This is a genomic window from Novosphingobium sp. HR1a (assembly GCF_015594425.1).
In the GTDB taxonomy this organism is placed as follows: domain Bacteria; phylum Pseudomonadota; class Alphaproteobacteria; order Sphingomonadales; family Sphingomonadaceae; genus Novosphingobium; species Novosphingobium resinovorum_A.
In genome coordinates, this window is record NZ_JABXWS010000102.1 from 1 (window position 1) to 57,671 (window position 57,671).

Here is a 57,671-nt window from a genome sequence, read left to right on the forward strand (position 1 = left end):
CGCGAGCTCACCCAGGTCCTGCGCAAGAGCATCCTCCTGCCGCTCGAGCTTGCCGGCGGTGAAGTGGAAGGAATTCACGAGGCCCCATGCTATCTCGGGCGCGAAGGGTTCCAGGCGGGTATCGGTAAGAAGATCGAAGATGCACGCGATGATCCCGCCGCAGTCCGCCTGGGCCGCGAGCGGATCGGGCATTTCAAGGTCGGTGGGCTCCTCGCCCGGCTGCATGATCGAGAGGTGTTCCGGGTCGCCGAACACTGCGCGAAACTCCGGGGTCGCGGTCATCTCGGCGTAGAGTTCCTTGAGATCGGCAAAGCGGTGAACGCTGCTTGAAGAGGTCATGGCAATCGCTCCTGAAGGAAGGAGGGAATGGCCGGAGGAGTTGCGCCTCCCCCGGCCGGCTCGGCACGTCAGAAGGCGATTTCGTCGTCGAATCCTGCCCCGGCACCCACCAGGTCACCGCCCGGTGCAGCCGTACTCTCGCCAAAGCCAACGTCGCCGCCGCCATCGCGCCTCTGGCCGCCACGGATGACCGGTGCGAAGACGTCGCGCGGCTGCTGGCGCCGCCAGGCGACGCGGAAGCCATCCTCCTCGTTTCCGAACAGCGCGATCGAGAGCGGTTCGGAAAGGCTGGGATCATCGATCGAGCCCTGCAGGAAGGCTTCGCCCGTGGAGTTGCGCGCGACGGCTTCCCAGAGCGCGCCGACCTGGACCCAGCGATTGCCGACATTGAGTGCGAGGATTTCGAAAAGCGGCGCACGCTCGTGCTCGCTCTCGACCGGGCGGAGCCCAAGTTGGGGAAGATCGATCGTACGCGTAGCGATCCAGCCAAGGGTACGACCGTTGACGACCTTGAATTCACCGATGTTCATGAGACTTACCTTTCGACGTTGCGCCGCTCGGACCCTTCCGAAACGACACCCCTCAAAATCCGTCTCTTCTCTGGAACTCGACCTCTCCCACCTCGCTGGGACCTGCGTGCAGGGCGCCACCGCGCGCCCAGACCCAGCTGGGCGGACCGTTAGAGTTGCGCTATTATCGGTACATGGACGCAGACACGATCAGGACCATTGCTGGCCTCGTGTTACAACGCTCCGTTCGCTGCGAGTCTGCGGCCAGCAGCGATGGTCTCAGCCGCCTCGGGGCCAGCCGTGCCCTCGTCCAGTTCGCCCGGGACCTGAACGCTACAGCCAATGAGCTTGAGCGCGAAGCCAGGAAGCGCAAGCGGCCTAGGTAGGTGGAACGCCGGTAAGCCATTAGGGTGTTGTTGCCCTTGCGCAGGCTGGCTCTAGTGCTCCGCCATCCGGCGCAGGTTTAATTGATATTTCCTCTAGTGCTGGCCGTAGGACCAGGGATCGATTAACGGTACGCCGGTTGCCTTGAAGTCGGCTTCGTTGCGCGTGACCACGATCATGCCGTGCACAAGCGCTGTAGCGGCAATAAGAGCATCGCGCTCTGATTTGGGATCAGGAACATGCAGGCGCGCGCAGCGGCGGGCAACAGCAAGATCAATGGGCAGAATCCGATCTTCGAAGCGGACCAGAATGTCGTTGGTCAGCCAGTCCCGATAGAGGTCGGCCTGCACTTTGTCTTTCCGCTCCTTCATCAAAATCCCCTGCTCGATCTCCAGGACCGTGATGACGGAAAGATAAAAATCCTCGGCGTCCACTGAGGCAGCCCAATCAAGTATCTGTGGAGGGGCCTTGTCGATGCGGCGGAAAATCGAAACGACATTCGTGTCGAGTAGATGCATCAGTCCAGTTCCACTTGCTTCGTAATTCCACCGAACTTTTGAAACTCGAAATCATCATCCAACGCCGCAGGATGGCTGGGTGTAAGGGATTCGAGCAAGCTCATCTTTTTCCCGCCACGTAGCTTACGATACTCATCGATCGACATGAGGACATGAGCCGGCTTGCCGCGGTCGGTGATAATGACAGGGCCATTGATCGTTGCCTTTTTGGCACGACCGACGTCCTGATTGAAGTCGCGAGCTGAAAGCGTGGTGATCGTCATGCTGAAACTCTCCTTTGTTCCTACATTGCCACATCGGCACTCCCCCAGCAAGGCTGCGTGTTGCTACGTTGCTACAAATGGCTATGCCAAAATTCATACAGATGCGTTTGAAAGGATGCGTGCATTCCACAGACGCGGCGCGAAGGGCGGGCAAGTTGATCCAGCGACCTTATTCGCCGGTAACCATTGTGTCGGCCTTTTGTTCTTGATATGTTCAGAAAAGCTCTCCTAACAGACAAAAGCAGAACGATGCATACTTGGCTCGGCTCCTACAACTATGAACTCCCCCTTCTCGACCTCATCAATGGTTCCGCGTCCGATGATGTGTCGATCGAACTGGCGGCTCGCTCACTGGGCTGCGGACTCGACAGCGGGTACTACGACGCGCAGGCTCTCGCCGACTGTCTTTCGCAGCTCTGGTCCGAGATCGAGGACGGTATATGGGATGATGGCAGCGAGGCACGGATCGAACTCGCCGGCGTCATAGGTGGCGGGGGCGACTATGTCAGGGGGCTCTACGATACCGTGCGCCACCTCGATGCGGAAAGCGCCGCCAACTACCTGGCCGCCCACGTGCGTGTGATGATGGCTCGTGCAGATATGGCCAGACTCGCGCGCGAGACGATGGCCGCCGCCGCCATTTGAATTCGTCGTGGCTGCGTGAATAACGCTCGACATAGATGCCTGCCTCACCGAATGTTGCGTATGACAGATGTCCGATCCGATCTGGTGACAAGAGCGCTGGCCTTTGCCACGCGAGCCCATGGCGCCATCGACCATCGGCGCAAATACACCCATAAACCCTACATCGAGCATCCCATCGAGGTGATGCAGATCGTGCAAGGTGTTTCGCATACGGACGAGATGTTGGCGGCCGCCCTGCTTCATGACACCATCGAGGACACGGCAGTAACCCGCGGAGATATAGAAGAGCAATTCGGGGCATCCGTCGCAGCTTTGGTGATGGAATTGACCGACCAATGCCACGAAGGAAACCGGGCGACACGCAAGGCAGCCGAGGCGGAGCGGCTCGCAACAATCTCTTCCGCAGCCCAGACGGTCAAATTGGCGGACCTTATCAGCAATACCCGCTCGATCGTTTCGAACGATCCGGTTTTTGCAGAAGTGTACCTGAGGGAGAAGGCGCTCATCCTGAGCAAGATGCGGATGGGCGATCCCGAGTTATATGCGAAGGCGTGCGAACTCGTAAACAGCGCATCAAACGTGATCGGGCTTGATGCGAACGGCTGTACGCCTACCTAACCCAGACCACTGCGAACTATAAAATCCTTCGCAGCACGTTGGGCTGGTCCGTCGATCATGCCCAGTGTCTTGAGGCGGTCAGTTTCAAGGATCGATCCAAGGTCAGCGGGAAGCTCCGCATGGTCTGTTGCGAAGCGGATAGCTTCAGCTGCGGAGGATATCTCGCCCGGGTAAGTGCCTAGCCATAGCAGGACAGCGTCGTCAGCATCCCCGGTTTGCTTAACCTGGACGAAGAAGGTGCCAAGGGGCCGATCCCAACCGATAGAAACGCTGACGCCATCCAGGCGACCAGAGAAGTCGTAGCGGCTCATCGCTGTGCTTCCTTGACCTATGGGTAAGAGACTACAGGCTCGGTCTGCCACGAGATCCGCTGGCCTAATAGACACAGACGTTCTCAATTCGAGAGGATGTGAGGGGTGCCAGCGATCTTCGACGTGGCGATTTTTACGGCGCGGATCAAGGCTTGATCAGCCATCGCTGGGATGCCGGGCTCCTGCTTGGTCGCGCTAAGGACGTAACGAGCATCAAGATTATAATCAGCCACGCGCCGCATCGTCACGGCGGTCCGCAATCAGTGCATCGCTGAGACTCACATCTGCGGGCACACGCGTACGAACCATGGCACGCACCCGAGCAAGCGCGGAGGTGGAAGTTCGCACGCGTAGTTCTCCGCCGACAACCTCAAGGCAGACGTCATCACCATCGGCGAGACCGAGTTCCTCGTGCACGTCCAACGGGATTTGCAGGTGCCCTCCCGATACCATGCGCCCCCTGTAAGTAGTCATCGCCGACTCCACCTGTGCGATCGCATTGAACATGTGCCACGACCTAATAGCCTGGCACGCCTGCACTATGGCAATGACAATGTCGTTCGATTGCGCTCAGAGAATTCCACGATGGAATTGCTCGAGCCATGTGCCAAGCTCTGGTCGCTCCGCCAGCGACACGCGGGCTGCAACCTCCTGAAACCGAACGAGCGAGGAGGGCGCGGCGGCTATGATGCCATCGATCTCCTGGTCGGACAGTAGACCTTCAGTCCTGATGAAGTCCGTCATTTTCCCCGGGCGCTTGGTGGTGCTGCGCCGCCAAAGACCCTCGACAGTGCGCAACCGCGGCGCTGCGCGCGCTTCAATGAGGACGATTATGCGCAGCCAGTGCCTGGACAATGAACGCACCTCGTCAGGCTTCATCCCAGTGCAGAAAACGCATGAGGATTTGGGTGGAACCGGCAAGCCTTCGGCCTCGATGCGACGCTCGCACGCCTCTCGGTTCCAGCCCCATTCCCGAAGAGGGTAGCGATTATCGAAACGCGGATCCTCGATTGTAGCGGCGTGCGCGTACCGCTGCCCATCACGTTTGCCAGCGTCGTAGCCAATATAGCGCACGACCTTTCGGCCTTGCGCCCAGGCGTCGATCGCTGGCTGCCAGGTTTTGATGAAGGCTTCCTGGGGTGCTGCCTTGTACTTGAGGGAGCAACTGTGCCTGCCGAACGCGATGCTCGGGAGGCAGCCATTGGTCAGGAGCGATCCTGCAAGGTCATCGTAAGGCGGCCAGTTCTTGAAGCGCCGCGTTATGTAGCGAACCACGCGGTATTCAATACCACGCTCGGCCATCCAGCCCGCCATGATCTTTTGAAAGGCGTAAGTCTCGTCCTTCTCCGCTCCCGGATCTGCGGTGAGAACAAGATCCGGCGCGAGGCCTCGGCTCACGAGTTCGAGCAGCAGCGCCGTGCTGTCAACACCGACGCCGTAGCACAAGACGCTAGGGTGAGGCCTTGGAAGACGGAGGTAATCGGGCACGCGCGAGCGCTGCCCGGCATGGCGGGCCATGGAACGTTTCCTTGAGCAAGCAGGAGCAGTTGGCGGCGCGGAACCGAATGAGGCCGTCGGTTCCAGCGCATTCACAGGTTGTGGCCCGCTGACGCTATTCGAATGACGCCGAGTCCGGCTGCCGCGGCGCCGAAGCGCCTGATGGTGCCGACGGAGGGTCATCGTCTGGGTCCATTTCCAGCGTCACGGACAGAGCAAGGCTGAAATCGCGGATGCGCGGATCGCAAAAGTCGCTTTCGATCGCGCGGTGGTGACCAATACGCTCCGCCTCGGGTTCATCGCAGGCAGTGAGACGGTAGGTCTCTTCGGCATAAAGCCGGCCCTGACACGAAAATCGTGCAGTGATGACATAAGTGAAGGCGCCTCCCTGCAGCGACGGGTTTGAAGAACTGTTCATGGTGTCTGTCCTGAAAAATGCCCGCCGAAGCGGGCCGGGCACGGGAACGCGGCCCCGCATCTGGAGCGGACCGCGGGATCGAAATGGATACGGCTAGTTGACCTTCTGCATCAGGCGCCGAGCCTTGCCTTCAAGGTCGAGCCGTGCGTCCTGATTGGTCTTGCCGCGGGCGAGAGCAGTAATGCCCTGAACGAAGTCGAAAACGGACGCGGGAGGGTGCCCTTCCTCGGAAAGCACGGCGGCGATGATCTTGCCTGTATCGGCCTTCGAGAACCCCTGCCCGCGCAGGAAGGTCTCACGATCCTCGTCCTTGCGCGCGACAATCCGCTCGCGTGCCGAGCGGATGCCCGTCACGAAATCGCTGGGCGAAGAGTCCGCAAAGCTCGTCAGTGCCGGCGCCGCCTGCTGCGCGAAGCGGTTGGCTGCAAACTTGGAATGGCGGATGCTGATTTCCTGGAAGTTCTCGACGCCCCACAGGTTCCTGTTCATACATACCGCCCGCAGGTAGAATGTCGCGATCCCGAGAGTCTTGGATCCGACCTCGCTGTTCCACGCATAAAAGCCCCGAAAGTAGAGATCCGGGTCGCCGTTGGGCAGCTTTCCGGCCTCGATCGGATGCGTATCGTCGACGAGGAACAGGAATACGTCGCGGTCGGACGCATAGAGCGTTGTCGTCTCGCTGCTGATGTCGACGTAGGGGTTGTAGACCATCGAGGACCAGTCGAGGACGCCCGGCACCTTCCAGCGGGTATCACCGGTGCCATTGCCGGCGAAGCGCATGACGGCCTCGACCAGCTCGTGGTCCCAGATACGCCCGTAGTCCGGTCCGGTCACAGCGCGCAATTCGCTCCTGCCATTGCCGGTTTCGAGCATTTTCACATGCTCGCCGCGATGGGCGATAAGCCCGTGTTGCAGATTGATGCTGGCCAGTGCCCCGGGAAGATCGCGCAGGTATCCTGCGGGCGCGCCGACGAGCGAACAGAGCTGGCCGAACGACCAGTGCGTGGGGGCCAGCACGGTGTCGGAACCGGGCGCCAGCAGACGAAGACTGGTCGCATCCCCGCTGCGCGCCTCGATGCGAAGCGCACGGCTTTCGACAATACGGGTCGTCGCCTGGTCAGCGCGGCGGCGCACATGGGCATGGAGGTCGTCGAGCGAGAGGAAACGTTCGTCGTCAGGACGGCTGAACCATTCGGACGATACACGCGAAACGTTCTCGCCGCGGCTGATGTCGACCTTGTAACCGGCTTGCGGCGCCGGGGCGGCATTTGCGATGCTGTTCATGGGAGGAAACTCCTTGAGGTGTTCTGGCTCCATCCAACGGCGAAGCCATCCCTCCCTCACCTTCTTCCCTCCTCCGACCCTGGTCGTGGGGTGTCGTCTTCGGCAGCAATCCTGGAGATGGCAGCGTCGAGCTGTCCTGGACGCAGGCGGTAGAGCCATACCGGACCGAGGCGATTGCGGACGTTGCGAAGAGCTGCGCCGCAAGGCTCATCGAGATCCCCGCCGTTCATCCAGAGGTCCGTCAGTGCCCGCTTCCAGTAGCGGCCATGGCGCGCGCGGAATGACGCAAGAGCCCGCCACATCGCGGCTGTCGGGCCTCCACGCGTGTCGGGCTCCCGGGAGCTTACCCTCATGGGCGGGATCGTCACGTTCGCCGCGCGGAAATGACCCTCGATCGCTTCCAGGTCTCCAAGCGAGCGGATTTCCGGGAGAGACAGAACCAGCGTATCGGAACTGGTGACGAGGTATGATTGTGGTTCGCCGGTGCCGTCGAAGACCACGCGTTCGGCCTCCCATGAACCGGTAAAGCCGTCACACCAGCGAGCGAAGAGGAGGCCCTGCGCGACGCAGAAGGCTTCCAGCTGGACAAAGCAGCCCCAGGCTACGTCGCGCGCGACGAGTTCGAGCGGTTCGTTCTCAGGGATATCGTGTTCGTCGAACCCGGCGGCATCCCAGTCGGTCGAGAGCCCCTCATCCACGATGATGGCGATGAACGTGGCAAGGAGATCCCGTGTCAGTGTTCCACCCACCCGGATGGATGCGTTTACGCGGTCAGCCATGGCAGACCTGCCTTTCGTTTGTGCTGGCGGTGGAAATGTCGGCGCATATTTCACGCTGAAGCCGCGCCGATCAGGTAGCGAAGTCTGGCGAAGGCAGCCTCCTCGCCGGCGCGGACGCCGCGAGCAAAGGCGAGGGAATGAAGCGAGAAGGCGATCGCCGCGACGGCAGGCGCGGTATCGACGGGGATGAGTGTGAGAAACGCGCCTTCGTCATCGTGGAGCGAGAGCATCCCCTCATTTGCAGGGTCGATCGGCAGCGCGACACGCGCGACCGACCCGATCCGCTCGAGGTCACGGTTGTAGCTTTCGACCAGCAGCGAATGGATGCTGATCACTTCGTGCGAACTGCGAGAATGGGCATCTGGCATGGCAGGAGACCTTTTCATGAGCACTGCCGGCAAACCGCCTGCCGACATGCCCTCCACTCCTTCCTCCCCTCCCAGCGCATGCGCCGGCAGTTCCTTGCCCCGCATGGTGCCGACTGCGCGGTACTCCCCAGGTTCAAGAGCAGGAAGAGTACCAATCTCCGGCTTCATGACTCCCAATTGCCAAACCTATGATTTCCAATTACCGTACTTGTTAAATCCAATCTCCGAGGCAGAATGTTCGAGCGTTTCGTGACACCACGGGTCGAGGAAGCCCTCACCGATACCCCCGTCGTTTTGCTCGTCGGACCTCGCCGTGCGGGCAAGACCACGCTGGTGCGAAGTATGGTCGGGAGCGGGCGAACCTATATCACCCTCGATGATCAGACCGCGCTGGAGGCGGCGACATCCGATCCCGCCGGTTTCATACGCGGCCTGGACCACGCCGTCATAGACGAGATACAGCGCGCACCGGAGTTGATGCTCGCCATCAAGAAAGCCGTCGACGAGGATTATCGTGCCGGCCGTTTTCTGCTTACCGGCTCCGCGAATGTACTGACCCTACCCAGGGTGGCGGACAGTCTCGCGGGAAGAATTGAGACGATCCAGATGTTGCCGCTCGCACGGGCGGAGATCGCCGGTACCCGACCTGCGCTTCTCGACGATCTTTTTACCGGAAATCTGCGCAATCCCACGAACACGATTATCGGAGGTGACCTCGTGGAGGTGGTCATGCTCGGCGGGTTTCCAGAGGCGATAGCCCGCTCGAGCGAACGCCGCCGCCAGGACTGGGCCCGTTCCTACCTGAGCTCGGTGCTCACCCGGGATCTAAGGGATATCGCGGATATCGAGCGGATGACGGACCTGCCCCGCTTCGTGCGCCTTCTGGCGGAGCATTCGGGACAACTGGTCAACTATTCCCAGTTCGGCGCCGCGATCGGCGTCACTCACAAGACCGGCCAACGATACGTGGGCCTGCTCGAACAGATCTTTCTCGTCGCGACGCTGCGACCCTGGTTCACCAATACGGTCAAGCGGATCATCAAGACTCCCAAGCTCCATTTTGTAGACTCTGGCCTGTTGGCGTCGATCCGCGGCCTCAGCATCGAGCGTGTCCGCGACGATCGCTCGATACTCGGCGCTTTGCTCGAGACCTTTGTCTTCTCCGAAGTCCTGAAGCTCATGAGCGCGTCAAGCCTCAGTCCGACACCTTACCATTTCCGTGATCAACAGATGCGCGAAGTCGACATCGTGCTCGAACGCGACGATGGCATAGTCGTCGGGATCGAGATCAAGGCGTCCGCCACCGTAAAGGCAAGCGACTTCGCAGGGATCAGGACCCTGGCCGAGAGCTGTAACGATCGGTTTGCCCAAGGCGTCGTCCTCTATGACGGCACGGAAATCATACCATTTGGCGACCGGATGGCGGCGGTACCGCTGTCGGTTTTGTGGAGCTGATCTATACGCGCGGTGGGCGTATTTGCCTGTAGGGGTGTCCCAAAGCCCGGCACTGTCGGTCGACCATCCGACGCTTGCCGTCCCATCGCCTGGCCGCCTGACACCGTGAATGGCGCTGGAATGTCACTGTTGAACCGAAGGGGTCGGTGCGACATCACCGAACGTCTCCTCGATCGCCGTCAGCACTTCCAGTGCCCGGTCCAGCGGCACGAACAGCCGGGTCCGGAACTGGATGATCTCGGTAAAGCATCCCAGCGCCTTGAGACGTGGCAGTCGCGCGACGTCGAAGTCCTTGATCTCGAGACGAAGGTCATCGGCGACGCGAGCGTACCTCAGCGAGGCGCCCGGCAAGGCAGGGATGAAAACGCCGCCTGACGTCGCGGCACCCGCGAAAATCTCCGCCGGCGACGGACGCACGGAAGTATCAAGCCCGAAGGCCGAGGCGACTTTCGCAAGGCCGGAAGGTGAGATTATCCGCCCCAGCATCGAGGCGCCCTGCGCATCGGTGATCCGCCAGACCCTGAGGTCATCGTCGGGGAGGCGGTTCCAGACGGGCAGCAGCAGACCGGTTGCGATGTTTATCGCCTCGACATCGATGCGCTGCGCCAGCTCCTCACATTCGGCGGTCCAGGCAGAAGTGAAGGTGGCTTTGTCGATCGGCTCCCAGGCGCTTTCGGCGAGCCGGGTCTTGCGCATGCGCTCAGAGCCGCCAGGACGAACGAGCTCGTGGACCTCAATGCGTTCGCCATCATCGCCCAGGATTGCCCAGGAGGGCACCTTCAGTGCGATCCGCCCTGAACGGGCATTGCGCAGAAAGGTAATGCGACCCGACCCTTTCCATTGCTCCAGCAGGGGGCTGAGCGGGGTTGGCCTGCGCTTGCGGTGCACCTCGATCCGCGAGAGCCAGGTCTCGGCACCCGACTGAGGATCACGCCGCAGCAACTGGCGTTCGATGGGCACGATCGCCTCGACCATGATCGTCTCGACACCCAGGTCGAGCGTGCCGCGTTCGCGCGCGGCATCGATACGCGCCTGGATGAGGCCGAGATACTCCTCGAAGATCGCGTTCTGCGTGCCGATGCGCAGCGCGAGCAGCCGGTTGAGCCAGCGCTGGATCGGCGGCAGATCATCGAGCAGCGCGCCGCTGTCCTTGTCGATGAGCTTCAATCCGGTCATCGCGATGAACTGGGTGAGGCTTGTGCTTTCCAACTTGCCACGTGCGAGCAGGCGATACCATTGCAGCAGCGCTTCACGGGCAAGATCACTTTCGAGGTTATCGAGCGGATCGAAGAGGTTCTGGCCGCCGGTCTGGCGCTGGCCGCGCGTGAGGGCGCCGAGGCTGTCGAGCCGCCGCGCGATCGTAGAGATGAAGCGGCGCTCGCCCTTGCAGTCGGTCGTCGCGGGCCGGAAGATCGGTGCACTCGCCTGGTTGGTACGGTTGGTTCGCCCCAGCCCCTGGATTGCCGCGGCTGCCCGCCAGCCCGGCTCGAGGAGGTAGTGCACGCGGCGCCTGTCCGCCGTCGCGCAGCCGCGGTCGGCATGGTAGCTGCGCCCGGTGCCTCCGGCATCGGAGAAGACCAGCACCTGCTTGGCCCCGCTCATGAAGGCATGGGTCTCGGCGATGTTGCTGCGCGCGCTTCGGCGCTCCACGCGCTGGCGTCCGGCTGCGTCGAGGACAATGCGACGCGAACGCCCGGTGACCTCGGCGAGGCGATCGGTCCCGAAATGCGCGACAAGCGCATCGAGCGCTGCCGGGATCGGCGGCATCGCACAGAGCCTTTCGACAAGCTCGTCTCGGGCGCGGATGGCGGCCTGACTGTGTACGGGGCGTCCATCCTCGTCGACCATCGGTTCGGAACGTGGCTCACCATCCTCGCCCTTGAAGACGCGCATCTGGCGGGTCGGAAATGCGGTCTCGAGGTACTGGATCATGAGTTCGCGTGGACTGACCTCGATATCGAGATCAGCGCGTTCGGCGGCCGAGAGGCCGGCAAGATGCCGTTCCAGCGCGGCTTCGGATGTCGTGACCAGTTGGACGACAGGCTGGCGGCCTTCCACAATGTCCTGCTCGATCGCCGCGATGAGACTGGGCAGTTTCATCGCGATCAGGAGCTGGGCGAAGAAGCGCTGCTTGGTGCTCTCGAAACGCGAGAGCGCGCTGCCCTTCGCCTGACCATTGAGCGAACGCCCGGTCATGCCATCGACGATCCCGGTCGCTTCCAGGACGCGGTCGAGTTCGGCGTGGATGATCGCCCAGGCATCGGCATAGGCATCGTAGATCTCGATCTGCGCGGTCGTCAGCTGGTGTTCGAGCGGATCGTACTCGACGCCGCTGAAGGTGAGCGCACGGGCGGTGTAAAAGCCCATGGCCTTGAGGTCGCGCGCGACGATCTCCATCGCGGCGATCCCGCCATCCGAGATCGCGGTCATGAACGCTTCGCGGGTCTCGAAGGCAGAATTGTGCCACAGGCCAAGCCGCGAGGCATAGCAAAGGTTCGCGGGATCGGTGGCGCCAGTCGCGCTGTTGTAGAGCACGCAGGCGCGGGGCAGCAGGTTCTGCAGCCGGACCCCGGCCAGTCCCTGTTCAGAACCCTTTTCCACCCCGAACCTGGTGACGGTCCCTGCGGCATTGGCCATCTCGTGCGCCTCGTCGAAGACGATGAGGCCATCGAAGTCCGCACCCAGCCAGGCAAGGATCTGCTGGAGCCGCGAGTGGCTGTCATCACGCTGCGAGCGCAGGGTGGCGAAGGTCAGGAACAGGATCCCGGTTTCCATGGTGATGGATCCGGAGAGCGGAAAGGCATCGAGCGGCTGGACATCGATGGGCAGTCCGCCGAGCGCCGCCCAGTCCCGCCGGGCATCCTCGAGCAGGCTCGCGCTCTTGGAAATCCAGACGGCGCGGCGCTGCCCCCGGCACCATCGGTCGAGGATGCAGCCCGAGATCTGGCGCCCCTTGCCCACTCCGGTACCGTCGCCCACCATGAAGCCGGCACGATAGACATGGCCATCGACATGAAGCTGCAGGAGCGTTCCGGCATCGTTGGGAGCGAAGCGGCCGGGGAGATCGCGTTCGAAGGCCTGGCCGGCGTAGATCACGGTCTCGAGCTGGGCGTCCGACAGCGTCGCTACCGCGCGCGGCGGCAGCATCGGGCGATAGGTCGCCTGCGGCAGCAGGATCGAGGACATCGCCATCGATTCCATCAGTTGGTCGGGGTGCGACTGCGGCGCCGCGAAGGCAATGCGCGTCAGCCGCCAGGGAACGTAGATGCCGACCGGATCGCCCGCTGCCGGTGGCTCATCGAGCGCGGTGTATCCGAGCAACGCCGGTTCATGTCCTGCCCCGGGCATCACTGATGGCGCCGGTGGACGGATCGGCTTTGCGCCGCTCCCCAGTATTCCTGCCATCAGACCTGCACGTCTGGTGGGTAACGAGGGCACAAGGCGCGAGGGGGCGGGAACGACCGCGTCAACCGATATGCTCTCGACCAAAGCAGCAACCGGCGAAGGACCGTCAGTCACATAGGCGGACCTGTCAAGACGATCGGGCACGCTGTGCAGCAGAGCCTGCGCGGCCTCCAGCCCGGAGACCATCGCGCGCTGCGTCCGCCCCCGCCACCCCTTATCGTAGACGAGGATCCGGATCGAGATCGACGTCCCGTGACTGGCGAAGGGCCGTCCGTCGATGGTGAGTTCCCAGCGCGGCTGGTACGCGGTCGCGACGCGCTGGTAGCCCTTGGCGCCCGTGCCGCCCTCGGCGAATGCAGGCGACATGATCGCGACGCACCTGCCACTGGCCGCGAGGCGTTCCAGGGCGGAGAGCAGATGCCGGGCGCCGGCATCGCGATCGCGGCCACGGGATTCCGACCGCGCAAAGGGCGGGTTCATCAGCACCACATCAGGTCGCCGTCCGTCTTCAAGCAAATCGTCGATGAACTCGCCATCGTGGCGGGCGACGGGTTGGCACAGTGCCAGCGCAAGGAGATCGGCACGGCCGGGATCGCGCTCATTGAGCATCAGGCTTGCGCCGACGCCCGCCGCGCAGGCGGCCAGCATGCCGGTGCCGGCGGAAGGCTCGAGCACGAGATCGCCGGGTCGGATCCGGGCCGCACAGGCTGCCAGCCATGCGAGGCCAAGCGGTGTCGAGAACTGCTGCATATCCACCTGCCGCTCGCTGCGATAAGTCTGGGTCGGCAGGTGACGGGCAAGATCGGCGCGGGCGGCAAAGGCGGCGTCAACATCGTCGCGATCGACTAGGCCGGTCTGCGGATCGAGTGCCATGAGCACCTGCGCGACCTCAAGGGCGTCGTAGGCGTCACGCATCGACCACTCGCCGAATGCGCCCGAGCGTCCGAAACTCTCCGTGACGATGCGGGTAAGCACCTTGCGCTGCAGGGAACGAGCGGTGCCGAGATATGCGGCGATCTGGCGGGCGGCGACGAGAAGCCTTCCAGCCTTGGGCGACTGGGCGCGCTCCTGCACGCCTTCGAATTGAGGCAGGGTCATCATGAGTTCCTTTGAGATTGGGAGGCGGCTCGCAGGCGCTATCGGGTCAGCCCGGATGCCGCTGCGGAAACACGCTTCTGGAAGGGAAAGGGGCCCGAGGCCGGGACCCGCGCTTGCGCAGGTCCCGGCAGGGCTTAAGGATGGCAGTCCCTGGTCAGGCGGCTTCGTCGAAGGGTATCACACCGTCTTCGTCAGCGGCGCCGGTGACGGTTTGTGCTTCTGCACCCGGCTCTTCGGCGATGAGATCGTCGCAGTCGTCGCCACCATTCATCTGCTCCGGCCCGAACCGCATCGCATCGGGCAACCACCTGCGGGCGCGTTCCTTGATCTCGGGTTCGGCCAGCACGTCACCGGCGAAGAGCTTCTCCGCCGAAAGCGACAGATCGAATTTGCGTGAGGTGGAGTAACGGCTCGAGAGTTCCGGTCCTCCGATCGCCTCGAAGAGCCCGAGGATCTTCGGCTTGGTCAGGCGATCGAAGAAGTTGCTGGCGGTGGGGCGCCACCAGGCCGCGACATCGATCGCCAGCTTCGTCCCGAGATGATCGAGGAACCCCGAACCGGCTTCGCCATGTGGCACGGCATGCATAGTGCGCGCGATGACCCAGCCCAGCCAGGCTGCGCGTGCCTCGCCATCCAGGGCGCAGAACGCATCGTATCGGGCCTCCATGGCGTCGTGATCCAGCCAGGATCGGTCGAGACCACCGTCCAATGCGTCCCACTGCTGCGAGGCCGGGGTGCCGCTGACAAAGCCGCTGACGCGCGGACTGGGCGCATAGGCCCTGAGTTCACTCGGCATGCCGCTCCAGCCCTCGCGACTGGCCTTGTCGATCATGATGAAGGTGCCCAGATCGAGCGCAAAGGCGGGATCGCTGGCGATGAAGAGCCGAAGCATCTCGGTCTTCATCGTGGCCAGTTCGTCGCGCTGGCGATTGCTGAAGGTCAGTGCAGTGGCGGCGTCCTCGTCCACTTCGCCGTCATCGTGACCGCCGCCCGTCGCCGTCTCGTCGCCCTCGTCCCCTTCATCGAGAAGCACGGTTTCGGATGCGTCAAAGGCCTCGCCTTCTTCGACATGGAAGTACTCGTGGTGCAGGGCCGGGGTGCCGTCGCCGCCGATCACGAGGTAGGCAATTGCGCCAGCTTTCTGGGCCGGGGTCAGATCCGCCGTCACCTCGCCAAACGCATCGAGCTCCTGGGAGAGCTGGTCGAAGCGTGTGGCCTGTTCCTCGGTGTACTCGGGAGCGTCCTGCGCTTCGCGCTCGATCGCTTCCATTTCGGCCTGGATTTCCGCTTCCCGGGCCACTTCCACCTCGGTCAGCTCGCGAGGCTCGGGCTGCATTTCCCGGAGGCGATAGGTCGTGCTGTAAGGCACACTCGTTGCCGCCACGATCCGTACTTCTGCAAACCCGTCACGTTCGCGCAGGGCCTCAGCTGCCTTATGCAAGGCCTCCTCCGCAAGGCGCTCGACAATATCCCCGTCGAGCCAGCGCTCGGTCGCGGCGTCGGAGAAGAGGTCCTGTTCGATCCGGCCGCCAGCGGCCTGGTAGGCTTCGGATCCGACCAGCAGCGCCTTGGGGTCTGCGCCATTATAGGAGCCGCTCGCGAGGTTACGGCGGATCTCGTTGACTTTGTTCGCATAGTATCCGCCCGTTAGTTGCTCGAAGACCTTCGCCTGCCGATCCTGGTCCGCCGTCGTAGCGTAGGCTTTGGCGATCTCGATGCCGATCTCGCCATGTCGAAGCGCCTCGAAGATCGGGGCTGCGAGATTGGCAAGGCGCAGACGGCCGAGCACGAACTTCTCGGTCTTGCCGAAGCGCTTTGCGAGATCGGCGGGCGTCTTCTTCTCACGCTCGATGATCGAGCGGAACGCGCAGCATTCGTCGGCCGGATTCATCGGCAGATGGAAGTAGTTCTCCGTGAGGCTCATCTCGATCGCATCGCGCGCGTTCTTTGCGACAAGGACCGGTACCATGAAATCTTCATCGAGCACGGCCTTGGTGATGTTGGCGAGGACCGCATCGAGACGGCGACCACCGCCATAGATCTCGACCTTGCCCTTGAACGCACCTCGCGTGGTACGTACGCCGATCAGGTTCTCGAGGATAATGCCGGTCTCGGCAATGTTGGCTTCCAATTCGGCATCGGCGATGCTGTCGCTTTGGGTGCGCACGTTGTTGGGAGATTTGAAACAGTCGACTGCGCGGGCATATTCGATTGCGGGTTGGGTCATTTCAGGTCTTCCGATTTTGCGATCGACCTGACAACCAGGCCGCTCATCGCAATCATCCTTCCCCCCCCTTCCCTCTTTTTCCTGAGCACATCGTTCCAGTCGTTCAGGCCGTACCAAGGCCACAGCGCCGCAACGGAAAAGCCCCTTGCGCCATAGATCTTGCGCGCATGCAGTTCTGCGCGGTAACCGGCAAGATCGTTGTCCGCCGGCACCACGAGCCTTTCCATGCAGGAAGAGATATGGCCCTGCTATAGCCTCTCGGCATCGAACCCGGTGCAGACGGGAAACCCGAGACGAGTTGCGGCCGAGTCCGCATTTTCGACGCCCCCTGCCCTTGAAAACCGGCGGTTCTGCTCGTTCCGTTTGGATCACAAGGCATCCAGAGGATGTCAGATCGCCGACCGGTCGGGTCAGAGGCTGCCAGAGCCGCAGCGCGAATGGACTCCCGGTATCAGCTTAGAGCCCAGCCACCGCCGCTTACCACGTGGGCATCTCGTTCACGCAGTTCGATGTCCAGGCCGAGCAGCAAAACGAGCTCGCCGGCAGTCTCACCAAACAGTCGGTCAAGCGCCCCCATATCAGCCGAAAAATTGGCCGAGAGCGTTTCAATTCTTTCGACGAGATTTCGGGAGGCCCTGGCGAGTATTTTTTCGGCGCCTTGGGGGGGTAGCCCGATGGTTTGGCAAAAGGTCAGAAGATCGCTTCTTGTCAATTCTGCTGGGACTTTCGCATCACCGATGTGGAAGGCAAAATCCTCCCGAAAACCAGCCACGGTCTGAACCGGCACCAGGTCGTAGAAGGGCGCGAGTGTGATCGACCCGCCCGGTCCATGAAGGAGTGCATTGTTCTTCGCATGGTTGTCGTTGTTACCAACCAGCAGATTGAACAGCGTCATACGCAGAAATGTTTCCCTTGACTGCGCAGGCCGATCGGTGGCTTCCAGGATCCTGCCGATCGTTGCTGCGTCGAAACAGCGCGGCGGCGTTCCCTTGCGTTGATACTTGAGTTCTGCCGGAAGACCGGCTGCCTGTGCGAAGTCTTCCTGATGCAGGCGGCGCACCATGCCATCTTCGAGGTGGCGATCGAAACGCCGGATCAGCAGGACATCGAATCCGCCAATCGTACTGGCGACCGAACTGCCGACATTAAATCCACATTCGGCTGCAAGAAGTGTCACAAAGGCCTCGTCGCGTGCCTCGTGACGATGTTGGGGGTCAGGCAGTTTGAGAATATGGGTCGTCGGCGCTCCACTTCCCGGCTTGGGAATGGCGAAACGACCGTCAGGCAATCCTGTGAGCGAGATTTTCGGCCTTACACCTGCTACTGGCGAGGGGTCGCGCAGTTCGCCTGGAAGCGGCCTGCCGGTGGCCAACCGATCGACAATCTCCGCGAATGTAGCCTCGTCCAGCGGATCGTAATCTCCCTGGATACGGCCCGGGCGTTTGATGGGCGGATGGTCGAGCGGGAGGACGCTGACCGCGCCGGCACAGTCCGCTCCAACATGCGCCAGGAGAGCGGCGATGTCGCCGCGATCGATACCCTCGCGTCGTATGACAGTTTCGAGAAGGTTGTTCTCCTGGAGAAGGTTATCGAAGAACGCACGCACCGGCACATCGCCGAACGGCTCGTCACCCAAAGGCAGCGACAAGGACAGGGTATGCTGTGCTGAGTTGGCCAGCCATTCGGGCGTGTAGGCGAAGGCGAGACTGGAATCGTCTGCTTTCACGAGGCGTCCGATCGGCTCTGCCGAGGCTTCCAGCCAGACATTCAAGATCAGCGTCATGAGCTCCTGCTCCGGGCGCTGATGTCTATGCCGGCCGCCAGAGCGCAGGCAATGACCTTGTCGATTTCCAGAGTTCCCTTGCCGCTTTCCAGTTCGGATACGAAACGTCTGCCTACGCCGGCATGCTGGGCGAATTCCGCCTGGTTCAGCTTCATCGCTTTGCGCGCTTTGCGGATCAGGGCTCCAAGGTCTGCAGCGGTGCGTATGCCTGTCGTGGAGCCTTGGGTTTTCGCAGCGACTTTCGGTCTATCATGCGCCGGCTCGAGCGAACCTGTCGCGATGGCCTGGGTCAGTCCTCGAGCTATTTCAACCGCACTTTGTGCTGGTCCCTGCTGGATACGCCGGATGGTGTCCTGAAACAGCGGCTGCTTCAGCTTCTCGATGGCAGCGTTGATATCCGGCATAAAGGGGGCGAGATTCGCCTGATGCACGGCGCTGTCGAGCGACTTTATCAGTGCATCGCGGTCCTGCATCTCGCGCAATAGCCGCGCCGCATCAGTTTCTTTTGGCAAAGCCTTTTGCTCCTTTTCGGGAGCATTGTAAACGGCAAGACAGCTCTATGCAAGATATACTCCCGAACGGGAGCAAATGCAGCGAAATCATACATACTCTGAAGCTTTGCGCCCGCTCAGGAGCATTCTTGAAATCGCTTAACGGGACGGCCGAGATATACTCGCGGCTGGTGTGCGGCCTGCAGCGCGAAAAGCGATGGTCTCACAAGCGCAGGACGACTATCCCGGAAGTGACTAAAAGCTGTGACATGTACATGAAAACGCAAGTCATGGTGCATGAGGAGGAACTGTGCGAAGCGCTCCTTCTGCTTGAGGCGCTCTGTGAAATTCTGCGCAGCGAGGTGACCCTTCCCGAGCGTGTTTTATCGGGACTACCGGGCTCGTACAGGTAGACAGAGCATGACGGAGCAGACAGTTGCGGCGCTCGATCATGCTGGTCGAGAATTGATGTCACGTCAGAATGACCCGCGCGTTGGGTCTTGATGCTTGCGAGCGCAGACGGGAACAAGGATGCTGCGCGGATGGCCGATACAAACGACGGGTGCCGATCCTGGTGAATGCTTTTGACGCGCCAAGCGCAAACTGGAAGCCGCACGAGTTCTCAAGAAGATGCGTAATGAGGCATCGAGGAGAAATGCGATAACGGCGCTACACCGAGTTGAACATGGAAAGGCGTTGAAGCTGGCGGACTTTGAGATTGTATCCCGTAAGGTCGGGCGGCAATTCAAGCGCCTCCTGCATTCCCTGTATCTCGACCGGGTCTGACGTGGGTGAAGCGCCGAACACGCCCCGATCTTGACCCAACCGCTCCCTAAGCTGGAACGCCTTCCCTTGGGAACCGACGACGTCCTTGGGAAAGTGCCTTTCGAAGGGTGGTTTGTTTAGACACGCAGACCCATCACTACAGACGGCTAGTGCAGCACCCATCCCCGGATGGGCGCTGCACAACGTGTCATCCGTTCAGCTTGTCCTTGACCGCCTTGGCCGGGGCAAAGGTAAGCTTACGGGCGGCCTTGATCGTCATCGCCTCGCCGGTTGCCGGATTGCGGCCTTCGCGCTCGGGTGTGTCCTTGATCTTGAACTTGCCGAAGCCGTTGAGCGAGATTTCATCGCCCTTGGCCGCAGCGTCGCCGATCGCGACGAAGACAGCATCGACGATCTTGCGGGCATCGGCCTTCGTGATACCGGCATCGTTCGCGATGGCGTCGGCGAGATCACTGTTGTTCATTGCAGTTCTTCCTGTCGATCGGGCCTGTCGAAACGGTGCCCGAGGTTGTGATTCATACATCGCGCGAGGCAGCGGCCGACCGATGTCCGCCGCTGTGCGCTAGGCCGATCAGCCGGCCTCGCCCGGTGCAGCCTTGGGCGTACGGGCCATGCGCTTGGGCCTTGCCGCCTTTGCCGGCTTTTCGCCATCGGCGGCGGCGGGTGCGTCGCTGGAGGCGCTGGCCTCGGACCCGGACGCCGCGGGCTGATCCTTGCCGAACAGCCCAAGCTTGCCGCGTGGCCTTACCGCGGGCTTGGCAGCGGCCGCAACGGACGCATCTACCTCAGGCGATGCCTGAGGCGCTGCTGCAGACGTAGCCTGCTCGGCCGCAGCGTCCACGGCGGCGCCGCCCTTTGCTGGTTTGCCGAGCTTCGCAGCGGTAGTCCTGGATGCACCGGACTTGGTAGCTGCGGGCTTGGGTGCGGCAGACTTGGGGGCAGCGGCCTTGCGAACCTTCGGCTTGTCCGCCGGCGCGGCGCCCTCCTGAGGCTGGGCATCGGGGGTGTTGGTCTCGGCGGTACCGGCGGTGTCTGCTCCACCAGCGCGCTTCTTTTGTGCGCGCGGTTTGGGTGCCGTCTTTACGCGCGAACGCTGTGACGTCTTCGCCGGTTCGGCGGCAGCAGCGGGTTCAGGCGCGATGATCGCATCGTCAGTGGCGACTGTCTGTTCGGTCGGCACCGAGGCAGCGCGCGATGCCGCCTTTCCGCCGCGCACCTTGGGTCCGGCCTTGCGTCCGGCGGGACGCTTGGCAGCAGGCGGGGTCTGCGCCGATCCGGATGCATCATCCGTGGCAGAGGCCGTGCCGGCAGGAGCGCCTGCCTTGGCTGCGGCACTCGGACGCGAGCCCAACCCGATCCTCTCGGCAATGCCTCGGCGCATTGCCGCAAATTCAGGTGCGACCATCGGATAGTTGTCCGCAAGGCCATAGCGTTGGCGGTAAGTCTCCGGCGTCAACCCATGACTTGTGAGATGGCGCTTGAGCGTCTTGTACGGCTTTCCGTCGATGAGGCTCAGAATATGCGAAGGCGACGACAGGCTCTTGCGCACGGAAACGGCCGGCGTATAGGACACGTCTTCGATCGCAGGCACCTCAGGGGCCGCATCTTCGGTCAAGGCCTGGCGGGTTGCACGGATCAATGCCGGAAGATCTTCGGAACCGACAGTGTTGTTGGCGAGATATGCGCTCAAAAGCTGGACGGTAAGCGACGTAACGTCAGCGGGATTTTCGAGTTCAGGCATTGCAGGCGGTGCTCCCGGTAGTCTGTCGATCGTTGAGGGAAGTGGCGACCCGGCACCCTTCACGCTCGCGGGCTCACAAATCAAGTAGAAAAGCGCGCCTTTCAAATCCTTGACCCGTCGCGCATTGTACCGGTGACGCGAGCGATTGTGCCGTACCTTCGCATTGCAATTCTGATTACATGGGTATCCCCCGGGCGGGGACTGCCGATCCCGCCACGGCCATTGTGGCGAGCGACGTGCAGTTTGCGGGAGGCCGGGTGCAATCGGTGCACTTGCTGGCGGCGGCGTTGTCAATCATAGCCCGTCTCGCCTTTCAGGCATCCTCTCCCAAACTATTACGGCCGGCTTTAAGCCGGCCTTTTTTTCGGGCCTCGCCCTGCCGATTGCGAGTACCAGCGCTACGCAAATCCGGATCTGTGTCTCAGAACATCGTTCCAGTCATTGAGACCATGCCAGGGCATGACGATCCGCGCATCGCGTGTACCGACACGCCCCCCGAGCGCCCCGCTGTCCTGGCTCTCGGCCCGGAAGGCGTCTCGCGCGCGCCTCGCAGCCTGCACTCCGGCGTGATCAGCATCCGGTAGCAGAACGATGCGCGCGACATTGGCGGGGACGCGGACCCATGCGAAGCGAGCGCTGCCCAGAACCGCCCAGACCGGTATTTCCAGCAGGATCGAGGCGGCCAGTGCAGTCTCGATCCCTTCCGCCAGCCCGAGCACCTCGCCATGTGCGTATGTTCGCACGGCGCCCGCGCCGGGACGGCCGAGCATGCGCCGTGCTGGCCTCAGGTCCATGCACAACCTGCTGCGAGGAAGATCGAGAAAGCAGCGCTGGACCGCAAGCGTTCCGCACTCATCGCTTATGCGCGCGATCATCGCCGGACGCCGCGCAAGCTGCCCGGCGACGCGGACCGGGGTGCATGGATGATACCGAAGCTGCGCGCAGGACGTGAAGATACCGCGCGCCTCGAGATAGGCGGCTGCAGGCGAGCCCTGCAGGGCGTGTGCTTCGTCCCACAAGGCCCGCGCACGCGCGCGAACCCAGTTATCATTTCCATCCTTGGCCCGCGCCGCGCTCTCCCTATCGAGGAGCCGGCCGGTCAGGGCCGAGGCCAGGGTGCAGCGTACTGCCGCGATCACCGTCTGCTGATCGCATCCTGCAAAACAGTGGAACAGCAGACGGCGTTCGCCGATGCGGACCGAAAGGCTGGGAGTCCGGTCAGGGTGGGCCGGACACAGGCACATGCCTCGACCGCCCGACCACTTTCCGCCGAGGCGCGTCACGAGGGCATTGCCGGCGACCTCGAGGGCATCCTGTGTCATTGGCTGTCCTCGACACCCCGGCTTCAGGATACCTCACCGATCGGCAGAGCACCGCAGACAGGGGAGTTGGCAATACGCACCGCAGCGAGCAGGTGACGGCGGATCTCGCGGCGCCCCAGCCCGAAGCGGGACGCGATCTGTGCAGAAGGCATGTCGTGATGCAGTCGGAGCGCAAGAATGGCCGCGGTCATCGGCGGCATCGCCGGCAAAGTCCGGGCAAGGTTGGGCCCTGGCCATGTGGCGGGGGTATAGAGATCGGCCGGCACGTGCACCCAGGCCTTGACCTCAAAGCCGGCGGCGACGCGCCGGGCCTGAGGATCCTGGTCATCGATCCGGAAGGTGCGTGGACGGCCACCGTTCCGATCGCTGGCGGCAGCCAGCAGCGCCTCGCCGGGCGGCAGGGTCGCTTCGAGGTACTCCTGCATTGCAGCCAAGCGCGGATCGCCCGCGAATGTGCGGCGACAGGCTTCGGCGAGAGATAAGAGAAGTCGGGCAATTGTTGGAGAAGTCATAACGGATGCCTCCTTGCGAGGGGTTTCAGTAAGGAAGGAGCATCAACCGCTCCTTCCACCTGCCCACATCCACCTCCCCTTCCCGGCGCCAGCGCCCGCGGGCGCTGGCGGGCATTCGTCGTGCCGCGACCTCCGCATGCCGGTATAAGGGCCGGGCAGGACGCCTGCTCGCTCTTCAGGTTGCCATATGATTGCGATTCCATGACACTGCGCTGCCACCACCGGACACGAGTATCTGGATCCGGCCGGCAGACAGGAGGGTCTGGCTGCAGTGATACAGCTGAGCATAACGCTCGATCTCGACCTTTATCGGGATCGACTGCTGTTACTTACGCTTCGGCAGCGCCAGTGCATGGTGCTCATTGACCAAGGTTTCGATACCAAGGAGATCGCCGAGCACCTGGAGATCTCGGTCAGCCGGGTCCAGAAACACATTTTCAATGCGCGCAAGATCCTCGGCAACCCGGCGCGGCGCAAGGCAGCGCGCCTTGTTGCCGCCTTCGAGCAGGAGCGCGCGGCTCTTGAGGAGGGGGGGCAATCGATAGGCGCCCTCGGATTACCCCTCGTACCGCTCCTCGAATTGCCGCAGCACGATGGCGAGGCCGAGGAACCCGAGGTGCAGGAAGACCCTGCAATGACGCCCATCCGGCCGGCACCCGCAGCACAAGAACAGGCGCCGTTCCCGCCCCCGGGAATACTCGCGATGTTGCTTCCGCTGCGCTCTGACAGGAGACCGGCAAATGACCTGACCATCCGCCCCGCGCTGATCACGATAGCGGTGCTGTCTGCGGCAGGACTTGTCGCGGCAGGTTCCGCCATGCAGTTGCTCGTCGCCTTCCAGGTCTTTCTGGAATAGGGCGCTGCCGCCCAACCTGGGGGGATATCAAGTATCCCCTGCCCATCTCTGATCGGCGCCGCATCCAATCCAGCCCCCTGCCCCACCGAGCGGCAGCACGCATCCTTTTCATATTCATCATGATCGCGGGAAATGAGCCCCGCGAGACAGGAGACACCATGCGCGCCCAACGTCAGAAGATCGCCACCGAGGTAGCCCAGCGCCTGTTTGCCGCCGAAGCGGCCCTCGACATCGCCTCTGCCCGTATAGCCGAGCTCAATGCCGCCTTGCCGCTGGCCACGATCGATGCACGCGTCGGCGCCTGCGTCGGGCAGGAGGCGGTGACGCGCTCGGCCGCCGCCCTCATGCTCATGGCCAGAGCGCGCGGCGAGATAATCGCGACCCATGCCGGCCTGAAGACCGCCAGTGTGGCGATCGGCCTTGGCGAGATGGCATTCGGAGACCTGATCAAGCTCGACGAGAACTCGGGCAGCGCGCTACCTCCTGGCGGCATGCCCGGCGAGGCGCTGCCTCTCGCTCTTCCGGCAACCGGGCCCAGCCATCTGCGCCTTGCCTGAGCGCGGGCATTCGAGAATGACGGCATGAACCGCCACCTGGCCTACCTCCTGCTCCTGATCGCGGCATGTCTTTATGCCGCGGTCAGAGGCGGGCGGCCCGAACGCATCGGCGCCGCCACGTTCGTTGCAGGCTCGGTGCTCTCGCTCGTGCTGTCCGAAGTGCAGGGCATAGGCTTTCGCGAACCGGAACTGGGCATTATCACGGTCGATGCGGCGATGTTCGGTATCTTCACCTGGCTTTCGCTGCGCAGTACGCGGTTCTGGCCGATCTGGGTGTCCGGGGTCATCGGCTCCGAGCTCATCGTCCATACGATGCGGGCAGCGGCCCCGGCTATCGTTCCGCAAGCCTATCTCGATGCCCAGGCCCTGTGGAGCTGGATCGCACTCACCATCCTGATCCTTGGCACGCGCCGGCATGTCGTTCGCCGATATCGCAGAGGCACCGATCCCGACTGGCGCACGCGATCAGGGGCTTAGACACCCGAGAGCCTCCTGCCCTCCTCCCGAAATGCGAAGGGACGCGAGAGATGATGAACGAAAGACCACCGCCAGATCCGGGGCCTGAAACCGCGGCCCGAATTGCAATGTGCCGCACGATCGCCGAGATGCGAAAGGCACTCGCCTGCTGTCTCGGCGAGAGCTTCAGCCCGGCGCCATATCTGGACATGCTTCTCGACCTCTACGTGTCACAGAGCGAGGGCCAGGACACTTATGTGTGGTCACTGTGCATGGCGACCTCCGCGCCATTATCGACGGCTCATCGCAAGATCACCGACCTCGAGCAGCGCGGCCTGCTTGTCCTCGAGCCCGGGCTCACCGACCGGCGACGGGTCGGGGTTCAGCTGACACAGGAAGGCGAGGCGGTTGTCGTCTCGCTTGTCGCGTGCTTCGAGACCATTCTCGGGCGGGTGAAGCGCGCGTGACACGGGGCCGCCGACACGCCGGACGAGCGGTCGTTTGCGACGGGCGGGCGAGTTTTCCCCGCTATCCACAGGATGTGGACATCCTGGAACATTCGCGAACCCTGACCGGCGAGCGCCGATCGGATAATGTGCCGGCACCATGTCCCTTCTTTGCCTCATTGGCCGACACAGGCCATCGGCCGTTTCCCTGACCTACGGCAAGGATGGTGATTACCTCGCGCTGTGCGAGGTATGCGCGGTTCCGCTCGCGCGTCACCGCACCGGTGGATGGCACGCCGTCCGGCCGCTGGCGCATGCGCCGCTGGGCAACATCGTCACCGATACAGCGCATAACCTTTAGGCTTGCCTCGCGCTTTTGACGTTGCATCTTCGTGGCGCGTGCGCGAAAGGCGGCGCCGCACGGCAGCCCGAATGCGACCACGTTCGCTGCCGTGCACTATTCTCCTGCTCACCTGTAACGCCTGGGTCCCGCGATCACGGCCGCCGCTCATGGAACCCGACCTCTCGAGGCCGGTGCCGGCATGACCAGGTCTCTCGTTTCCTGCCCAAACTGACCGCACCGTGAGAGCGCCGCTTCCTGCCCTGGCCGCGGCAGCGATCGCCGCCCGCAAGGGGCGAGATCCGGCGCAGCCGGAGCTCGACCGGGACGGCGCGCATGCGCCGGCCCGGCCAGAGCGCGGTGCCCTCGCAGAGGGCAGCCGCCCATTCCCTGCCCCGTCACCTGCACTGCCGCTGTCGCATCCCCGTCACTATCGTTCTCATTTTGGTAGCGAGTCCAAGCTTTTGGGTTGCACAAATTGCCCAAACCACCGATGCTTGAAGCGCTCCTGAGATAAACAGGAGCGGGGCGTCGAAACCCTAATCAGAGTTGCTCGGTCACCAGTTTCTGGAGGCCGGGTGGCATGCGCGCATGTCCAGCCGGCTTGCCGGTAAAGGCGCATGCGCCTGTTCTCTGATCAGGTTTCGAACATCCGGCTTATGGCCGTCGCCCCGAGTGGACATAGGTGCGACGCATGAGCCAGAGCGAGACGAGCGGCCGCGAGGCTGTCTCAGATGCGGCGCGCGAGGACCGGGACGAGAGTTCCCGTTTCGCCGCCTTCTACCGCCGGGAGCAACCCCGGCTACTTCGTTTCTTTCTCCGCAATCTGGGCAACCAGGCGGACGCGGACGAATTGAGTCAGGAGACCCTGTCACGTTTTGCCACGGCCTCTCAAACCACAATAGACGTACCCCAGGCCTATCTCACCCGTATCGCCACGAACCTGCTGCGCGACCATACGCAGCGCGGCTCGACACGGCTGGCGCGGGCGAGCACCAGCCTGGACGAGGGCCTGGACGCACCGGTGGGTCTCGATCCTTTTCGCGAGGTACAGTCGCGCCGCGATCTGGCGAGGTGGCAAGGAATCCTGTCGCAGCTTCATCCGGCAACTCTGGAGATTTTCATGCTCAACAGGGTCGAGGGCTACAGTTACCGCGAGATCGCCGAGGCGCACTCGCTGCCGTTGTGGAAAGTGCAGAAGCACATGCTCAAGGCGATCCGCCTGATCGACGCCAACCGCGCCGCTGAGGAGGCCTGAGATGCTGGGCCTTTTCGCAGGACCGCGGATCACGCGCCGGGATCGCACCGATGCGCACCGCTGGGTTATGCTCATGCTCGACGAGCCCGATGTCTACGCCCAGCAGGTCGCCGACTGGATCGAGCGCAAGCCGGCGCGCCGCGATGTTTATGTCGGCCTGTTGAAGAACGTCGATTCCGCAGCGCGCGCATCCGCGCTCATGTCGCTGAGCAAGGTCCAGGGCAGGCGCCCGGGCCCCGTTCATCGTTGGTGGAACGCCTCGCCGATGCTCGCCGCTCTGAGCGCGCTGGTAGCAGCGTGCGCATTTGCGTGGTTCGTCTCGAACGCACTCGGTCTGGGAACGCCTGGCGTCGTGGCGGCCGCAAGCGCCCGCACACTGACGACAGGCATCGGCGAGGTCCGCACCGAAAGCCTCGATGATGGCAGCTCGATTGTTCTCGACACCGACAGCGAGGCCCGCGTCGATTTCACCGCACAGCACCGCGACATCGAAATCCTGCGCGGGCGCGCGCGCATAATTGTTGCACACGACCCCGATCGTCCGCTCAAGGTGCGCGCTGGCGCGGTTTCCATCGAACCGAGCGGACGGGTATTCGATGTCAGCGTTAACGAAGCTGCGGGCAATACCGTGAGCGTCGCGGCAATAGAGGGCGGCCTCGATCTGCGCACGAGCGAACAGACCAGCGCTAAGGGACAACTGCTTCCCGTGCGGGCCGGCCAGGCTGTCATTGTCGCCGGCATCGGCGAGGCCAAACCGGCAATCGTGATCGCGCGAGCCTCCGACCAACAATGGGTCACCGGGATGAGAAGTTTCGACGATGCGGCGATCAGCGAGGTGATCGCCGAGGCGAACCGTTACAGCACGGTCAAACTGGAGCTTGCCGATCCTTCACTGGGCAGCCGCAGGATCTTTGCCGATATCGAGATCCGCGACATCGAAAAGGTCGCCGCCGCCCTCGCGGGTTTCCTCCATCTGGAGATCGACAGCAGGCGGGCTGGAAGGCTAATTCTGACCAAGCGCAGGTGAGACGGCGAGGACTGCCACCGGCAACGGCTTTCCGGAAGCGGCCCCCGGCCACACCGCAAAGTCTCGGCGATGCCACCGTTGCCACCCTTGCGCCGGCTAAACGGTCCCGTACCGAGATGAGGACGACATAAGCGGTGGAAATGCCGCACCTGCTGCGAAAGGCCTCCACGTTGAACCCGCCACCCCTGGCAATCGTTCGGCGACGGCGAGCATCACAAAGGTCTTCGTAACCACCTTCGTGTCGAGCTGCGCCTTGTGTCCACAGCGACACGCGACCGCGGTGTCACAGCCCCATTTCGAGTAGTCCAAGACCGTCTCGAACCGTTTCGTTCCCATAACCTGCCCGTACCGGATTGCAGAACAAATATGGAACATATAACATTGTGTCATTCCACCAAGGAGTGATTCTGCGATGCCTGCACTATCGAAGATGGATGGTCCGCTTGACCTCGGAGGCTATGAGACCAGTTCGAAATCCTTGCCTTTCGGGCGCTGGATACTGGAACAGTCCGAGAGAGGCGGCTTCATTGGCCAACTCGCCTCGATCGCCAGATCGGATCGTGGGTTCCCGAAGGACGGCACCCCCGATGCGGTCCGCAAGCGCCTGGGAGACACCGGCGCAGATCCAGAAATGTTCGAAGCGGTCGACGACGCCGAGATGGATTGGGTATCCTGGTGACCGGCCCTATAGCCGACGATGCCTTAATCGCGCTGGCCCAGCACCGCTTCAACCAAGCCGATAGGGCCGACGCCACACATGAGGACTGCCGCCAGCTGCGCGGCATTTTTCCCGCCGTTCTGCAGCGCCTGCGGGAGAAGGTGGAGATCACGCGCGATCTTGTCTGCATCGAGGGCAACGACCTGTCTGATGCGGCGAGGCTCGCACCGCCAGCCAACACCGAGCCGAAGCAGGACGATCAACTGCAGCTATCCCTTACCCATTTTTGAGCCTCCGCCGATCGGCGCGTGAGCCACGTAAACCAAGCGGATCTCCAAGACGTTCCTATCCTGAGGAACAAGTCATGGTTGACGTGAAAACCTGGGCCCGGCGCACGTTCCGCAAGCTAGCGCTGGGCCACTTTATCGGGATCGAGACCATCAAGGTTTGGATACTGCGTAGGGGGAGAATATTTTCAGGTCGCAGCAACCGTTCTTGCCGGTCTGCCTTTATCACATACCCTCATCCTGGTTGACCTAACCCGCAACTGGAGATTCCCTGGGGCCTGGTCGCGGGATGTATCTTCTACACCGGCCAGGCCTCATTTTTCCGTCACCTTGATGAAGGGTGACGATGCACGAATTGGGAACGGGAGGATTGCTTGATAACTGGACGTCCGATTATGGAGCGCGCTTTCGAGATCGCTCGAGGAGGCAGCTGTAAGAACCTCCAAAGCCTGGCTATCGCACTTGCGAAAGAGGGCTTCACCAATGTCGATTCTCATTTGGAGGGACCGTCTCTGCGAAAACAGCTGGGCGCACTGATGCGAGCCTCCTAAATCAAATGGGTGGGCTGCCAGTCCTCACCCGCATATCCGAGAGTCGGCCCTCTTGAACGTGGAAACGTTCCGATCCATCTGGCTGGCATAAGTCCGAAACATGTGAGCCGAAGAGACGATGACGACCGAGACGTTTGCCGCCCCTGAGACCCGCGCCTTCGAGGCCGATGTTTCCAAGCTCCTGCACATGATGGTCCATTCGGTCTATTCGGACCGGGACGTGTTCCTGCGCGAGCTTATCTCCAACGCTGCCGATGCCTGCGAGAAGCTGCGCTACGAAGCGATCTCCCGGCCCGAACTGCTTGGCGACGACGCCCAGCCGCGCATCACCGTGACGCTAGACAAGGAGGCCGGAACCCTCACCGTCACGGACAATGGCATCGGGATGTCCGCGATCGACATGGCCGAGACCCTGGGCACCATTGCCCGGTCGGGGACGAAGGCGTTCATGGACAGGCTCGCCGCCGACAAGAACGGCGAGGGACAGCAGCTCATCGGCCAGTTCGGCGTGGGCTTCTACTCGGCCTTCATGGTCGCGGGCAAAGTCGAGGTCGTCTCCCGCCGCGCGGGTGAGGACGAGGCGGCGAGCTGGGCATCCGATGGTTCGGGCACTTACACCATAGCTCCGGTCGATCCCGCTGCCGCCCCCTTGCGGGGAACGAGGGTAACGCTGACCTTGCTCGACGAAGCGAAAAGCTATGCCGAGCTCTACACTGTCGAACGGATCGTCAAGGCTCAGTCGGGCCACGTCCCGGTGCCGATATTCGTGGAGGAAACCGGGAGCGAGGAAGAAGCTCGGCAGCTTGCCGACGGCGCGGCGCTGTGGGCCAGGTCGAAGTCGGACATCAGCGAGGATGAGTATGCCGACTTCTATCGCAGCGTGGCGGGGCAGTTCGACAAGCCGGCGATGACGCTGCACTACCGGGCCGAAGGGCGGCACGAGTATTCGGTGCTGACCTTCATCCCGGAGAGCAAGCCTTTCGACCTCTTCGACCCCGACCGCAATGGCCGCATCAAACTCTATGTGCGAAGGGTTTTCATCACCGACGAAGCGGAGATCCTCCCGCGCTATCTGCGATTTGTGCGCGGCCTCGTCGATTCCGCGGACCTCCCGCTCAACATGTCGCGCGAGATGATCCAGGAAAGCCCCGTGCTGTCGGCCATCCAGAAAGGCGTGAGCAATCGCATCCTCTCGGAACTCGACAAGCTGTCGGAGAGTGACGCCGATCGCTACGCGGCGATCTGGGACAATTTCGGGGCAGTGCTCAAGGAAGGGCTTTACGAAGATTACGAGCGGCGCGCGCAGTTGCTTGGGCTTGCTCGCTTCAAGACGACGGCATCGAACGGCGAGTGGCGCTCGCTCAAGGATTATGTAGCGGGGCTCAAGGAAAATCAGACTGCGATCTTCTATGCTACCGGCGATGACCTCGATAGGATCGCGACGTCTCCCCAGCTCGAAGGGTTCAAGGCACGGGGCATCGAGGTCTTGCTGCTGCCCGACCAGGTCGACAATTTCTGGACGACGATGGGCGTCGATTATGAAGGCAAACCCTTCAAGTCGGTGACGCAGGGCTCCAGCGACCTCAGCCTGATCCCTTTGGCAGAGGAGAGCGCAGATACATCGAACGCGGCAGAGGATGTCAGCGGGTTCATCGCCTTTGCCAAGGAGGTGCTGGCGGATCACGTCTCCGACGTCCGTATCTCCGACCGTTTGACCACCAGCGCCGTGTGCATCGTGGCGCCGGACAACGCCATGGATCTTCAGCTTGAGAAGATGCTGGCCGCCGCCGGCCGTGCGCCCGAACGCGAAAAGCCTGTGCTGGAAGTGAATGCGCGCCATGGGCTAATCGCCAGGTTGGACCAGTCGACGGCGAGCGAGGATGAGCGGCGGGACATCGCATTCCTGTTGTTCGATGAGGCGCGTATCGCCGAGGGAGAAGCTCCCGCCGATCCGCGAGCCTTCGCGCAGCGGCTGGAACGTTTGATGGCCAAGACCCTGGGATAATACAGGACAGGGGGAGCCGACGGGCTCCCCTTTGTTTTTTGCGGCTCCCAATACGCTGCATGTTGTCCATCATCTCGACTATGTCGTCCCGGTGACAGGCCAAGGCACCTTCGGCCACGACAAATATTCGCGGGGGATGGATGCACTGCGCGAGAGCGGCGTACCGATGACCGCCCACGTCCTGGACGGTAACCGAACGTCGTTCCCGAGCCAGCCGACACATGATTGCGGTCCCCTGCTGATCGGCGGTCGCAATGGCGCTAATCGATTTTGTCGGGTTGGAACGTTCCTGCTGGCACAAGCAAACGACGATATTTGGTCGGATTGGCCGGCAGACGATAGTCCGGTTTAGAACCGAGTTTCGATGATAGCTGTCCCCAGGCGGCGTCGGCTGCCGAGCAATATGGCCGTCGACCGGCGAGGCCGTAAACGGCAGGTTTTGTTACCAAACCTGCCGCGTGGTGCCGCTACGACGAGAGAAAATCCTTCAGCCCGGCATATACCGCGTTTCCGTAGCACAGTATCCTGAGCAGATCGGAAATCCTCGACTTAACCGACGGATTTCGCCCAACTGTCGTTAACGCTTTTCCAACTAGGTCGAATACTGGAGATGGTAATGGGCGACACCGGGACCGGTGTTGGATTTTCCCTCAGGCTCGCAGCGGCAAGCCTAGCTTGGGCATTTGACTGCCCGTACGAGTACCCATCCGCCAGAAGTGGCACTCGTCAAATTTGGAGTCGGATTAGACGGCTTCTCTTCGATGCTGGCACATTGCCCAGCCTTGAACGCGCCTAGGTATTCGCTATGCTTTGTAGGCTCCTCGCGCACCCTTGCTGTCGAGGTCGCCCGCATCAACGTGCCGCGGTCAAGGCCGCTGTAAGCCGGTAAAGCGCCAGTTCCGCGTACTCGAAAAACCCCGTCCTCCGTCGAACGGCCCTGCCGCTCTTCGAAATAGACAAACCCTGTCAGCGGTTGTCCGTTAGCGCCTAGCGATATTTCATTTTCCGTCGGGGGCGGCAGAATATTCTTTTGCGATAACAGTGAGATCGCTAGCCAAAAGCATAGTGCGGCTAGGCCTGCGGCGATGACCCACCGCCAAGGCAGGTCTAGAAACCTGAACCACCACGGATTAATCGGATAGGACCGATAAGCGGTGGGCGTCACTGTTCCTGACTGGAAGAATGGTAACCAAAACTTTCTTACGAAATCCTCGTCAAAAAAGTCCGAATGGCTGAACGGATGCCGCCGATCATCGAATGGATGTCCTATTCCGTAAGTGCCGCCGTTGCCGTAGCCCCAAGTTATGGAAGCGGCGATTACCGGCCATACATCCTTTGTCCCGTAATCATTGATAAGAGTACCTTTAACACTCGCACGCTGCACCGCCTGCCAATTACATTCCTGCCCCTTGATCGCTCCGCAAAGGATCAGGTTATCTATATCGATAGCCGGATTCTCCGCCAAAATTTCGTGGATCGCGTGCGTTCCGTAACTGTGAGCTATGACGGTTAGCTTGCTCCCCGTGCTCTTTGCTACGCGCGCCGCATCAAGCAGGTCTTTCAGTGTCTTTTTGATAGGGGGTAACCTAGTGGGGCCAGGGAGTAAAAAGCTGAGCAGGTCGAACTTGCCGTATCTCGTCGAAAAGACCCTCACGCCTCCTACATCCTCAAGCATAGCGGTCACTCGCTCCTGCCAGGCAGCATGCGTTCGGATGCCATGGATCAAATGAACTACGTGCCCCTGCCCCCCAAATTCTGTCACCATGTCAATTTTCGCCCCTCATATTATGCAAATCTTGCTGGTCGGGCTCCACTAAGCGAGCTTATAGAGTCGCTGACAGACCTCAGGCCTCATATGGCACCTTTTGCGATAGCTGCTATCATACATCGGCGCGATGAAATGCCTCTCCCCGACAGGCAAGCCGCGATCTTGGTTTCGTCGGCAACGGACGGGCATTGGCGGCGTTTATTCCGAGATGCTGGCACTACACCATCGAATAGACAGGCGGCCAATATCCGGCTAGAGGTCTGCGACTGCACTGCCGGCATTGACCAGCGCTACGATGGTGGCCGGTGAGGGTGTTGCCGCCGCCGCGAGTAGTGCCAGACCAAGGTCGAGAACTTTCGCGATCTTGGTCAGTAATTCCGACACTTCCTTGATCTGCTTGATTTTGGCCTGCGCAGCGACACTGACCTCGCCGATCGTGCTGAGTTCGCCCTCATATTCCTTAAGGCCCTCGCTCACCGCAGCCGCGGTCAGCTTCGAATTGAGCGCTGATAGGCTGTTCAGCTGTCCCTGTAGCCGCGTATATCGCTGCTCCCACAGTAGCGCGCCGACAGGATCATCTGGCTTGTCTCCAAGCGCGAGTTGCGCGTCTAGGGTGCGCTTGGCGCCGATCCTGCAGAGGTCTGCGACGCTCCGGAGATTTTGTGCAACTGTCATGAGCTATTCCCCTCAGCTGAACGCTTTGTCGATGGCATCGATCTTATCATCGAGATCGGAGCCGATCTTGTAGAGCTGCTTGGCAAGATTTTTTGACTTAAGCTTCGCCTTGGAAGACTGGAGTTCGGTCAGCGCCGCGCTTGCGTCTTTCAATGAGCCTTGATAATCTGCTACTGCTTTTTCGCGCGCCTCGATTACACCAAGTCGGCGACAGTAATCTTGCGCGAGGAGAAACCCCGCACCGCTAAAGCCTGCGGCCTTCGAACCCTTGCACAAATCGGCTGGTGCGCCTTCAACGTTGTCCTTCTGGTCTCGGATCTGTTTCACGTAGATGGCGGTCAAGTAGGTCTTTTCTGTATCCAAGCGCCCCAGAAGCGGTAGGCCCAGAACCTCATCGAGCCCGTCTATTACACTTTTCGCGTTGGGCGCGCCGCGGTCAATCAGTTGCCGTAGGACGTCCTCACGCATCGCGCCCGTGGCGAGCTGGGCGAGAAAGCCGATCAGGCCCGAGACCGCATCGACGCGCTCTTTTTTGATGTCGGGGATAGCGGCGATCGATTTCGTCGCCGCCTCGAGGCCCGGCTGGATGGTAAAATTCGAGTCATTTGCCGCGTCCGTCAGCGCTTTGAAATAGGCGTTCAGCACCTTGTTGGCGGCGACCACGCCTTCTGTAGAGCGCCTCTCGGCCTCGCAGCTCGAAAGCATCGGGTTGAGCGACGTCTCGCGCAGGCAAGATCCAGCAATCTCGTTTCCGACGTCATTCCAACTGCTTGTTGCTTTAGTGAGTCGCGCAGATATGTCGCGCACAGCAGACATATCTGCGCATCCTGACACGAGTGTCGCGCAGGCCATCATAGCGATCCGCCTCATTTAATTCCCCCTATGCTGATTCGCCCTATACCCCGCAAATATATTGCTCCATAATTTACTTTGATAGTACATTATCACTGTCCATTCGATGTAAAAAATTCATCTTTCTATATGACTTAGTGATGTCGAAGTTTGGCCAAGGAAGCTTTATGGATTGGCTTTCCAAAATAGACTATGTCGCTGTCATCCGGGAATCAGCACAAAGTCCCTTGGGAACGATTTCTCTGTTCATCATCGTCGTGGGCATTGTCGCTGTTTTCTTGTTCAGGCGCACCAAGAGCGAAGGCATCCGGCACGTAGCGTTTGCTCTTTTGGTGGTCGGAGCGGGCTTGCTGATCTTCCGCGTTGGGTCCGGTGTAGAGACCGCTGTATCTGACCTCCAGAAGTCGGCCAAGGACACCAAGGTCGAACTAAACAAGGTCACCGCCCAGCAAAAGGCTGAGGAGAAGCGCCGCGCCGACGAGGCCCAGGCGAGCCAAGCACGACTCGCAGCAATTCGAGAATGCAAAGCTGGGGGCGCGAGGATAGTGAACAGTTGCAGAGCCTACGACAAGTCAGGCTTCCATAGTTCACCTTCTGCCAGTTGCGGCCTTACCCTGGATGCCGGCGACGGTCGCTTCTTCGCCCAGAGCGCAGTGACAGTCGACAGCCAGCGCTATCATAACATTTCCGGAGCCGACGCAAGCGCTGCGCAGCCAGCCTATGCCAAGACGGAGAGCGGCGAAAGCTATGTGCATCGTTTCAGCGGGACGATCGGCTGCACGAATGCGCAAGGCACGGGTCGAACGTGCGAGTCCAAGGCCACGATTTCCGCGACGGCGTTCCCCCTCAGTTGTCTTCCGTACAAAGCCGAACTGGTGAAATGATGGTCGTCGGGTCCGGCCTCGAAGCTCAGCAGGTTGGCGAGGCCGACACCCATCCAGATAGGTCGATATGGACAGGGTTACCTCTTGGTGATTGGCGTGCCAATAAGTCATCGGCTGGATGTCGGCTCCTGACTAGCAGCTACCGTCAGGCCTATCGCTCTAGAACGACAGAAATGTCTCAGCCTGGTCTAAGCAGAATGTCCGCTCATTGGTTTGCCACCATCTCGGTCGAACGGCTTGAATGGGCGCAGTGCCGCCCGGCAGTCCCCGTAAAGCTGGCCGTTCGCCGACTGACCGGCTTCAAAGTTCGATTAGGGGAAAGCTGCCGTTCGCGCACCCATGCGACCTGTGCCTTCAACCCATCTCTCGAGCATCGAAGGGGCATTTGGTACACAATCCGGCAGTCGGCGATCTGACAGGGCGAGAACCCTGTCGACGGATCCGCTGGTTCCGCGCCCATGGTAGGCAAGCCATGAACGGCGACTGCCTGACGCCGCAACCTGCCCGTCTTCGATCACACGGGAAATCGAACGCTTCGCCATCATGGCCGCGAAACAAGCAGGCTGTTGTAACGCGCGGTTTCTGTTGTCTATTGTCGTCGCATAAGCGTGGGAGATGTGATGAAGCTTGGAATTGTCGCCTGTGGGCTGCTCATGCTCTCTCCCGCGATGGCGCAGGCGCGAGCCTCGCAGTGGTGGTACGTGACGCAGGGCGCCGACAAGGTATTGTTCGTCGATGTCGAGTCGATCGTGCGCGATGGCGACATTGTGCGGTACGAGGCCAGCCAGATCCTGCGCGAGCCCGGCAACCCCGCCGCCTCGTTGCGTGCCTCCATGACGGGAAACTGCCGCGAACAAACCGAAACGTGGGACCTCGTCCTGCGCTACGGCGCCGATGACGAACGGCTGGACGAGACAGCGCTGAGCTATGGGGGGCCTAATCCCGTAGAAGGTGGGTCGGTGGGTGCCGCGCAGTTGCAGTTCGTCTGCGCCACCGATCGACCCCTGGGCGGTGGTTTTCCTCTCGCGATCGACCAGGTCGCTTTCGCCGAGGCCCTGATCGCCGACACCAAGGCTTCGGTAAGCCCGGCAGACATGCACGAACGGATGCGCGCGGACCCCAGGGTGCCGGTCATCCGGTCCAGGGCACCGTCGCCCGACACGTTCGGGACACCGCAGGCGACCACTGCGGGTCACGCCGTCGTCCCGCCTCGCGACTATGCCAAGGGAGTGGGGATTCCCGATGTCCCGAATTATGACACGGTCGAAAGCGGCACGATCTACGATATTGCCTATGGCGGGATCGAGAATGGGGAACTGACCTTCGAGGTGCGCGGCTACAGCATCGATGATCTTGCACACGCCAGCAGCGCCCAGCCTATGCGCTTCCCGGTATCCCAAAAGACGATCCGTATCCGCAACATCGAAATCGAAGTTCTGGCCGCTACCCCACAGGGCCTGCGCTTCCGCGCGAACCTTGCTACGGAGGACGCGGACAACGCGCCATTCGTGTGCGCCGATCCGGCGTGCACAACGCAATGATCCGCGCCATTGCGCTGTCGTTCGCTTTGCTGGCCGGACTTGCCGGGCCATCGCAAGCACAGGAGGTCGCCAAGATCGACCCCGCCGTCGAGCTGAACGTTCTGTGCGAGGACAAGGATGCCAGTGCCTGTACCCGCCTCGGCAACCGGCTTCTCGAAGGCGACGGGATCGCGCGCGACGAGGCGAGAGCCATCTTCATTCTGGGCAAGGCCTGCCACCTTGGCGACATGCCAGGCTGCACAATGACGGGCTTCGCCTACGGCAAGGGTGAAGGCGTCGCACAATCATCCGATATCGCGCGCGCCTACTACGACTATGCCTGCCATGGCGGCGAGGCGACCGGATGCTCCAACCTCGGGCTTGCCTACATCAATGGAGACGGCGCTCCCCAAGACGATCGCCGCGCCGCCGCACTTTTCCAGCAGGCCTGCTCGAGCAGTTCGACGGCCGGTTGCGCCAATCTGGGTGCGTCCTATTCGTTGGGACGAGGCGTGCCGCGCAATCATCACCGGGCGGCGCAGCTTTTCAGCCAAGCCTGCGATGCCGACGATCAGCACGCCTGCTACAACCTGGGCGTGCTCTACCGCGATGGCCTGGGCCTGCGACGCAATCACAAACGCGCCGTCGCGCTGTTCGCACAGTCGTGCGAGGCCAAAGACCCCAGCGCCTGCGGCAATCTCGCCAGCATGATCGACGACGGGCGGGGCACCGCCAAGGACCACCAGCGCGCCCTCGCACTGCATGACGAGGCGTGCACGCTTGGCGAAGCGGAAAGCTGCTTCACGCTTGGCCGGGCCTACCAGACCGGAAACGGCCGCGAGCGTGATGACTTTCGGGCCATCGCCCTGCTGGAGCGTAGCCTGGCGCTGGCCCCCCGGACTCCATCCGCCGGCGAAGCCGCGAAAGCCCTCGCCATCGCGCGCGACGCGATCGCTGCCCCATCGATCCCCGCAATGGTAGGCGGGCCGGAAGGCCATCGCGCAAATGAGGAATAGAGCGATGCGCCAAATCACTACCGCCCTCGTCTTGCTGCTGGCCGCTGCCTGGATGACCGCGGCAATGGCTGCGGATGCGCCTCGGGACGAGGCTGTGCTGACCTGCCGTATCCAGGGTCAAGATCGCGAGGTGTCGGTCTCGATCACCGGCACACGTGCCACCTATCGCTACGGTTCGTCCCTGCAAAAGCCGGAGCTGACGCTGCGCAGCCCCCTGGCGGACTTGGACTATCGCCGGAAGAACGGCCCGGGCGAGACGATCGACGAGATCGTGACCTTTACCAACGGCGATACTGCCTATCGGGTGGCGGCAGGTTTCAAAAACGGAGCGGCGCCGGACCCGACCGCTCTTCAGCCTTTCGGGCTGCTGACGGTCAGCCGGGCGGGCAGGACACTCGCCGCGTTGAGTTGCCGCCCGGACAGCATAAGGCGAGTCCACGACCGCCTGCTTGCCGGCATGCGCGAGATCGGCCGGGAGCGATCTTCCGATGGCGAATCGTTTCCGAACTACGAGATCCAGTATCCCGCACCCGCTGACCAGTCCCCGCCCTGCAAGGCGGATTTCAACGTCGATACCTGCTGGAGCCGCGGCGTCGGTGCGGCACGCGGCGGCGATCTGCGCGGCGCGCTGGGGCACTACGACATGTCCTGCGACGCCCACCTCGACGATCTTGGCTGCTACGAGGCGGGCAAGCTCTACCTGCAGAACCGCCAGTTGCGCGATTATGCCAAGGCCCAAGCGCGGTTCGCGCGCGTGTGCGACGGCAGTGACCCGGGACGCGGGCCCTACGCCTGCAAGTATCTGGAATGGATGAATCTGACCGCTACCGGCGTCAGCCGCAATCTCGACCAAGCCTGGTCCAAGCTGGCGCGCGCTTGCTTCCTGCACAATGATGCGGACATGATCGACCCCGAGGGGTGCCACTTCTTCGCCAAGACCGTTTTCGCCGTGCGCGATGCCAAGCCCAGCCGATACCCCAGGGCGGACTTGCTCGCCTATGTGGCGCTGTCCCAAGCGTGCACCGATGATGCCAGGACGGTCTGCGACGAGGCGCTAGCGCTGTACCAGACCGGTATCGGACAGCACGCGCCCTGGACAAAGTCCTGCGATGCACTGGTCCGCGCCAAGGGTATGTTTGCGTCGTGCAAGGACATGGCGCGGCCGCGTGCCGACTACGACAGCGCCATAGCCACACGCCGGAAGCTCAAGGTCATGTTTCTGGCGGCTCTCGACGACCCGACTTGAACGCCCACTGCCCGTGCTCAAGCGATCTGAGTCGGCGCCGTGCCGTAATAGCTCGACACGCGGTCGGCGTAGGCCTGGTTGAAATCGGGCGCATTGCTTGCCCAGCTCGGGCCGCCTTCGAGCACTCGGCGGTCGATCGTGACGATGTAGTCATCCCCGGCCGGATCATAGCCCAGCACGCCGAAGGGCACGGGATAGAAGCTCTTGTTGAACCCCAGGAAGCCCCCCAGGCTCAGGACCGCAAACGTCGCTTGCCCTGAACGCTTGTCCACCATCAGCGCCTTGACGTGACCGAGGGTGTCACCATCGCGTGATCGCACCTTCAATCCCGAAGTTTCCGCCTCGACGAGGGTCGGCGTTGCTGGCGATACTTCTGTCATCGAAAGCTCCTCGTAACCCGCCATTCGCTGGCGTTCGGGTCGTTGTCCGTCGGTTGTCCTCCCACAAACAAGGACGGCCTAGGGCAAACACCCGAAGCCATTCTCCGTTCCGCCGTGCTGCAGATGGACGCGTGATGCTGGGAAGCTGACTGTGCGTTCGCGCCCCAGATTCTAACATTCACGAGATGTCGCGGCGTTCCCGGAACCGGCCGTTCGTTAGTGCCAAAAGGTTTCCCTTTCGCTTCGAGAATTTCCCTGTTCGATGGCCGGGAATGAATGTTACTCAACCGCTGTGACGCAACCTTTCCTGACACGCCGAGCCTTTTGGGGGGGCGGCATCGCCCTCGCTGCCACTCCTGCGTGGGCCGCCGAACCACTCCACGATGTCACGTTTATCGACGACTTCGATGAATTGTGGCGGACGCTGGGGGAGCGTTACTGTTTTCTGGCCGACAAGCAGACTGACTGGGATCAGGTGCGCTCATTCTACCGGCCGATGGCCCTGGCTGCGAAAGACGATGCCGCTTTCACCAATGTCGTCCGGCGTGTCCTCGCGGAATTGTATGACGCGCACACGCATCTCTCTGATCCGCCTTACGGCGCGCCACGATGGCCGCTGTTCGATCTCCTTGCCGAGCGAACTGGAGGCATGGTTCGTATAGCTGCCATTGAAAGCGGTTCGGCGGCGGCTGATGCCGGATTAAAGATTGGTGATCGAATTATCGCGATCGACGGGCGACCGATCGAAACGGTCATCCAAGATTTGATGCCGAAATGCCTCGTAAAGCCCGACGCGGCAGCCGATGCCTACACCATCAACGTCGCGGTTGCGGGGTATCGGGGGAAGGCCCGCCTGTTGTCGGTGAGCTCGAAAGACGGCGCCTCCCGAACAGTCCAGCTTCCCATCAAGAAGAGGCCCGATTTGCCTGACGTTGAAAGCAGGATGCTTCCAGACGGCATCGGCTATATCGTTATCAGGAGCTTTTCCGACACCGCGACGGCTGATGCTTTCGACAAGGCATTGGAAAGTCTACAGGATGCTCCGGGTCTGATTATTGATGTTCGCGAAAACGGGGGTGGCGACACGGCCGTTGCCCGGCCGATCATGGGGCGATTCATTCGAGAACGGACAGCTTACGCCATCATGCGTAGGCGAGCCGGGGCAGGATTGAGCGCACCGTGGACCGAATATGTCGATCCGAAGGGCCCCTTTACCTACAGCAAGCCTGTTGTCGTGCTGACGAGCCATTGGAGCGGAAGCATGGCCGAGGGTTTCCCAATGGGTATGCGCGACATAGGCCGCGCGACGGTCGTTGGCACGAAAATGATGGGATTGGGAGCAGCCGTCTTTCCGATCAGACTGGATCGGACCGGCATAAAGGCACAATATTCGGGGGAACCCGTTTATGACACGAAGGATCGCCCACGTTGGCACTTCGTCCCGGACGTGGAAGTTGCGGACGGCAGTGACATTCTCGCTGCCGGAATAGCGGAGGTTAAAACGGCTATCAGCCGCAATTGAAATTATTCTCCTCTCATCTGACCATGACACGGGAGCGCCATTAATCCGTGGCGATGAGAGGCCGTCCACACCGGCACATGCAGGGATGGTGGCGACGCCTCCGACCTTGTCAAGGCGGGGCAATGCCGCCGGATCGGCTGTAAGAACGAACAGGTGCGAACCTTTCTCCATCTTGGATTGGCGCGCCGGAATGCCATCCTCGCTCAAATGAGACGCGAGGAGTTGGTTATGCCTCACGCTTTTGAAATCACTTATTACGCGCCTCCGCAAACACCCAAAAAAGTGAACGGGTTGATTTGGATCGTCGGCATCAATACCGCGCTTTGGGCGGCGATCGCCCTTGGAATATGGGCGTTATCGTGAACTGCAATAAGGCCCGGACCTCTTGCGAGTGCCGGGCCAGTTGATTGCAAGGGCTATATAGCCCTTCGGGTCGCATGTGCGGCGTACACGGTTTCGCTGCACCGCATCATGACAATAGCGATGGATCCTGAAACAAGTTCAGGATGACGACCTCTCTCGCGACACATCGCCAGTCCACCCTTCTCAGCCGATCTCAGCGCCGATTTGCAGCGCCCGGAAAGCGGCCGGACGGCTTTGCACTAACCTACGACCCGTTGGGTGATCGGCACGGCGACCAAGGTTGAATAGCCAACATTTTGCAGTTCGGTAGGGGAACATCCCCGTCCGGCCGGTCCGTCAAGGACCGGCCGGACGGGGTAAAGCGCCGTCAGGCGAAGGAGGCCTGGGTCAACAACTGTGCCTCCGTGTTGGCCAACGTGGCGAGGATGTCGCCGCTGCCGGTGTGGATGATCAGGCTGTCGGTGGCGGCCCCGCCGTTGGTGCCGGGGTTGCCCTGCGCGATCGTCACGTCCTCGAAGCTGATGCCGCCCGGCAGGCGCAAGTGGTCGGTGCCGATCTGGAAGTCGGTGACGAGGTCCGCCATCGACAGCGCCTGCCCGTCCGGCGCGTCGAGGACGAAGAGGTCCGCCCCGTCGCCGCCGGTCAGCACGTCGCGCCCGGCGCCGCCGATCAGGGTATCGTTGCCCGCAAGGCCGGAGAGGACGTCGTTGCCCTCGCCGCCGACGAGCAGGTCGTGCCCGGCGGTGCCGGTGAGGTGCAGGCTGTCGCTGACGAGGTGGCCCTCGGCGTCGAAGGTTTGCACGAACAGGCCCTCCTGCGCCGGGGCGGGCACGCGCACGTCGATCGTCGCGTCCACCGTGTGGTTGGCCGGGATGCCGCCCAGGATCAGCGAGATCTGCGCGTCATGGGTGCCGAGCCGGTCAAGGATCGTCTCGGGCACGCGGTAGACGCCGTCCGCGTCGGCGGTGAAGCCGGTGATGCGGATAATGCCGTTCACGGTCTCGGTGGCGCCCGGAATGTCGCTGAAGTAGAGCGAGTGAGGCTGGCCCGGGATGATCTGCAGCGTCACGCTGGTCGGGACGGCCCCGTGGGTATCGACGTGGAACGCCTCTGCCCGCAGTCCGGTGGTGCCGTCGGGCAGGCGCCCGGCATTGAGGCCGACACCGGTGACGGTGTCCCCTGTGGTGATCGACCGCTCGATCTGCTGCAGCGCCGAGTCCGGGTCGTAGACCACGTCGATGACGCCGTTCATGTAGAACAGGGACTCGCCCTGCAGACCCGACGCGACCAGCGTGAAGCGGTTGTCGACCGCGAACTTGTCGAGCATGTCCTGCGTGATGAAGACCATGCCGTTCTCGTCCGGGACGAGCGGCAATTGCAGCAGGAACCCGTCGTTGCCGGTGCCCGAGAGGAGGAAGCCGGCACTGGCCGGAACCCCGCCGAGGTAGATTTCGGTCGGTCGTCCCACGATGTTGTACAAGCTGCCCGCGCTGCCGCCGAGCGTGATCGAGGTGCCGTATTGCTCGGGCGAAACGCCGTAGCTCATCACGTAGCCGCCGTTTTCCAACGCCTGCAGGTCGAACGGCAGGTCTTCGTCCTGCAGCGCGGCGGCGGGCAGGCCCTCCAGCAGGGTGACGCCGCCCTGCCTGCTGCCGTCCGCCCCAAAGCGCTGCACGGCGACACCGTCTGCCTGACCGTCGTTGTCGGCATCCACCACCCAGTTGACGACATAGCCGCCATTGGTCAGCGGGGTGACGTGAACGGTGTTGTCGGTATCGTCGCCCGAGATCACCGCGCTGGCCGGGCCGTCGATCCGCTCGCCCGATCCGGGTAGCATCACCCCGTCGGCACCGAAGGTGTGGACGAACACGCCCTCCTGCGCCTCGGTGCCTGCGCGCACGCCCACGGTGCCGGTCAGGGTGCTGTTCGCGGCGAGGCCGCCAACGATCAACAGGGCCTGGAAGTCATGGCCGTAAGCCTGCGCCAGGATCGCGTCGGGCACCGCATAGTCGCCGTTCGCGTCCGGCTGCAGGTTGGGGATCGTGATCGTCCCGTTCGGCAGGCGCATCGCGCCGGGCACGCCGGTGATGTCGATGTAGCTGCCGCCCGCGATCGTGATCTGCATGGTCACGAATCCGGGCGCGCCGCTGGCGCTGTCGATGTGGAACACCTCGGAGCGAGTGCCCGGCAGGTTGAGCACGCCCACCCCGCTCGGCTGCACCGTAGCGGTGATCGAGGTATCGACGAGGTCGGCGTCGAGATCGAAGATCCGGTCCGCAGACGACACCGCGAAGGCGTAGACCTGCTGGTTCGAGGTGAGGCCGTTCGCCACCAGCGTCAGGCGGTTGTCGACCGCGAACTGGTCGAGGATGTCCTGCGTCACCGCGATCCGGCCGTCGACCGAAGGCATCACCGCAACGTTGATTAGCTCCCCGCTCTCGTTGAGGCCGCGCAGCACGTAGCGCGCGTTGGTTGCGAAAACATCCACCTGAATGCTCGACGGTACACCGATGATCAGCATCGAGGACGCCGCCTGCGACAGCGAGACATTGGTGCCGATCTGCTCCATCGAGAGCGAATAAGTCAGCACATGGCCGCCGTTCGCCAACGCCTGCAAGTCGTAGGAGCCGACTTCGTCGACCCGGTCGAGCAGCTGCTCGGTGATGCCCTGGAGCAGGGTGACGCTGCCCACCTTGATGCCGTCCGCGCCGAAGCGCTGGAAGGCGAGGCCGTCCGCATCGCCGTTGCCGTCGGCATCGACCACCCAGTTGACGGTATAGCCGCCATCGGGAAGCGCGGTGATCTTCGCCGCGCCGTCATCGTCGCCATCGCCGAGGAACGGGGCATTGCCGCCGTCCACCCGCTCGCCCACAGGGCCGGTGGCGACGCCGTCGGGGCCGAAGGTCTGGACGAACACGCCCTCGACCGTGGCGATCCCCTCGCGCACGCCCGCCGTCGCGCTGACGGTGGTGCCGGCGGTCAGGCCGGTGACCACGAAGACCGACTGGAACGAGCCGTATTCGAAGAACGTCAGCACCGCGTCGGGGATGCTGTAAGTGCCGTCCGCCCCGGCGGTCAGGGCCATCGTGAAGCTGCCGTTCGGCATCGCCGTCAACCCCGGGATGCTGGCGAAGTTGGCGATCGGCTGCGTAGTGAAGGGCGCGATGTCGATGGTCGAGGTGATCGTGACGACGACGGCGGCCGGGGTGCCGGTCACGCTGTCGAGGTGCAGCGTCTCGACCCGGCCCTCGGGACTACCGAGCACGGCGATGCCGCCCTGCTGCACGGTCGCGGTAAGGATGGCGGTATCGAGCGGCGCGGCGGTGTCGTAGATCGCGTCGACTTTCGCCTCGATCGCGATCATCACGTTCTGCTGCGCAGGCACGCCGCCGAGCTGCAGCGCGAGGCGGTTGTCGACCGCGAACTGGTCGAGGATCGCCTGCGTGATCTGGATACGTCCGCCCTCGACGGCGAGCATGACGGTGTGGACCGCTCCGCTGCCGTCGAGGCCCCTCAGCGCGAAAGTCGCACCGGCGGGGGCGTCGTAGACATAGATGTCGGTCGGCTCGCCTACGATCGGCGCGACCGGCGCCTGTCCGGAAAGCACGATGTTGCGGTACGAACTGTCCTGCGCCAGCGTGAAGGCGAGCGCATAGCCGCCGTTCGCAAGGGCCGTCAGGTCATAGGCGGAATCGTCGCCCGCATCGGCGATCAACTGCTCGGACACGCCCTGAAGCAGGGTGATGCCGCCGTCCTTGGCGCCGTCCGCCGCGAAGCGCTGGACCGCGATCGCGTCGGGGGTTTCGTCGTGATCGACATCGACCAGCCAGTGAACCACGAAGCCGCCGCCCGCGAGCGGGGTGATGCCGATCGTGCCGCCGTCGTCGTCGTCCAGAACCGGCGCGCCGAGACTGTCGATGCGCACGTCGGGTGCGACGATGGGCTGGACCGAATAGACATACTGCCCGGTCAGCGAGGGTGCGCTGGCGTTCCCGGCGGCATCGGTGGCCACCGCCGAGTAGTGCACCGCGCCTTCGCCCAGCTGCGCGAGGTCGGCGGCGCTGAGTGCCACGGTGAAGGCGGTGCCGCTGACGGCGGCCACTTTCGTCAGGGTCACGTCGCCATTGGTGAGCGTAAGAGTGACGGTGCTGCCCGCCTCGGTCGTGCCGGTGATGCTCGTGCCGTCCGCGCCGGTGATCGCGGTGATCAGCGTGCCCTCGGGCGTGGCGAGGCCGCTCGGCGCGGCGGGCGGGGCGGTGTCGAGCGTGACGACGGCGGGCAATGAGGCCGGGCCGACGACGCCTGCCGCACTGACGAACAGGGCAGTGAGCGACTTGGCGCCATCGGCACCCAGTTCGGCCACCGAGAGGGTGAAGCTGACCGTGCCGTTGACGCCTGCCGCCGGAATATCAGCGGCGGTGAGGACGATCGACTTCGCTTCCGCGCCGCCGATCATCAGCTTGAGCGTGTCGCCCGCCTTGGCGCCGCCGACCGGATCGAAAGCGACGGTGACGGTGACGCCGTCCGAAGCCTCGGCAGCCGAGATGCGGGCGCCGTCATCGACCACAGGACGCTCGGGCGGCGCGATCCAGCCATCCGCGGGTGACTGGGGCGGGGTGACGGTGCCCACTTCACCGGCGGCGGTATCGAGCTTGTCGGTGAGCGCGGCGCCTTCGTAGGCCGCCGGATCGACGGCTGCGCCGCCGCTGACCGCCGTGCCGGCCTGCGTGGCGAGGGTGTCCTGCGCGACGATCTGTGCGGCGATGGCGGCGCCCAGCGTGCTTACGGCGTCGCTGCCGCTGGCGCTCTGGACCGCACCGTTGACGCTGGCAAGCGCCTCGCCGATCGCACTCGCCTGCGTGCCGAGGGCGGTGCTGCCGGTGGTGGTCGCCGCGCTCTGGATCACCGCGCTGACGACGGCGGGGTCGGACAGATCGGTATGCCCCGCTGCGATCTGCGCGGCGATGCTCCGGATCGCGGCTTGCGAGCCCGCATTGGCGCCGCCCGCGACGCCTGCCGCCTCGCTCGCCGAAGCGATGACGGACAGGACGTTGGCGACCTGGATCGCCGCCTTCTGCGCGGCCACGGCATTGGCCAGCGTCGCCGCGTCGGTGGACGAGGCGATGGTGGCGAGTGGGTCGAAGCTGGTGAGGCTGACCGAGGCGTCGATGCCGAACGCGGCCTTCACTTGCGCCTCGGCGGCGGCAAGCTGCTGCGCGGTGGCATTGGCCGGGGCGAGCGCGGCGATCAGCGTGGTCAGCGGGGTCACCACGGTGGACCCGGCAGGCGCGACGAATACGCCCATAAACGCTTTCCCGGTCGCGATGTCGGTGGTGAGGTTGGTGCCGTTACCCGCGATCAGCGCGGTGGCGACGATCCGGCCGCCGCCCAGCAGGTCGGAGAAGTTACCCTGCGAATCCGTGACGGTGTAAGTCTCGGCGGTGAAGAGGCCGTCGCCGTTGGCATCGACGAACGCCTCGCCCGCATCGCGCACGCCGTTGTTGTTGGTGTCGGTGAAGCTCTCATGGTCCCACACGCCGTCGCCGTCCGCATCACGGAAGACGAGGGCATTGGCGAGGTAGCCGTCCACCACCTGGCCGCTCGTACCGGGATCGAAGGCGATGGCCAGCGGCGTCGCGGCACTCGAGGCATTGCCCGCCGCATCGGTGAAGGCCGCGCCCGCAACCGCGACGCTGATCGTGCCGGGCAGGGTCGCCGCGCCGGGGGTGAGGGTGGCGGTGTAGACCTTGGGGTCGCTCGCCGAGACGGTGAGCCCGCTGACGGTGCCGCCGGTCACGGTTATGTCGGAGGCGGTGAAGCCTGCGGGCACTTCGCTGAACGTGAAAGTCAGCGCGGTCGTGAGCGCACCGGTGAGCGCAGTGTCGGCGGCGGTGATCGCGACGGTCGGCGCGGTGGTGTCCACCGTGATGCTCAGTGCCGAAGAGGCAGCGCCGACGTTGCCCGCCGCGTCGGTCGCGGTTGCGGTGAGGTTGTGCGCACCCTGCGCCAGCGCCACGTCGATGCTGAAGGCGCCGCTGGCGTTCGCCTTGCCGGTGCCGACGGTGGTGGCGCCGTCCTTGATGGTCACGGTCGCGTTGGCTTCGGCGGTGCCGCTGATGGTGAGGCCCGAGGTCTGGCTGGTCACGCGGTCGGAATTCGAGGTGCCGGTGTCATCGGCTGCCGCAAGCGCCAGCGCGGTCGGCGCGGCGGGCGGGGTGGTGTCGGTCGGCGTCGGTGTCGGGGTAGGGGTGGAACCACCGCCACCGCCGCCCGCAGCCGCCGCGACGATGCCGCCGAGCGCTCCCGCACCGAGCAGGCCGTAGAGCAGTCCGTTGCCGCCGCCCGTCTCCGCTGCGGGAGCCGCCGCCGCGTCGGTCGCAGCAGGCGCCGCCGCGCCCGCCTCCGGCGCGTCCTGCATCGCCGCAAAGTAGGAATCGGGCGCCGAGACGCTGACCTCGCCGTCCTTGTGGACGACATTCGCATGATCGACGGTCAGTCCGGTCGCGTCATCGACCACGGTGACGACGGCGTCGGCATCGGCCGCCAGCACGTTGACGCCCTTGCGCAGCTTGATCGAGCGGATGGTCTTGCCGGACTTCGCGGAAATTCTCGCAACCAATGCCATCTGTAGTCACTCCATGCAAAACGGGTTGTTCGGGATGCGCGGCTCAGTGCTCTCTGAAGGCTTCCTCGATCTTCAGGACGGGCCGCAGGAAATAGTCGAAGACGGTGCGCCGACCGGTCAGGATGTCGACGCTGCCGGTCATGCCGGGGATGATGGTGAGCGGCCTGCCCTGATGGACGAGCCGCGACTGCCCGGTGCTAACGAGCACGCGGTAGAAGGTTTCCTCACCGCTCTTGCGGTCTTCGCGCAGGGTGTCGGGGCTGATGTTCTCGACCCGGCCCTTGAGCGATCCGTAGACGAGGTAATTGTAGGCCGCGAGCTTGACCGTCGCGTCCTGTCCGGGGCGGATGAAGGCGACGTCGGCGGGGCGGATCTTCGCCTCCACCAGCAGCACGTCGCGGAACGGCACGATCTCCATGACCTGTGCGCCTGGCTGGACCACGCCGCCGATGGTGGTGACCTGCACGTTCTTGACGGTGCCCTGCATCGGCGCGCGCAGCACCGTGCGCTCCACCGCGTCGCGGCGACCGGCGGCGACTTCGGAGACCTGCGCCAGTTCGCCTTCCATCTTGGACAGCTCGGTGCCAGCATCGGCGCGGTAGCGGTTGGTGCGCTCCGAGATCGCCGCCTGCGCCTCGTTGATCTGGCGGCGCAGGCGCAGCACATCGACCTCCGGGACGAGGCCGCGCGCGCTCATCGGCTCGGTGATCGCCAGCTCGCGGCGCATCAGCGCGATCGAGGCGGTCAGCGCAGCGACCGCCTGATCGACCGCCTGGCGGCGCACATTGTAGGTGTCGGTCTCGTAGCGGACGAGTTCGGCGTCCCCCGATATTTCCCCGGGGAAACGCAGCGGCTGCGCGCTCGCCTCGGCCCGCAGGCGCGCGGCCGCAGCGATGAGCGAGCGGCGGCGCTTCTCCATCTCGTTGAAAGAGGATTCGGCGCGCTTCGGATCGATCACGATCAGCGGCTGCCCGGCTTGTACGAGATCGCCTTCCCTGACCTTCACGGCCGAGACGATCCCGCCCTCCAGCGACTGGATGACCTGGATCTTGCCCGAGGGCACGATCTGCGCGGAGCCGGTGGTGACTTCCTCCAGCACCGCGAAGCGCGACCAGACGACGAGGCCGAATAGCGTCGTCAGCAGCACGACCGCGAAGATCAGCCATGCGGGGTGGCGATCATGGATCGTCGCCAGCGACAGAGGGGAGCGCAGGGCCCGGGTATCGGTCATGACGCGGTCCTCACCTTGCCGTCGGAGAGCGCCTGCACCACCGCGTCGCGCGGTCCGTCGGCGACCACGCGCCCGGCATCCATCACGATCAGCCGGTCCACCAGCGGCAGGATCGAGTGCTTGTGGGTGACGATGACGAAGCCCGCGCCTTTGTCTCCCAGCGTGGCAAGAGTGCGCAGCATCTCGGCCTCGGTCTGCTGGTCCATGGCCGAGGTCGGCTCGTCAAGCAGGTACATCGGCGCCCCGGTCATCAGCGCGCGGGCGAGGGCGACGGCCTGCCGCTGCCCGCCCGAAAGCGTGTCGCCCCGCTCGCCCACGCCCCGATCGAAGCCGAGCGGATGCGCGGCGGCGAGTGCGGTGACGCCGGTGGCCCGCGCCACTTCCAGCATCCGTGCGTCGCCGGTGTCGGGCGCGGCCATCAGCATGTTCTCACGCAGCGAGCCATGGAACAGCCGCGCGTCCTGCCCGACCAGCAGCAGGGCGGCGCGGATGTCGGCAGGCTCGATCGCGGTCATGTCGACGCCGTCGAGGAAAGCCTGCCCCTCCTGCGGCCGATAGAGCGCGGCCAGCACCCGCAGCAGAGTGGACTTGCCGCTGCCGATGCGGCCGAGAATGGCGATTTTCTCGCCCGGTGCGATCTTGAGCGAGACACCGTCGAGCGCGGGCCTTGCGTCCTTCTCGTAGGCGAAGCTGACGCCGCGCAGTTCGATTTCGCCGCGCCATGCATCGCTGGAAAGCAGCCGGCGCGCCGGGTCGCGGTCCACCGGCAGGGCCATGATCCGGTTGAGGCTGGCGAGCGCCGAGCGCACCTGCTGGAAGCGCACCGCCAGCGAGGACAGCGTCACCAGCGGCGCCAGCGCGCGCGAATTGAGCTGCACGCAGGCGACCAGCGCGCCCGCCGTCGCCTCGCCGGTGCTGGCGAGGTAGACGCCCCAGGCCAGCATCAGCGCCGCCGCCGTCTGCTGCAACGCCACGGTCACGTTGGTGACGAGATTGGACCAGTGCTGGCTCGTCATCGCGCGTTCGGCGATGTAGCCGCTCGACATCTCGTGGCGGCGGCGCATGCGGCCCTCGGCGCGCAGGGCTTTCAGGGTTTCGAGGCCCTCGAGGCTCTCGATAACGGTGCCGTGGCGCACGGCGGCTTCGCGCAGGTTCTCGTTCGCGAGGCGCGACATGGGGATCTGCACGAAGAGCGAGAGCGCCATGACGACAAGGAAGGCGAGCAGCGGCACCGCCACCAGCTTGCCCCCGATCAGCGCGCAGACGCCAAGGAACAGCAGCGCGAAGGGCAGGTCGGCGATCGCGACCAAAGTGCCCGAGGTGACGAAGCCGCGCACGGATTCGAACTCCTTCAGCACATTGGCGAAGGCGCCCGAGGACTGCGCCCGCGCTTCCATCCGCGTCGCCAGCACGCGGGAAAACACCGCATCGCCCAGCACAAGGTCGATCTTCTTGCCCGCACTGTCGAGCGCCGCGCCGCGTACGCTGCGGGCCACGAACTCGAACACCAGCGCAAGGCCCACGCCCGCCAGCAGCGACCACAAGGTCACGAAGGCGAGGTTGGGCAGGATGCGGTCGTAGACGGTCATCATGAAGATGATCCCGCCCAGCGAGAGCAGGTTGATGACCGCCGAAAGCGCGGCGGCCTCGTAGTAATAGCGCCGGTGTCGCCAGAGGACCGGCCAGAACCAGCCCTTGCCCGAACCCTCGACGAGATCGTCCGCGCGCGAGTCTGCGGAGCGGGCCGGGGCGAAAGCGATGCAGCGGCCGAGGCTGTCAGCCGTCAGCCTTTGCCCGTCGGCTGTTGTGAAACCGCCATCAGTTAGGCCGGTCAGGACAACGGCACCGTCATCGGTCAGCGCCAGCGCGGGCAGCAGGTCGGTATCGAGCGCCGCGGCAGGCACCCAGCTTGCCTCGATGCCGAGTTCTGACAGCCCGCGCAGCACTTCGGCTTCCGCCTGTGCGCCACGCAAGTTCGCCTTGAGCACTGCCTCGCTTGTGGCGATGCCGCGCAAGCGGAGGCATTCGGCCATGACGCGCGCCAGCGGGGTATCGGTGGTGGCCTGGCTCATGTCGTTCATGGCTGCGGTCCCTGCGTTCCGGGGGGCAGGCGCCTGCCGTCGTCACCTTCCACTACGGCGGGATAGATGCGGCCGAGCACGCCCATCAGCTGGTACTGCGTCTGGGCGATGTCGTAGCGTTCGTTGATGAGCTGGGCGCGCACGTTGAAGCGTTCGAGGTCATAGCTCAGCAGGTCGAGGATCGAGCGGCGCCCGATGCGGAACTGTTCGAAGACGACTTCGCGCGCTTGGTCAGCACGATCGACGAGGTTCTCCATCGAGGGCAGGCGCTCGGTGCGCTGGGCCTGGAAGATCCACAGCCGCCGCGCCTGCTCGCCGAGCGACACGCGGGTCAGTTCGGCATTGGAGCGCGCGGATTCGAGTGTCGCCCTGGCGGATTCGTGCCGCGATCGCCCGCCGCCGCTGTCGAAGGGCACCATGCTGGCGTTGAGGCGGAAAGCGAAGGCGTTGAACAGCCGGGTATCGCCTTGCGAGGAAATGTCGGAAGTCCGCGCGCCCTCCAGCGCCAGGCTCGGCATCCACCAGTTCTTCGTGCCGCGCACGGTCTCGGCGTTCTCGGCGACTTCGAGGTCGGCGATGCGCACCGCCGGGCTGACGGGAACGAGCCCCTGCGCATCCTCGGCATTGCGCGGAAGGAAGGCGGCTATGTCAGGAATACCGCCGGTGGGTTCGACCGGAAGCGCGGAAATCTCGCGGATGCGGGCGCGGGCTTCGGCCAGCGAAATCTCGCGCGTCTGCTGCGTGGTGACGGCCTGCTGCAGCCGCGATTCGACCATCACGACGTCGGAAGCGCGGCCCCGGTCGTACTGCGCGATCTCCACCACCAGCTTGTCGAGCGTCTGCAGCGCCGACACCTGCTGCCAGCTGACGAAAGCGAGGTCGGACGCGCGGGCATAGTCGATCCACGCCTGCGCGAGCTGGAAGGAAATATCGGCAAGGACGCTCTGTTCCTGCACGCCAAGCAGGTCGACGCGCAGCTTGCGGCGACGGATTTCCGCGGGCGTGCGGCCGCCGTCGAAGACCAGCTGGCTGACCTTGGCTTCGGGCAGGACGGTGAAGCCGCTGTTGCCGCCCACGGTCTGCCACCCGGCGTTCGTCTCCACGCCGACTTGCGGGCGATAGGCCGAGCGCGCTGCCGAGACATCCGCCCGGCCGCCACGCGACAGCTGCTGCGCCGCAACGATACGCGGGTGCCCCTGCGCCATGCGGCCGAGCACTTCGCCAAATGTTTCCGCATCGGCCGGACACGCCTGAAGCGCCAGTGCCGCCAGCACCATACACCTCTGCCCCCGGCCCGGGATCCACGATCCCGCACCCCCAATTCGCACCTTCCGACTGACCCCTTCGCCCCCGAAACCGCGCTCGGGGAATATGAATTCCCGAGCCCGGCAAGGTCTTTCGACTGACGCTGCGTTACCCGACCGCAGCCGCCGCGCAATACCATGATCGTGGTATGCTGCCAGAAATAAAGCCGCCAATTCGGCTGTTTACGCAGAAAAATGAACACCTTTTAACCGTCTTGCACTATCTCTTCGTCAACGTGGTTAAGTCAGAGCCCGTAGAAGCAGGGCTGCAAACGCCATGATCGCACCGGCGGTCACCGGGCCAGCGCCCGGTACCGTGCAAAGGCGGCAAAGCCCGACGCTGACCGCCATGGCTTCCCGTAGTCTGAGTGAAAGCTCCTCGATCTTCGCGGACAGGTTGTCGATATGCTCGAGGTAGAGGCCTGCGATCTCCCGGATACTGGGAGGCACGTCGACATCCTCGTCGTCCATGGCTGCGCGGATTTCCTTCAGATGAGGAACCCCTTGGGGAAATACCAGGCCGAACTCGGCCAAGTGTCCTCGTAGCGCGTTGATAATCTGTGTTCGCTGGCTCATAAAACATTGATGGGTGCGATAGGCCACAACTCGCGCTTGATGCTCTGCGCTTTTGACCGCAACGAATTGCAGGTTCGGGCGTACGGCAGCTTCGGCAATGGCCGCCGCGTCTGCCGCGTCGTTCTTCAGCCTCTTCACGAAAGGCTTCACGTAAATTGGCGGGATCAGCCGAACCTCATGACCTTCTGCGCCGGCAAATCTGCCCCAGTAATGGCTCGTCGCGCACCCTTCCATGGCAACGATACAGCAGGGATGCTCCTTGAGTAGTGCCTCCAGTTTGGGCCGCGAGATCGTCCGGTTATATAGAACCTACCCTGCTCGATCAGTCGCGCAGACTTGGAAGCTGCGCTTCGCCAGGTCGATCGACAGCATGTGTGCATTCGCCATATGCTCTCCTTCGGGCACCGCCATGGCGCCATTGAGTATCATACGATGCCCGGTGAAGGGAGGCATCCACCGCATCAGTTCAGTGCCTAGAAGACCCACTGAGTTAACTGGCCTAATCTAAGATTTTTTTGGACTATCGCCACGGGTTTGCGCCGGCCCTGCGTCAGGTGACGTAGGCCATCCCTTAGGAAGGCACGATGTTCGTGTCGGCCGTACCTGCTGCAAACAACCGCCGCCTAATACCCGGTCATGACCACCCCCGGCGACAAGCTACTCCGACAGGCTGCGCCTGAATGAGTTAAATGCGTATTCGCTCAACCTGAGCTTCAAATTCGCAGACCTCCGTCTTGAGTTTCGAGCCTGCTTACAAGGCCGCGACCTCAGGGGGTTTCCTATGCACATCCGACATCTGATCCTGGCTACCGCCGCCGCCATCGCCTTTGGGCTGCCTTTTTGCTCTTACGCTCAAGACGCCTCACGTCCCCCCGACCGTCATACCTACGACCTTAGCGGCCAGCCACTTGGAGAAGCTCTTCGTTCCGTCGCACGTGTGAACGACCGCCAGTTGGTCGCCGATCCTTCCATCCTTGCAGGCAGGAAAGCGCCTTACCTGAAGGGCGAATATACTTTCGACGAGGCGATACGATTCCTTCTTAACGGCAGCGGCCTCGAGGTCGAGTTTTTGGGGTCGACCATCATCATTCGGAGCGCTTCCCCCCTCAAATCCGCCATAGCCCAGCAAGATGGCGATATCGAGGTCACCGGATCCCGCATCCGCGGCACGCAAAGCATTTCTCCGATGGTGAAGCTCACGGCTGATGAAATGCGCCAAGGCGGCATCACAACCTTGGCAGATGCCATCCGCACCATTCCGCAAAACTTCAACGGCGGCCAGAACCCCGGCATCGGCCTGGGCGTTCCTGAGAGCCGAGGCTCCTACATCGGCGGCGGCACCGGCCTCAACCTGCGTGGCCTTGGCTCCGACGCCACGTTGACGCTGCTGAATGGACACCGCTTGGCCTATAGCGGCCTGCAGCAGAGCGTGGATATTTCGGCGATCCCGTTTATGGCAATCGACCGCATCGAGGTGATGACCGATGGCGCCTCCGCCATCTATGGATCGGACGCCGTGGCCGGCGTGGCGAATGTGGTCCTCCGCAAGTCCTATGAGGGCATCATGACCTCGGGCAAATGGTCGGCATCGACCGCTGGTGGCAATGAACGCCAGCAATATGGTGCACTGGCGGGCCACGTCTGGTCATCCGGCAACGTCATGCTGGCAATGGACTGGCAAAAGGCGACACCGATACTGGCACGCCAGCGCAGCTACGCATCCGAGCGAGCGCCCGGCCTCGTTCTGTCGCCCTCGCTCCGAAATCTGAGCTTTCTTATCAATGCTCGCCAGGAAATCATCGATAATGTCGAGGTTCGTCTCGACGGCATCTACAGCGAGCGCTCCTCGCTCATGCGTTACGCGACTACTTCCGATGGCGACTATCGTGCTTACGGCGGCGAACTGGAGAACGGCGGTTCCTCGTTGTCAATTGCGCCATCGATACTGATCCGACCCAGCAGCGACTGGCAGATCGAACTCTCGACCTTGTACAGCAAGGATCGGGCAAAATATCGCACTGCGAGTTTCGCACTTGGCGAGATCGATAGCCTCACGATCGGATGCTACTGCAACGAAGCCTGGTCGAGCGATCTGCAGGCCAATGGAACGCTGTTCGAATTGCCGGCCGGGTCGGTCCAGGCGGCTATCGGGGGTGGGTATCGAAACAGCTACCTCCACGGATATCGCACTGCAGGTGCCCCTCGAACGATCAAGGCATCGCAGGACAATTACTATGCTTTCTCCGAGATCCGCATCCCCCTCGCATCGCCTGAGCAGGGTATGCCATGGCTGCACCGCGCCGAACTGAACGCCGCTGGCCGTTATGAAAACTATCCCGGGACCGGCGATGTTTTCACGCCGAAGATATCCGCATTGCTCGCGCCCAATCCGGATATCGACTTCAAGGCATCCTGGGGCAGGTCATTTCGCGCGCCTACGCTCTACATGCGCTACAATGCGCCTGCGGTCGCCTTCATGCCTGCGTTGTATTACGGTGCGGGAGCGACGTCGAACGAGGACATTCTGCTAGTTTCAGGGGGCAATCCCGATCTCAAACCCGAGCGGGCAACGAGTTGGACTGCATCAATCGCGCTGCATCCCTCCTGGCTCGAAAACGCCCGGATCGAGGTAAGCTATTTCAATGTCGCTTACCGTGATCGGATAGCCCAGCCGATAACGCTGACCCGGCAGGCCCTGAGCGATCCGGCTTATGCGGACTTCGTCACACGAAATCCTTCCTTGGCGGCCGTAACTGCGGCCGTCGAGGGCAGCGTTTTCAGCAACGGTACCGGCAGACCATATGACCCGGAGCTCGTCTCCGCGATCATCTACAATGCCAACCGCAACGTCTCGCGCCAGAACATTAAAGGGGTCGACATTCAGGCAGAATATACTGTGTCACTTGCCTCGTGGGGCTCGCTACGCCTGAGCGGCAATGCCAGCTATCTAGACAGCGACCAGCGGGTCAGCGCGCTCCAACAAAAGCAGGACCTTTCTGGCTATATCTTCAACCCGCCTCATTTCCAGGGCCGGGGAGGCGCGTCGTGGAGCATCGATGAATCGACGATTGCCGCGTTCGTCAATCATGCCGGTGGCCTCAAGGACAGCCGTGTCACGCCCATCACGCGCATAAGCGCAATGACGACGATCGACCTGTCTGCTTCCACGCGGATAGTCTCCGGACCGGCCCCACTGCGAAACCTTGAACTTATGCTGTCCGCGCAGAACCTGTTCAACCAGCACCCTCCGCTTCGTCGCAATACGGCAGTATATGAACAGCCATATGATCCCACCAACGCCTCCCCTGCCGGACGGGTCATCAGCCTTTCGCTGCGAAAGGAATGGTAATGGGTATCCGGACTATCCGCCTCGTTACGCTTTCCTGTCTCTCTGCCGTCGCTTCGATACCGTCGGCCGCATATTCGGCGTGCAATCCGATGGAGACCGCAGCCAGGCCAGAAAGACCTGCGAAGCGTCCCATCACTGTCAGCGACATGCTGGGAATTCGCAACATCGGATCCAGCGAGCGCGGGGAAGAAAGCAGGATCTTTGCGATCTCGCCGGAACGCAGCCACATTGCCTTTTTCGTCACGCAAGCGGACGTTGCCGGCAACACCATATGTCGCGCGCTCGTTTCCATGCCGCTCCAGCCCGGTGCGACGCCGCAAGTTCTTGATGTTGGCGGTCAGCCCATATTTGAAGACGTGGCAGTGCGCGGGCTCCAGACAGACTACGGATATCCCGCCGAGGACATCCCGGTGTGGTCTCCGGACGGGCAATGGCTAGCCTATCGGAAGCGCGAAGAAGGCGTGACCGAGTTGTGGCGCGTTCGCGTCGATGGCACGCAGGCAGCAAGAGTGGCCCGTTTGCCTGCCGATGTCGCGGCAGTTGCCTGGACCTCCGATGGCAAGCGCCTGATAGCAGCAATGTTCGCAGAAATAGCCGAGGCCAAAGAACGGCGCGATTTCGAAGGCCTATCCGGCTATCGCTATGATGACAGGTTCGTTCCGTATAACGACACGATCCCGAGCGTGGAAATGTCTGGCCGTCTCGATTTCGTTAAGGTCTCGCCGGAGACCGGCGCTGTCGTTCCCGCCTCAGCGGACGAGGCCAGGCTCGTGCAAACGACCGCGCTGCCGACATCTGACGAGGAACTCCTTCGAACTGCTCGAAATCCCCAGAACGAAACTCTGGAAACCCGGCTCCGAGACCCGGAGCAGCTTTTCAAACGGTTCGATCTTTGGGCAAGACTAAAGAACGGCCGCGACATTCGATGCACGGCGGTCCAGTGTTCGGGCTCAGTCTTTGATCCAATAAATCGGATCTGGTGGTCACGCGACGGTAGGGACGCGCTCATTCTTCGGCGTGATGGATGGGGAGCATCGGAAACTGCCCTGTTCAGGTGGTCACCTCACCAAAGTAGTTTCCAGAAA

The 57,671-nt window shown here is 62.9% G+C and carries 49 protein-coding genes and 1 pseudogene (1 of these 50 running past the window's edge); 20 read left to right on the forward strand and 30 right to left on the reverse strand.

Going from position 1 to position 57,671, the window contains the following annotated elements; translation table 11 throughout:
- The 4 genes and pseudogenes from HWN72_RS26540 to HWN72_RS26555 all read right to left on the reverse strand — a co-directional run.
- Positions 1–339 (reverse strand): annotated as a pseudogene (locus HWN72_RS26540) (hypothetical protein); the annotation flags it as partial.
- Positions 340–407: 68 nt separating this feature from the next.
- Complete coding sequence (locus HWN72_RS26545) at positions 408–869, reverse strand: DUF736 domain-containing protein (protein ID WP_008828809.1); 462 nt, start codon at positions 867–869, stop codon at positions 408–410.
- Positions 870–1,327: 458 nt separating this feature from the next.
- Complete coding sequence (locus HWN72_RS26550; protein WP_008828807.1) at positions 1,328–1,750, reverse strand: type II toxin-antitoxin system VapC family toxin; 423 nt, start codon at positions 1,748–1,750, stop codon at positions 1,328–1,330.
- Positions 1,750–2,013: a type II toxin-antitoxin system Phd/YefM family antitoxin gene (locus HWN72_RS26555; RefSeq protein ID WP_008828806.1), complete on the reverse strand. Its 264-nt coding sequence runs from the start codon at positions 2,011–2,013 to the stop codon at positions 1,750–1,752. The genes HWN72_RS26550 and HWN72_RS26555 overlap by 1 nt, the downstream gene beginning before the upstream one ends.
- Before the next feature lie 249 nt (positions 2,014–2,262).
- Between HWN72_RS26555 and HWN72_RS26560 the strand changes: the two genes are divergently transcribed.
- Positions 2,263–2,658, forward strand: coding sequence for a hypothetical protein (locus HWN72_RS26560; RefSeq protein ID WP_008828805.1), 396 nt, complete (start codon positions 2,263–2,265; stop codon positions 2,656–2,658).
- Between the two features lie 51 nt (positions 2,659–2,709).
- The gene (locus tag HWN72_RS26565; RefSeq protein ID WP_248006370.1) at positions 2,710–3,276 is read left to right on the forward strand and encodes an HD domain-containing protein; all 567 of its coding nucleotides are present in this window, start codon (positions 2,710–2,712) and stop codon (positions 3,274–3,276) included.
- Here HWN72_RS26565 and HWN72_RS26570 read toward each other — a convergent pair.
- The 8 genes from HWN72_RS26570 to HWN72_RS31360 all read right to left on the reverse strand — a co-directional run bounded on the left by HWN72_RS26570 (position 3,273) and on the right by HWN72_RS31360 (position 7,951).
- Entirely contained in the window at positions 3,273–3,587 is a 315-nt protein-coding gene (locus HWN72_RS26570) for a hypothetical protein (protein ID WP_008828803.1), read from the reverse strand. The genes HWN72_RS26565 and HWN72_RS26570 overlap by 4 nt on opposite strands.
- Before the next feature lie 83 nt (positions 3,588–3,670).
- Entirely contained in the window at positions 3,671–3,820 is a 150-nt protein-coding gene (locus HWN72_RS26575) for a hypothetical protein (RefSeq protein ID WP_156800047.1), read from the reverse strand.
- Positions 3,813–4,094 (reverse strand): hypothetical protein, encoded by a 282-nt coding sequence (locus tag HWN72_RS26580; RefSeq protein WP_008828802.1) that lies wholly within the window; start codon positions 4,092–4,094, stop codon positions 3,813–3,815. Before HWN72_RS26580 ends, HWN72_RS26575 begins: the two co-directional genes overlap by 8 nt.
- Before the next feature lie 63 nt (positions 4,095–4,157).
- On the reverse strand, positions 4,158–5,105 hold the full coding sequence (locus HWN72_RS26585; protein WP_211151827.1) for a hypothetical protein: 948 nt from the start codon (positions 5,103–5,105) through the stop codon (positions 4,158–4,160).
- A gap of 94 nt (positions 5,106–5,199) precedes the next feature.
- Complete coding sequence (locus HWN72_RS26590) at positions 5,200–5,502, reverse strand: hypothetical protein (RefSeq protein WP_069710114.1); 303 nt, start codon at positions 5,500–5,502, stop codon at positions 5,200–5,202.
- A 93-nt stretch (positions 5,503–5,595) separates the two neighbouring features.
- Positions 5,596–6,786 (reverse strand): DUF932 domain-containing protein, encoded by a 1,191-nt coding sequence (locus HWN72_RS26595; RefSeq protein ID WP_211151828.1) that lies wholly within the window; start codon positions 6,784–6,786, stop codon positions 5,596–5,598.
- A 56-nt stretch (positions 6,787–6,842) separates the two neighbouring features.
- Positions 6,843–7,565, reverse strand: coding sequence for a hypothetical protein (locus HWN72_RS26600; RefSeq protein ID WP_008830567.1), 723 nt, complete (start codon positions 7,563–7,565; stop codon positions 6,843–6,845).
- Positions 7,566–7,615: 50 nt separating this feature from the next.
- Positions 7,616–7,951, reverse strand: a complete 336-nt coding sequence (locus HWN72_RS31360) for a hypothetical protein (protein WP_248006371.1) — start codon at positions 7,949–7,951, stop codon at positions 7,616–7,618.
- Positions 7,952–8,167: 216 nt separating this feature from the next.
- Here HWN72_RS31360 and HWN72_RS26610 point away from each other — a divergent pair, with 216 nt between their 5' ends.
- Positions 8,168–9,388, forward strand: a complete 1,221-nt coding sequence (locus HWN72_RS26610) for an ATP-binding protein (protein ID WP_211151829.1) — start codon at positions 8,168–8,170, stop codon at positions 9,386–9,388.
- A 123-nt stretch (positions 9,389–9,511) separates the two neighbouring features.
- Here HWN72_RS26610 and HWN72_RS26615 read toward each other — a convergent pair whose 3' ends face one another.
- From HWN72_RS26615 to HWN72_RS26655, 9 genes are all read right to left on the reverse strand, one after another.
- Positions 9,512–13,891 (reverse strand): strawberry notch-like NTP hydrolase domain-containing protein, encoded by a 4,380-nt coding sequence (locus HWN72_RS26615; protein ID WP_069710243.1) that lies wholly within the window; start codon positions 13,889–13,891, stop codon positions 9,512–9,514.
- Positions 13,892–14,045: 154 nt separating this feature from the next.
- Positions 14,046–16,118, reverse strand: coding sequence for a ParB/RepB/Spo0J family partition protein (locus tag HWN72_RS26620; protein ID WP_211151830.1), 2,073 nt, complete (start codon positions 16,116–16,118; stop codon positions 14,046–14,048).
- A complete protein-coding gene (locus HWN72_RS26625) occupies positions 16,115–16,345 on the reverse strand; it encodes a hypothetical protein (protein ID WP_008827957.1) in 231 nt (76 codons plus the stop codon). The genes HWN72_RS26620 and HWN72_RS26625 overlap by 4 nt, the downstream gene beginning before the upstream one ends.
- Before the next feature lie 224 nt (positions 16,346–16,569).
- Positions 16,570–17,901, reverse strand: coding sequence for a type II toxin-antitoxin system HipA family toxin (locus tag HWN72_RS26630; protein WP_008827958.1), 1,332 nt, complete (start codon positions 17,899–17,901; stop codon positions 16,570–16,572).
- Positions 17,898–18,413: a helix-turn-helix transcriptional regulator gene (locus HWN72_RS26635; RefSeq protein ID WP_008827959.1), complete on the reverse strand. Its 516-nt coding sequence runs from the start codon at positions 18,411–18,413 to the stop codon at positions 17,898–17,900. The genes HWN72_RS26630 and HWN72_RS26635 overlap by 4 nt, the downstream gene beginning before the upstream one ends.
- 952 nt (positions 18,414–19,365) lie before the next feature.
- A complete protein-coding gene (locus HWN72_RS26640) occupies positions 19,366–19,701 on the reverse strand; it encodes an HU family DNA-binding protein (protein WP_197524521.1) in 336 nt (111 codons plus the stop codon).
- Positions 19,702–19,749: 48 nt separating this feature from the next.
- Positions 19,750–20,919: a MucR family transcriptional regulator gene (locus HWN72_RS26645; protein WP_069710118.1), complete on the reverse strand. Its 1,170-nt coding sequence runs from the start codon at positions 20,917–20,919 to the stop codon at positions 19,750–19,752.
- Between the two features lie 398 nt (positions 20,920–21,317).
- Positions 21,318–22,241, reverse strand: coding sequence for a toprim domain-containing protein (locus tag HWN72_RS26650; protein WP_069710119.1), 924 nt, complete (start codon positions 22,239–22,241; stop codon positions 21,318–21,320).
- Between the two features lie 23 nt (positions 22,242–22,264).
- Positions 22,265–22,753 (reverse strand): hypothetical protein, encoded by a 489-nt coding sequence (locus HWN72_RS26655; RefSeq protein ID WP_156800054.1) that lies wholly within the window; start codon positions 22,751–22,753, stop codon positions 22,265–22,267.
- Positions 22,754–23,024: 271 nt separating this feature from the next.
- On the opposite strand from HWN72_RS26655, the gene HWN72_RS26660 reads away from it, so the two are divergent.
- The 9 genes from HWN72_RS26660 (at position 23,025) to htpG (ending at position 31,194) form a co-directional block, all read left to right on the forward strand.
- Positions 23,025–23,609, forward strand: a complete 585-nt coding sequence (locus tag HWN72_RS26660; RefSeq protein WP_069710121.1) for a sigma factor-like helix-turn-helix DNA-binding protein — start codon at positions 23,025–23,027, stop codon at positions 23,607–23,609.
- Positions 23,610–23,767: 158 nt separating this feature from the next.
- Complete coding sequence (locus HWN72_RS26665; protein WP_069710122.1) at positions 23,768–24,166, forward strand: hypothetical protein; 399 nt, start codon at positions 23,768–23,770, stop codon at positions 24,164–24,166.
- 24 nt (positions 24,167–24,190) lie between these two features.
- The gene (locus HWN72_RS26670; RefSeq protein WP_069710123.1) at positions 24,191–24,643 is read left to right on the forward strand and encodes a hypothetical protein; all 453 of its coding nucleotides are present in this window, start codon (positions 24,191–24,193) and stop codon (positions 24,641–24,643) included.
- 128 nt (positions 24,644–24,771) lie between these two features.
- Complete coding sequence (locus HWN72_RS26675) at positions 24,772–25,089, forward strand: hypothetical protein (RefSeq protein ID WP_156800055.1); 318 nt, start codon at positions 24,772–24,774, stop codon at positions 25,087–25,089.
- 1,013 nt (positions 25,090–26,102) lie between these two features.
- Positions 26,103–26,666, forward strand: a complete 564-nt coding sequence (locus HWN72_RS26680) for an RNA polymerase sigma factor (protein WP_211151831.1) — start codon at positions 26,103–26,105, stop codon at positions 26,664–26,666.
- Between the two features lies 1 nt (position 26,667).
- The gene (locus HWN72_RS26685) at positions 26,668–27,693 is read left to right on the forward strand and encodes a FecR family protein (protein ID WP_069710127.1); all 1,026 of its coding nucleotides are present in this window, start codon (positions 26,668–26,670) and stop codon (positions 27,691–27,693) included.
- Between the two features lie 412 nt (positions 27,694–28,105).
- Positions 28,106–28,372, forward strand: a complete 267-nt coding sequence (locus HWN72_RS26690) for a hypothetical protein (protein WP_083274876.1) — start codon at positions 28,106–28,108, stop codon at positions 28,370–28,372.
- A complete protein-coding gene (locus tag HWN72_RS26695; protein WP_231958388.1) occupies positions 28,357–28,641 on the forward strand; it encodes a hypothetical protein in 285 nt (94 codons plus the stop codon). The genes HWN72_RS26690 and HWN72_RS26695 overlap by 16 nt, the downstream gene beginning before the upstream one ends.
- Positions 28,642–29,307: 666 nt before the next feature.
- Complete coding sequence (gene htpG / locus HWN72_RS26700) at positions 29,308–31,194, forward strand: molecular chaperone HtpG (RefSeq protein ID WP_069710128.1); 1,887 nt, start codon at positions 29,308–29,310, stop codon at positions 31,192–31,194.
- Between the two features lie 670 nt (positions 31,195–31,864).
- Here the strand turns inward: htpG and HWN72_RS26705 are convergent.
- From HWN72_RS26705 to HWN72_RS26715, 3 genes are all read right to left on the reverse strand, one after another.
- Positions 31,865–32,959, reverse strand: a complete 1,095-nt coding sequence (locus tag HWN72_RS26705; protein WP_211151832.1) for a hypothetical protein — start codon at positions 32,957–32,959, stop codon at positions 31,865–31,867.
- Between the two features lie 255 nt (positions 32,960–33,214).
- Positions 33,215–33,637, reverse strand: a complete 423-nt coding sequence (locus HWN72_RS26710; RefSeq protein ID WP_069710129.1) for a hypothetical protein — start codon at positions 33,635–33,637, stop codon at positions 33,215–33,217.
- Positions 33,638–33,649: 12 nt separating this feature from the next.
- The gene (locus HWN72_RS26715; protein ID WP_156800057.1) at positions 33,650–34,453 is read right to left on the reverse strand and encodes a hypothetical protein; all 804 of its coding nucleotides are present in this window, start codon (positions 34,451–34,453) and stop codon (positions 33,650–33,652) included.
- Between the two features lie 203 nt (positions 34,454–34,656).
- Between HWN72_RS26715 and HWN72_RS26720 the strand changes: the two genes are divergently transcribed.
- From HWN72_RS26720 to HWN72_RS26735, 4 genes are all read left to right on the forward strand, one after another.
- Positions 34,657–35,373 (forward strand): hypothetical protein, encoded by a 717-nt coding sequence (locus tag HWN72_RS26720; RefSeq protein WP_211151833.1) that lies wholly within the window; start codon positions 34,657–34,659, stop codon positions 35,371–35,373.
- A 620-nt stretch (positions 35,374–35,993) separates the two neighbouring features.
- On the forward strand, positions 35,994–36,914 hold the full coding sequence (locus HWN72_RS26725; protein WP_156800059.1) for a hypothetical protein: 921 nt from the start codon (positions 35,994–35,996) through the stop codon (positions 36,912–36,914).
- Positions 36,911–37,909 (forward strand): tetratricopeptide repeat protein, encoded by a 999-nt coding sequence (locus tag HWN72_RS26730; protein ID WP_069710133.1) that lies wholly within the window; start codon positions 36,911–36,913, stop codon positions 37,907–37,909. The genes HWN72_RS26725 and HWN72_RS26730 overlap by 4 nt, the downstream gene beginning before the upstream one ends.
- 4 nt (positions 37,910–37,913) lie before the next feature.
- Positions 37,914–39,155 (forward strand): sel1 repeat family protein, encoded by a 1,242-nt coding sequence (locus HWN72_RS26735; protein ID WP_069710134.1) that lies wholly within the window; start codon positions 37,914–37,916, stop codon positions 39,153–39,155.
- Between the two features lie 17 nt (positions 39,156–39,172).
- Here the strand turns inward: HWN72_RS26735 and HWN72_RS26740 are convergent, their stop codons facing one another.
- Positions 39,173–39,535, reverse strand: a complete 363-nt coding sequence (locus HWN72_RS26740) for a PRC-barrel domain-containing protein (RefSeq protein WP_069710244.1) — start codon at positions 39,533–39,535, stop codon at positions 39,173–39,175.
- 292 nt (positions 39,536–39,827) lie between these two features.
- Between HWN72_RS26740 and HWN72_RS26745 the strand changes: the two genes are divergently transcribed.
- Positions 39,828–41,057 (forward strand): S41 family peptidase, encoded by a 1,230-nt coding sequence (locus HWN72_RS26745; RefSeq protein WP_211151834.1) that lies wholly within the window; start codon positions 39,828–39,830, stop codon positions 41,055–41,057.
- A 207-nt stretch (positions 41,058–41,264) separates the two neighbouring features.
- Positions 41,265–41,420 carry a hypothetical protein gene (locus HWN72_RS26750; RefSeq protein WP_156800060.1) on the forward strand — a complete coding sequence of 52 codons (156 nt, stop codon included), beginning with the start codon at positions 41,265–41,267 and terminating at the stop codon, positions 41,418–41,420.
- 367 nt (positions 41,421–41,787) lie between these two features.
- Here HWN72_RS26750 and HWN72_RS26755 read toward each other — a convergent pair whose 3' ends face one another.
- The 5 genes from HWN72_RS26755 to HWN72_RS26775 all read right to left on the reverse strand — a co-directional run bounded on the left by HWN72_RS26755 (position 41,788) and on the right by HWN72_RS26775 (position 53,528).
- Complete coding sequence (locus HWN72_RS26755; protein WP_211151835.1) at positions 41,788–48,045, reverse strand: Ig-like domain-containing protein; 6,258 nt, start codon at positions 48,043–48,045, stop codon at positions 41,788–41,790.
- Positions 48,046–48,088: 43 nt separating this feature from the next.
- A complete protein-coding gene (locus HWN72_RS26760; protein ID WP_083274909.1) occupies positions 48,089–49,276 on the reverse strand; it encodes an HlyD family type I secretion periplasmic adaptor subunit in 1,188 nt (395 codons plus the stop codon).
- Positions 49,273–51,357, reverse strand: coding sequence for a type I secretion system permease/ATPase (locus HWN72_RS26765; RefSeq protein ID WP_069710136.1), 2,085 nt, complete (start codon positions 51,355–51,357; stop codon positions 49,273–49,275). Before HWN72_RS26765 ends, HWN72_RS26760 begins: the two co-directional genes overlap by 4 nt.
- A complete protein-coding gene (locus tag HWN72_RS26770; RefSeq protein ID WP_211151836.1) occupies positions 51,354–52,634 on the reverse strand; it encodes a TolC family protein in 1,281 nt (426 codons plus the stop codon). The genes HWN72_RS26765 and HWN72_RS26770 overlap by 4 nt, the downstream gene beginning before the upstream one ends.
- A gap of 267 nt (positions 52,635–52,901) precedes the next feature.
- Entirely contained in the window at positions 52,902–53,528 is a 627-nt protein-coding gene (locus HWN72_RS26775) for an IS110 family transposase (RefSeq protein ID WP_156800061.1), read from the reverse strand.
- Positions 53,529–54,018: 490 nt separating this feature from the next.
- On the opposite strand from HWN72_RS26775, the gene HWN72_RS26780 reads away from it, so the two are divergent.
- Positions 54,019–56,586, forward strand: coding sequence for a TonB-dependent receptor (locus tag HWN72_RS26780; protein WP_211151837.1), 2,568 nt, complete (start codon positions 54,019–54,021; stop codon positions 56,584–56,586).
- A gap of 89 nt (positions 56,587–56,675) precedes the next feature.
- Positions 56,676–57,671: the beginning of an Atxe2 family lasso peptide isopeptidase gene (locus HWN72_RS26785; RefSeq protein ID WP_069710140.1), read on the forward strand. 1,059 nt of this gene lie beyond the right edge of the window; 996 of the gene's 2,055 nt are visible here — the first part of the coding sequence; the start codon lies at positions 56,676–56,678; its stop codon lies beyond the right edge, outside the window.

Bases quoted from the DNA above. Each gene is read 5' to 3' on its own strand.
- HWN72_RS31360 (WP_248006371.1), bottom strand. From the start codon at position 7,951: ATGAAAAGGTCTCCTGCCATGCCAGATGCCCATTCTCGCAGTTCGCAC.
- HWN72_RS26735 (WP_069710134.1), top strand. From the start codon at position 37,914: ATGCGCCAAATCACTACCGCCCTCGTCTTGCTGCTGGCCGCTGCCTGG.
- HWN72_RS26615 (WP_069710243.1), bottom strand. From the start codon at position 13,891: ATGACCCTGCCTCAATTCGAAGGCGTGCAGGAGCGCGCCCAGTCGCCC.
- HWN72_RS26705 (WP_211151832.1), bottom strand. From the start codon at position 32,959: ATGGTGACAGAATTTGGGGGGCAGGGGCACGTAGTTCATTTGATCCAT.
- HWN72_RS26630 (WP_008827958.1), bottom strand. From the start codon at position 17,901: ATGACGCTGATCTTGAATGTCTGGCTGGAAGCCTCGGCAGAGCCGATC.
- HWN72_RS26565 (WP_248006370.1), top strand. From the start codon at position 2,710: ATGTTGCGTATGACAGATGTCCGATCCGATCTGGTGACAAGAGCGCTG.
- HWN72_RS26755 (WP_211151835.1), bottom strand. From the start codon at position 48,045: ATGGCATTGGTTGCGAGAATTTCCGCGAAGTCCGGCAAGACCATCCGC.
- HWN72_RS26580 (WP_008828802.1), bottom strand. From the start codon at position 4,094: ATGTTCAATGCGATCGCACAGGTGGAGTCGGCGATGACTACTTACAGG.
- HWN72_RS26750 (WP_156800060.1), top strand. From the start codon at position 41,265: ATGAGACGCGAGGAGTTGGTTATGCCTCACGCTTTTGAAATCACTTAT.
- HWN72_RS26595 (WP_211151828.1), bottom strand. From the start codon at position 6,786: ATGAACAGCATCGCAAATGCCGCCCCGGCGCCGCAAGCCGGTTACAAG.
- HWN72_RS26645 (WP_069710118.1), bottom strand. From the start codon at position 20,919: ATGCCTGAACTCGAAAATCCCGCTGACGTTACGTCGCTTACCGTCCAG.
- HWN72_RS26610 (WP_211151829.1), top strand. From the start codon at position 8,168: ATGTTCGAGCGTTTCGTGACACCACGGGTCGAGGAAGCCCTCACCGAT.
- HWN72_RS26730 (WP_069710133.1), top strand. From the start codon at position 36,911: ATGATCCGCGCCATTGCGCTGTCGTTCGCTTTGCTGGCCGGACTTGCC.
- HWN72_RS26625 (WP_008827957.1), bottom strand. From the start codon at position 16,345: ATGGAAAGGCTCGTGGTGCCGGCGGACAACGATCTTGCCGGTTACCGC.
- HWN72_RS26585 (WP_211151827.1), bottom strand. From the start codon at position 5,105: ATGGCCCGCCATGCCGGGCAGCGCTCGCGCGTGCCCGATTACCTCCGT.
- htpG (WP_069710128.1), top strand. From the start codon at position 29,308: ATGACGACCGAGACGTTTGCCGCCCCTGAGACCCGCGCCTTCGAGGCC.
- HWN72_RS26655 (WP_156800054.1), bottom strand. From the start codon at position 22,753: ATGACTTCTCCAACAATTGCCCGACTTCTCTTATCTCTCGCCGAAGCC.
- HWN72_RS26710 (WP_069710129.1), bottom strand. From the start codon at position 33,637: ATGACAGTTGCACAAAATCTCCGGAGCGTCGCAGACCTCTGCAGGATC.
- HWN72_RS26670 (WP_069710123.1), top strand. From the start codon at position 24,191: ATGAACCGCCACCTGGCCTACCTCCTGCTCCTGATCGCGGCATGTCTT.
- HWN72_RS26545 (WP_008828809.1), bottom strand. From the start codon at position 869: ATGAACATCGGTGAATTCAAGGTCGTCAACGGTCGTACCCTTGGCTGG.
- HWN72_RS26720 (WP_211151833.1), top strand. From the start codon at position 34,657: ATGGATTGGCTTTCCAAAATAGACTATGTCGCTGTCATCCGGGAATCA.
- HWN72_RS26680 (WP_211151831.1), top strand. From the start codon at position 26,103: ATGAGCCAGAGCGAGACGAGCGGCCGCGAGGCTGTCTCAGATGCGGCG.
- HWN72_RS26665 (WP_069710122.1), top strand. From the start codon at position 23,768: ATGCGCGCCCAACGTCAGAAGATCGCCACCGAGGTAGCCCAGCGCCTG.
- HWN72_RS26740 (WP_069710244.1), bottom strand. From the start codon at position 39,535: ATGACAGAAGTATCGCCAGCAACGCCGACCCTCGTCGAGGCGGAAACT.
- HWN72_RS26650 (WP_069710119.1), bottom strand. From the start codon at position 22,241: ATGACACAGGATGCCCTCGAGGTCGCCGGCAATGCCCTCGTGACGCGC.
- HWN72_RS26570 (WP_008828803.1), bottom strand. From the start codon at position 3,587: ATGAGCCGCTACGACTTCTCTGGTCGCCTGGATGGCGTCAGCGTTTCT.
- HWN72_RS26620 (WP_211151830.1), bottom strand. From the start codon at position 16,118: ATGACCCAACCCGCAATCGAATATGCCCGCGCAGTCGACTGTTTCAAA.
- HWN72_RS26760 (WP_083274909.1), bottom strand. From the start codon at position 49,276: ATGACCGATACCCGGGCCCTGCGCTCCCCTCTGTCGCTGGCGACGATC.
- HWN72_RS26600 (WP_008830567.1), bottom strand. From the start codon at position 7,565: ATGGCTGACCGCGTAAACGCATCCATCCGGGTGGGTGGAACACTGACA.
- HWN72_RS26555 (WP_008828806.1), bottom strand. From the start codon at position 2,013: ATGACGATCACCACGCTTTCAGCTCGCGACTTCAATCAGGACGTCGGT.
- HWN72_RS26550 (WP_008828807.1), bottom strand. From the start codon at position 1,750: ATGCATCTACTCGACACGAATGTCGTTTCGATTTTCCGCCGCATCGAC.
- HWN72_RS26770 (WP_211151836.1), bottom strand. From the start codon at position 52,634: ATGGTGCTGGCGGCACTGGCGCTTCAGGCGTGTCCGGCCGATGCGGAA.
- HWN72_RS26725 (WP_156800059.1), top strand. From the start codon at position 35,994: ATGAAGCTTGGAATTGTCGCCTGTGGGCTGCTCATGCTCTCTCCCGCG.
- HWN72_RS26685 (WP_069710127.1), top strand. From the start codon at position 26,668: ATGCTGGGCCTTTTCGCAGGACCGCGGATCACGCGCCGGGATCGCACC.
- HWN72_RS26590 (WP_069710114.1), bottom strand. From the start codon at position 5,502: ATGAACAGTTCTTCAAACCCGTCGCTGCAGGGAGGCGCCTTCACTTAT.
- HWN72_RS26765 (WP_069710136.1), bottom strand. From the start codon at position 51,357: ATGAACGACATGAGCCAGGCCACCACCGATACCCCGCTGGCGCGCGTC.
- HWN72_RS26690 (WP_083274876.1), top strand. From the start codon at position 28,106: ATGCCTGCACTATCGAAGATGGATGGTCCGCTTGACCTCGGAGGCTAT.
- HWN72_RS26780 (WP_211151837.1), top strand. From the start codon at position 54,019: ATGCACATCCGACATCTGATCCTGGCTACCGCCGCCGCCATCGCCTTT.
- HWN72_RS26715 (WP_156800057.1), bottom strand. From the start codon at position 34,453: ATGTCTGCTGTGCGCGACATATCTGCGCGACTCACTAAAGCAACAAGC.
- HWN72_RS26560 (WP_008828805.1), top strand. From the start codon at position 2,263: ATGCATACTTGGCTCGGCTCCTACAACTATGAACTCCCCCTTCTCGAC.
- HWN72_RS26640 (WP_197524521.1), bottom strand. From the start codon at position 19,701: ATGTATGAATCACAACCTCGGGCACCGTTTCGACAGGCCCGATCGACA.
- HWN72_RS26675 (WP_156800055.1), top strand. From the start codon at position 24,772: ATGCGAAAGGCACTCGCCTGCTGTCTCGGCGAGAGCTTCAGCCCGGCG.